Here is a 44226-nt window from a genome sequence, read left to right as displayed (position 1 = left end):
GACTCACCAGGCGCGGGCCGCGTCACGGCGGGACGGCTCGTCACGTCCTCGCTCGCGGCGTCCACCCGACCGCGGCGGTCGAGGATCTGGATCAGTTGCTCGTCCGGCTCGCCCACGGCCAGGCTCGGTGCGCCGCCGGCGGAGAGTCAGCCCACTCCACCCCAAGCCATCTACCAGCGACTTTGCTGCCAACGACAGGGTCAACGAGAGCTCACGACCACTGCGTTCCTGGGGTTGCCATGTCACGCGGTACGTCACGAGCCATGCGCTGCTGACCGGCTCGCCTGTCGGGGAGGCGGTGTTGCTCTTGCTGTGGTGATGGCGACTTCGACGTGATGCAGGTCGGTCCGTCGATGGTGCTGAGCGTTCCTCTGGGAAGCCGTGGTGCTTGACGTTACGGCCTTTCGAACGCCAGCCAACGGGGATCTTGGTGGAGGATGGATGCATGATCGGTGACCGGTGGGGTGTGAGCGACAGCGACATCGTGCGTTCCTACCCGTGCGACGACTTCGTCAACTCGCCTGCGCTGCAGGCATGGCGGGGCGTGCGCGTCAAGGCGCCTGCCGAAGCGGTGTGGCCGTGGGTCGCCCAAGTGAGGCTTGCGCCGTATTCGTACGATTGGATCGACAATCTTGGCCGCCGCTCTCCTCGCGAGCTGGTATGCCTGCCCGAGCCTCGTGTCGGAGACAGATTCACGACCGCTGGCGGGCGTGAGCTGGGCCGGATCGTCTCGGTCGCCCCAGGGAAACAGCTGACGGGCACCATCATGGGTGCCTTCATGTCCTACGTCCTCGAGCCCCAGGATCGTGACACCACGCGCCTGCTGCTCAAGGTCGTCATCCAAACCAGCCGCTGGGCGGCCCTCGGGCTATCCGTGGGCGATCTGATCATGGCTCGACGGCAGTTGCTGAACTTCAAGAAACTGGCCGAGCGCCACCATCAGGGCATTTCCGAGTGACGCTCGTGGGGCTACATGTAGCGGGGACTGTTTCAAGGTGAACTTGGCCCACACGGTAATCCGGGCGTCACGGTACTCAAACCAGGTACTCTCGTTGATCGGTTTGGCTTCGATGGCGGGCGTTTCGTACCCCAGAACGGAACTTCCATTGGCAAGCGCGCTTGCACCTGGTACGAATGAAAAGCCATACAGTGTATTCGAGGTCACCAACCGCATTGTGGTCCAGCACGGACCGGCTGAGCCATGGTTCGGCGAACCGGGAATGGGGACGCAGTACTACCTGCCAGCATCAGTCCAAGATCTGCTGAGATCCGGTTACCTGAGAAGGGTTCGCTGATGATCACCGAGGAATTGCTGTTTGAATTACGGCAACGCGGGGGTTCCGAAATCGGCATATAGTGTTGGCAGGGATGCGAACGAGACGTACTGCCTCGTGCAGGAGGCAGACGGATGGCACATTTACTATAGTGATCGGGGAAAAGGAAATGGAGAATCGGTACACCTGAATGAGCCGGCAGCTTGTGAGGAGTTCTCGCGAAGAGTGCTCAATGACGGCACGATTCGCCGGTGGATCGACGAGCACCGCACCTGAACCGTTGATTCGCATGTGTAGCCCTCTGTGTCAGCATTGGCTTCAAAGCTATGTCGACGAAGTTCTGAGAACTGGAACGGTCATGGACGGCGGCATGATCGACAACGTCGGGAAGCCTCATACGCAGAGTTCTGTTCATGATCGTCGCCGTGGCGGCGTTGGGTGGGATATTTTGCCGCGTCGGCAGCGGCGCAAACGCTGCGCCCGCCCACCGGGCTGGCCGCCGTGTGGGTGACCGCGCCTAGTGGCTCGTCTCAGTAGGTTGACCCGATAATTGATCTTGGTGGGGTCAGGCTGTCGCGCCGCTACGGGCAGCACGGCCTGATCTGGTTGTAAGGCTAGGGAAGTCGCGCGCCGGGAAATGTCGGAAGTGGACCGGCTGCCCGCGGTGCGGCGGGTACCGGACTAAAGGCTGGACGCAGCGGCAAGCGCGGACGAGCGGATCACACACCATTATGTTCGTAGGCGGGACTTGCCTTCTCCATTCTTGCGTGCGTGCGAAGTATCCATCAAAATTGGATCGTGGGGAGCTACAGTCAGTTTTTCGCATACCATTGTCCTTCGGGTCATGAAGGGCAACTGCCCGTATGGCTGGTAGTGGATGGCGGGGAGCGGCCCGACCTCCTGCGCCGGGTGGCAGAAGGGGCGCTCACCCCGCCCCGCTGTCCGAAATGCGGCCGCGAGGCGGGCGTACGAGCATCGCTGAGCCTGCTCCTGCGCCGGCCCGACAAACGGCCCGAGATTCTCTTCGCCTCGACGACGCCGGCCGATACTCAGCAGGTGCAGAGCCAGGCGCAGGTCTCCGCAATGATCCTCAACCGGGATCGCGGGCAGCCAGTGGGTGGCGACGCGCTCATCGTGCCGTACGAGCTCCTCGCGGTAATGGCTATGCGGGACGTGTCCGCCGACGCCGACGCCCTCGAAGAAGGTCGATTCGCCGGTCTGTCACGCGAGCTGCAACGATATGCAGACTGGCTGCAGGGCTACGTTCACGAACGATTCAAGCAGGCGTCGCAACAGCCTCTGTTGATGCTGCTGCAGGCCGGCGGCTTGCCGGAGATCCGTGACATCCTCTCGGCCCGCTCGATTCTCCTCGACCAACGAATTGACGACCTGCTGAGCCACATAGCAGAGGCCGCAGAACAGGAGGGCGAGCCGCAGATGGCCGCGGTCGCCAGAGCCCGGCGCGATCTGTTGGAACAGGTGCGGTCGCACGGGCTGGACGCCCTCGCGTCGTCTCAGGAACCGCCGCGCGTTCGCGGCCGTGTGGCGGATGAGCCGGCGGACGAGGCCACCTTGACGCCGGCTGTCGGGGCCGCGCTGGTCGCGCTCGCCGGGCACCCAGTCGGCGGTGCCCGGGTGATCGGGCAGGACTTCCGTCGGCTGCTGGAGCACGCGCTGGCCGAAATCGCTCCTGCCGAGGCCGAGTACATGCTGGAGTACGAGCACGGGGAGCTGATCGGCCTCCGCGACCTGCTGACGTTGAAGCTCGCCGAGGAACTGCTCAAGGCGCCGCGGGACCGGAACGACAACATAGAGGCGCAGCGCCTGCTGCGGCGACTGGAGCGCCTGCGCACGGCGGCTCCGCATACTTGGGCCTCCGCTCGGCACAACGGCGCCATCGTCGCCGCGCGGCTGGCCGATCCGGGTGATGTGGCCGCCCTGAACGCCGCCAGGGCGGCGTTTGAGCAGGTGCTCCTCGTCCGCACGCCCGACGCCGATCCGGACGCATGGGCGGAGACCCTGCTCGCGCTGGCCAACCTCCTCCAGCAGGACTACCCGGGCAGCGACCCCCGCTACCTCGACGAGTCGATCCAGATCCTCGACACCGCCCTCGATCATCCGCCCTCGGATCTCGCGCCGCGACCGCGCCTGCGCCTCTTGTTCGCCCGCGCTTCGGGCGCGCTCCGCCGGGCCGAACGAGGCGGCGACGACGCGGCCTGCCGCGACGCCGCTGACCGTCTCGCCACGATCCTCAGGCAGGCGAGGGAGGGCGGCGAGACCGAGCTCGTGCGCGTGGCGTTGAGCAACCTGGGCATGGCGTTGAGCCTCATAGCTGAGCGGACCGGGCGGCCGAGTGACTGGGACCGTGCCGTCGGCGTGCTCCGCGAGGCGCTGGAGGCGAACCTCGACGATCATGGGCCGCAGTGGGTGAGCGCGGCGGTGAACCTGTCGATCGCCCTCCGGCACTCCGGGGACGTCGAGGCAGCGATCCCGCTGATGCGCCAGACATTGCATCGGACGGAGCAAGGGGAGTTCTGGACCGCGTGGGCGGCGACGCAGAACAACCTGGGAACCGCGCTGCTCGACCGCGTTGAAGGCGACCGTGACGAGAACGTCGAGCAAGCGATCACCGCGTTCGACAGCGCTCGACGGGTGTGGACCCGAGAGGCCTACCCCGTGGAGTGGGCGCTGACGACAGCGAGGCTGGCGATCGCCTACGAGGCGACGTCGGCCGAGGAGCAGAAGGTGCGGTCGCTACTGCGCGATGCCGCTGAGCTGATCCCCCGAACGGAGCGGCCGGTGGAGTGGGCCCGCATCACCAACCTGCTCGCTGGGCACGAGCCGCCGGCAGCCTCCACAGCGAGCTACCGGGACGCCGCCGAAGTGCTGACGCGTGCGGCGTTTCCGCATGAGTGGGCGTCGATCCAGCACAACCTCGGCAACTTGTATTCGCGTACAGCGGTTGGTGACGATGCAGACGATCGCCTCGCGGCCGCCGCGGCCTGCTATCGCGGGGCGCTGGACGCGCGGCCCGTCCACGACAGTCCTCTGCGGTGGGCGGAGACAGCGACAGCCCTCGGCGACGTCCTGAGCAGGGCCGGACAGCGATCCGAAGCCGTGGGGGTGCTCCGTGAAGCGCTGGCGGCCGTGCGGGCCGGCGCCCCCGCGGAGCGTCTCATTCTCGTCGCTTCCCGGCTGGGCACGGTCCTCGCTGAGGACGGCCGGTGGCGCGAGGCCGCGACCGCCTTCCAGGAGGCGCTCGCGGGAGCTGATCGCAGCTATGCCACGAGCCTCCTCCGGCGAAGCCGGGAACGAACGCTCGGCGCCAACGGCTGGATCTCCCAGGCCCTCGCGCACTGCTTCGTGATGGACGGTCGGCCGGCAGAGGCGGTCGAGGCGCTGGAGAAGGGTCGGACCCGGATGCTGTCCGACGCGCTCGCGCGCGATCCCGATCGGGTCGCGCCCGCCGCCGCGTCGCACCCCGACGAGTACCAGGCGTATATCGCCGCAGTTCGGCGGCTGGCGAGCGCAGAGGCCGCGTCCACGAGACTCACGGTCGCCGACTCCACCGAAACCGGCGGCGTCTACCAACGCCGCGCCGAACAGGCGGTCCGCGACGAGCTGCGCGCGGCGAGCGCCGCGTTCGAGAGCGCGCGTGCCCGGCTACCGGAGCCACCCGCGCCACCACTCGGGCAGTACGACGGCCGCTTACTGGTCTACCTGTACAGCACCAACACCGACAGCACCGCGCTCCTCGTGCGCGGTGAGCAGGTAGCGAGCCTCCCGATCGCCGAGGTCGGCGACGAGGTGCTTCGACGGTTCGTCTATGGCGACGAGCAGCGGCCGGGGCTGATCCGAGCCCAGGGCCAGGGCGGCCGCCAACTGCGTGCGGAGCTCGGCGCATGTCTTGCCGTGATCGGGCAGCAGGTCATGCGGCCCATCGCCGATGCCGTGCGCGCCGCGGGGGACCGTTCCGTCACGCTCGTCCCGGTGGGCCTGTTCTCGGCGATCCCGCTACACGCCGCGCCCATCGACGGCGACGGCCGGTGTCTGCTCGACGACGTTGCCGTCAGCTATGCACCGTCGGCCGCGATCCTGCGCGAGGCGCAGTGGTCTTTACGCGACCGCCGCGGCTCGGGGCAGTCGGGTGTCGCCGTCGTGGACGCCACGTCGAACCTCACCTACATCGAATACGAAGCGACCGAGATGCTGCGCTGGATCGGCGGCCGGCGCATCGAGGGCGGCGAGGGTGAGGTGATCGACCAGCTGGTCGGCGCGACACATATCCACTTCGCTTGCCACGGTCGCTCGATCGCCGACCAGCCGTTGGAGTCGCATGTCGTGCTTGGCGGCGGTCGCAGGCTGTCGTTGCTCGAACTGCTCACTGCGGATCGCCCGGACATCTTGCGGGAGGCGCGGCTCGTCGTCGCGTCGGCTTGCCAGACCGCGGTGGTCGACACGATGCGGGCGCCCGACGAGTTCGTCGGCCTTGCCGCGGGTTTCCTGGTCGCGGGCGTCCCCTGCTTCGTCGGCACGATGTGGCCCAGTGAGGATCTCCCGGGCGCGCTCTTGACCAGTCGTTTCTACGAACTGCTGGTTCGGGACAGCCTGGCGCCGGACGAGGCGCTGCGCCATGCCCAGCTGTGGCTGCGCGACCTCGACGGCGCCGGCTTGCTCGCTCACCTGCGGAACCATCCAGATCTTGACGAGGCCGGACCGCACCTCGCCCCGCTCGCAAGGGCCGCGGCGGGTCAGCGTTTCTACGCCGATCCGGTCACCTGGGCGCCCTATGTTGTGATCGGCGCCATCGAGCCGAACGGCCGGACAGGGGATCCAGCATGACCGAGAACGTCGGTGATCGTGAGCTCGAGCGCGCCATGACGGTGCCCCCGGGGCTCTTCAGACCGGATGGGGAGAACTGGCTCGTCGTCGTCGAGGAGGACGGATGGCCTGCCGAGGTGATCAGCCCGGACGGCGTGGTGGCCGAGGACGTCGTCGTCACCGACGCGGCCGTGCCCGTCGGGACGGCCATCACCTCGGTCGCGCTTCAGCACGTCACGAGAGCCACGGCCGTCGTGGTCACCAGTGGCGCGGCCGTGGTCGGCGTGTGGTCGGGCGATGACCTGGTCGACGCCGCATTGCGCGGTGGCACGCGCTCGGGGGGTGACGCGCTGCCCGGTGACATCCAACTGCCCGGCCGGATCCGCAAGAAGAACATCACGAGGCGCTGCCGCTACACCGACCACTGCGGTTCGTGCACCAGAATCCTGGTCGTCCCCGAGAAGCCGTCGCCGATGCCGCAATGCCCGGCACAGGCGGGGCTCGCGGCGCACAAGTTCGTGTGGTGATCGATGTTCGGCTCCGTCTTCGACAAGGCCACCGGCTTCCTCGACAAGCGTTTCGTGCTCAACCTTCTGCTCCCCGTGCTTGCCTTCTGGGGCGGGTTGGTCCTCGTCGCCGCGCAGGGCTCGGCCTGGGCGGGCTGGGTCGAATGGTGGGCAGGGCATTCCGGGTTAGAGCAGGTGTTGCTCGTCGGCGCGGCGATTGCCGGTCTTTTCCTATTCGCGTTCATCTTCTCGGGCCAGGTCGTCACGCTGACCCGGCTCTGGGAGGGGTACTGGCCCGGCGGACGCGGCACTCGGCTGGCGTCTTGGCGGATTGCCCGGCACCGCAGGCGCTGGGACGGACTCGACCTCGACCAGGACGTTGACTACATGCGCCGGTTCTACGGCTTCCCGGTCAACAAGGACGACGTACGGCCGACGCGGCTCGGGAATGCGCTTCGGGCAGCCGAGGACTATCCCGGTGACGACGAGCGGTACGGCATGGACGCCGTCTTCTTCTGGCCTCGGCTCTACCTCGTGCTCCCATCCGACACCCGCACCATCGTCGATGACTACCGGTCGGGCCTCGACCGCATGGTCCTGCTGGCCAGCCTTGCATTGGCGTTCCCTCCTGTGGCGCTGGTCGTACGCGCGGCTGCGGACGCTTCGTGGCTCGTATGGGTGATCGCATCGGCGGCGGCGCTCGTGATCGCGGCGATCGCCTATCACGCCGCGGTCAGCGCGGCCATCGCCTTCGGCGATGTCGTCCGCGCCTGCTTCGACCTTCACCGCCGGACACTGATGACGCAGTTCGGCCTCGTGCTCCCACCGTCACTCGAGGCCGAACGGACCCGGTGGGCCGCGCTGATGCAGCAGCTATACCAGCGCGGCAACGACGACCCCTCCCAACTGGTGTGGCGCCTGGAAGATGACACGGCGAGTCGCCCGGAGCCACCAAATTCCGACGACGCGGACGGACCGGGGTGAGGGAGGCGCCCACCATGCCACCGAGGAGAGCGCCAAGCTCGCGGTCGCAACCGGGGGCCGCGCCAGCCCCACGCGGCTGGCGAGGATCGCAATTTGTTGGCAATCCATTGCGGCGGCACGGTTGTAAGCCGCCGCCTCATCTACTATTCGAGGGTTGGTGCTGAAGGTGACTCGTCGGCAGTATGCGTTCCCTCGTTGCCCTCAGATCACAAGGGGCCCGCGTGGCTCTGCGTCACGTACCTTCCGAGATCCTCCACGTCGTCGAGCGCGCGGGTGCGGAGGCGGTAAAGGCGGACGCTGTCAAGCCAGTGATCGATTGTGCTGTTGAGTTTGGCTAGCAGGTGCAACCTACGGACAAGACCCCGCATCGTCTGTCGTTCCTGGACCACTTTCTGCCGGTGTGGACCATCGTCGCGACGGCCGCCGGTCTTGCCCTCGGCACCGTGATGCCCGACCTGCAGAACGCCCTGGACGTGGTCAAGATCGGCTAGTGGCCGCACTCGTCAGTTCGTCGGGGTCTGAGCCAGGCGGTGTGGTCGTCGAGGTACAGGGTGGCGACGCGCGGCAATCGACGTGATGTTCAACGAGGACCTGACTGCTATGTCGCCCGTTGTTCCAGCAGCCACTGACGTACGGTTCGTGCGTCGGTCGCGAGAGCCTTCGTCACGGCGGTGTCCACATCGGTCGCGTTGGTGTGCAGCCACCGCCACATGGTCGTGAGGTCCGTGCCGACGAACTTCTCGAACAGCCACACCGGCATCGGGAAGCGGCGCGGATCGCGGCTGAAGGTCTCGCGCCACAGCACCCTGCACTCGTCGATCGACCGCACATCGGATGCCAGGGACAGGTCCGCGCCCACGAACCGGTCGGGTTCGGCCAGCACCCGCGCCACGACCGCGCCGAAGTCGTCGAGGCAGAGCCATGGCACGGGCCGGTCACCGCCCATCAACTTCGGCATCACATGCCACACGGCCACCGAGGGGTAGAACCTCCTGTCACTCATCAGCTCCATGAACGCCATGGGCCGCAGGACGGTCAACGGCAGTTGGAGGGACTCGAGGTGAGCCTGCACGGCCATTTTCGAGTCCCACGAGCCGACTCCCGTTCCCGGCCGGCCGACCCCGGCCGAGCCGTACACGACATGCCGTGCCCCGACTTCCGCGGCAGCTGTGCCCACGTTCACGCCCTGCGTGACCTCGCCGGTCAGCCCGCTGATCATCGGGTTCTGCACGCTGAACACGCCGTAGGCGCCGGCGAGCGCGATCCGCAGATCGGCCGGGTCGGCCATGTCTGCCCGTACCACGTCGGCACCTGCCCCGGCGAGCGTCTGTGCGGCGGGGGAATCGGGTGTCCTGGTCACCGCGCGCACCCGCCAGCCTCCCGCGAGCAGGTGCCGTGCGACCGCACCGCCTTGCCGTCCCGTGGCGCCCAACACGACGACCAGACGATCGTCCATCGCGACCCTCCTCAACGGATGGTTCGGATCACCGAACTATGCACCTCGGGATGTCGGCTCGCCACCGCAAGTGCCGAGCAGGTGACCCGCGACGGCCCGACGCGACTCGATGATCCTGCCCCGTTCAGGTGTCGGTTGGGCGGCGCCGGCACTGTCCCGGAATGCTCGCTGGCGGTTGGGGCCGGTGCCAGCTCCTGGCCGGATCCATATGGATCGCTGTGGCCGCGTCTGGAACGACGTAGCACTAGACGAACGTGAATGGTTTCAGGTGGAAGGTCGCTTGTTCTCCCCACGAAGGTTCGAAGGTTGTCTCTGGTGGACGACCGCGACGTGGCCACATCCTTGACTGGCTGGATGGGCCGCTGCCTTGTGGCAACAGGGACGGAACACGAACAGCGGCGGCATTCCAGGTTCCTCCGGCGGCTGTCGTCCGGTGGCGGTGCTTGCGTGTGGCTGTCGATGTGTTCGACCAGCGCGAGGCCACGTCCCTGATTTGATGTTGAATCACTGGCTCGCGCGTCGCAGCACTGCCCATGCCTGGTCCGCGTCGCGGTGCTGCAGGGCCATGGTCGCGCCCCTGGCCTGCTCGATGACCGCGCTGGGGGCCAGCGCGTCCAGCCATCCGGCCGGCTTCGGTCGCGCTGCGAGTAGCGACGTCGGCGATGGTGATCGCGCTGGTCACCAGCCGTTCGTGGCGGGCCAGGACGGCAGTGTGCGCTGATCGGCCGGGTGGTCCAGGTATACGGACAGCACCATGACGCCCAGCTCGTCCCATATGGCGGGTACCGCTGCCACGCCGAGCGGGCGGGAGATCGCGGCGTGATGCTCTGCAGGTAGCTGTGCGCGGACGGCGTCCGGTGCCCAGGTGCGGCCAGCGTGGGTCCTGCCACAGGTCGGCGGTGACGATCGGTTTCTCACCGGCCGCGGCCGGTGAGGAACACCCGGGGCGGCACCGGTCGACCTGGGCGCCCTGCGGAGCCTGGTGAAGTTGGCGGGGATGGAACCCGTAGCGTTCGCCGATCTCGTGGGCGCGGTCCGACGGCGGCTGGTGGACGCCGTTCCGAATGTGTTCACCTCGCTCCAGGTCTGCGCTTCAACTGGGTCTGCGTTGAACGACACACTGCGTAGCTCCCCACGGGTGGAGGATGCACTCATGACCGATGTGGCGGTACGGGTGCTCGGTTCTCTGGAGATCAGGGTCGGCACCCAGACGATGTCGCCGGGTGGTCCCAGACAGCGCGCCCTGTTCGCCTTGCTGGCGCTCAGCTGCAACCAGGTCGTACCGGTCGACACCATCGTGGAAGCCTTGTGGGACAACGATCCTCCCGACAGCGCGATAGGGCAGATCCAGACCAGCGTGTGGCGGCTGCGGAAGCTGATCACCGGCATGGCACCCGGCGCGCGGCGGAACGACCTCGAGCTGGTCACCCGCCCGGTTGGATACATGCTCACCCTCGATCCGGCCGGCCTCGACTTGACCGCGTTCCAGGAAGCGGCCAGGCAGGGGCAGGAGGATCTGCGGGCCGAGCGGTACGAGGAGGCGGCGAGTCGTCTGCGGCGTGGCTTGGACCTGTGGCGTGGCAGGGCCTTCGACGACGTCCCCGGTGCCTTTGCCCAAGCCGAGGCGACGCGGCTCGAGGAGCAGCGGCTGTGCGCGCTCGAGGACCGCATCGAGGCCGACCTCGCGCTCGGGCGGCACCGGGACCTGACTCCGGAACTGACGAAGCTGGTCCGCGAGCATCCGCTGCGCGAACGGATTCGTGGGCAGCTCATGCTGGCGCTACACCGTTCGGGCCGGCAGGCCGAGGCGTTGGCCACCTACCAGGAGGCCTACCGGCTGCTGTCCAGCGAGTTCGCCCTGCAACCCGGCGAGCAGCTGCAGAACGTGCACCGGGAGGTGCTCGCCGCACGACCGGCCGGCGAGGCGGTCGAGGAGTCCGCGCCGCAGGGCCCCTTCGGCGGTCCCGAACGGCTTCCCGCGGACATCGCGGACTTCACCGGCCGTTCGGCGATGCTCACACAGGTCCGCGCCGTGCTGTCCGGCACGGCGCCCGTCGCACCGATCGTGGACCTATCCGGCGCGCCCGGCGTCGGCAAGACCGCGCTGGCGATCCGGGCCGCGAACCTCCTGCACGACGTCTTTCCCGACGGCCGGTTCTATCTCGATCTGCAGGGACTGGCGCACCGGCCGTTGTCGCCGGACGAGGCGCTGAACCGGGTGGTCCGCTGGTTCGCCGGCCCCGGGGTCGCGTTGTGTGACGACCTCGAGGAGCGCGCCGCGTTGCTCCGCTCGCTCCTCGCCGACCGGCGCGTGCTGTTGGTGCTGGACAACGCCCAGTCCGAGGAGCAGGTTCGGCCGCTGTTGCCCGGCGCACCGGGCAGCGCGGTCCTCATCACCGGCCGGCGCCCGCTGCTCGCCCTGGACAACGTGACGCACTACGAGCTCCCGGGTTTCTCGCTCCAGGAGGCGGTTGACCTCCTGGCCGGCATCGTCGGCACGGACAGAGTTGCCGTGGACCGGGTCGCCGCTCGCGAGATCTCCCAGCTGTGCGGACACCTTCCGCTCGCCATCAGGCTGGTCGGCGCCTGGCTGTCGCTGCGCCCGCACTGGCCGCTTCGCCATATGGCCGACCGGCTCGGCGACGAGCGCCGTCGCCTGGACGCGCTCTCGATCGGCGATCGCGGAGTGCGCAGCAGCATCGCGCTCAGCTACCAAGCGCTGGACGGCCGGCACCGTGCGCTGTTCCGGCGGCTGGGCGCGCTGACCGGCTCCGACGTGCCGGCATGGGTCGCCGCGGCGCTGCTCGACACGGCCGAGCCGGAGGCCGAAGGGGTGATCGAAGAACTCGTGGAGATGCGCCTCGTCGATGCCCGCGCCACGGGCGGTCCAGTCGCCCGGTACGGCATGCACACCCTCGTCCGGCTCTTCGCCCGGGAACGTTACGAAGAGGAGGATGCCGACGAGGCGGCTGTGGAGCGGCTGGTCGGCGGCTGGCTGTACCTGGCCGAGCGCGCCGAGGCCCGGCTGCCCGGCGGGTTGCCGCGGATCGGTCGCGGGGACGGCCGGCGGTGGCCGGTGGACTCGAGCGCGACCGAGGCGACCACGACGGACGCGGTGGGCTGGTTCGAGGCCGAGAAGCTGGCTTTGCTGTCCGCGGTGGAGACAGCGTGCGCGTACGGCCTCGCCGAGCATGCCTGGGACCTCGTCGGGTGCGTCGGCCGCTTCCTCGAGTTCGACTCCAGCTTCGACGTGTGGCAATCGGTGCTACGGCGCGCACTGGCGGCGGTCACGGCGGCGAGGAACCGGCGGGGCGAGGCGTACCTGCTTCGCGGCCTCGGCGAGGTGCTGCTGGACGCGGACCGGTACAGCGAGGCGCTGAAATGCCTGCACCGGGCCCGCGAGCTATTCGCCGATCTGGGCGAGGCCCGGCCGGAGGCTCATGTCGAGCGAGCTATTGGGACGCTGGAGCGGATGCGCGGCGACACTGACGCGGCGGCCCGGCGGTTCGAGCGGGCGCTCGTGGTGTTCGAGCGGACCGGCGACCGGGTCGGCATGGGGGACACCTTGTACAGCCTCGGCGCCCTGCACAAGGAACAGGGAGATCCACACCGAGCGCTGACTTGCTACCGACAGGCGCTGGCGCACGTGCAGGCGCTTGGTGACCAGTTCAACGAGTCACTTCTGTTGTGCGGCATCGGCTCGGTGCTGCTCGCTCAGGGCCGGGCGGACGAGGCGCGCAGCGTGCTGCTCGACGGCCTGGCGGTGGCGCGGGCGGCGCACGCGGACGCGAGCGAGGCGTACGCGCACTCGTTCCTGGGTGAGACCGACGTCCTGACCGGCGATCTCGACTCCGCGGCGGACAACCTGGGCTCCGCCTTGTCGATCTTCGAGCGGATCGGGGACCGGTACGGCGAGGCGATGACCCGGCGCAACTTCGGCGAGCTGCATGTCGCCCGCCGCGACCTCGGCGGGGCGCGGGCCGCGGTCGACAGCGCTCTGGCGCTGTGGGATCAGCTCGACGTGCCGATGATGCGCGGGCGCGCGCTGGTCACTTGCGGGCGGTTGTACCTCGCCGAGGGTGACCCGGACGCGGCAAATGCGGCGTGGCGGGAAGCGGCTGAGCTGATGGGCGAGCGCCTGACGATCTACTCTGACGACCCCCGCCGGTTGCTGCGAGAGAGCGGGTCGGACTGAGCGCAGAGCGGGCGAAGAGTGGGCGGAGAGTGGGCGGAGAGAAATCGGCATTAGCGTGGGGTCTGGTGGAAATCGCAGTCGACGCGATCCTGGTCGTGATCCCGGCTCATCCGGCCACTTCGCGGAATTGAATCGAAGGGAGCTGGGCGTGCCCGTTGGGCATTCCACTTACCTGTCGTGAAATCGGGGCGCGGTCGTAGGGCCGGATGATCGCTGATAGCCATCGTTGGGGACTAGCACATGGATTACGACACGGCCATCGGCCGTAGGGACCATGCCGCACCTGAAAACCTGATCGCCATCGTGCCCGTCGACTCGTTGCTAGCGGCCGACTCACCGCGCTTGACCGGGGAGGACGAGGAACGCATACGGCTGCTCGCCGAGACACAGGCCGAACTGCCGCCGATTTTGGTGCACCGTCCGACAATGCGGGTGATCGACGGCATGCACCGGTGGCGAGCGGCCCGGCTGCGCGGCGACCGGGAGATCACCGTGGAGTTCTTCGACGGCAACGAGATGGAGGCGTTCATCCGCGCGGTCAGCGCGAACATCACTCACGGGTTGCCGCTGTCACGAGCCGACCGGGAGGCGGCCGTCGCCCGCATCGTCCGGTTCCACCTGCACTGGTCGGACCGGGCCCTGGCCGAGCTCACGGGTCTGAGCGCGCCGACGGTCGCGGCGATCCGGCTGCGGCTGACGCCGACGTCGGAGCAGGTCACGTTCCGGCTCGGGCGGGACGGCCGGCTGCGTCCGCTGAGCACCGCCGATGGACGTCGCAAGGCCGGCCAGGTCATCGCCGAACGCCCGGACGCCTCCCTGCGCGAGATCGCCAAGGCGGCCGGCGTCTCCGTCGGCACCGCACGCGACGTGCGGGAGCGGATCCGGCGGGGCGCCGACCCGGTGCCGGACTCCATGCCGGCCAGGGGAGTGAGACCCGAGTCGGCGCCCATCCGGCGGCCGACGCCGGAGCCGCCGCCCCCTGACACGGGCCTGGTCCTGCAGCGCCTGCGCCAGGATCCGTCGCTGCGTTTCACCGGCACCGGGCGAGCGCTGCTGCAGTGGCTCGGCGTGCACGCGGTCGACGCCGACCAAGCCGACTTCGTCCGGTCGATCCCCACTCACTGCCGGGGGAACCTGGCCGCGCTGGCCAGGAACTGCGTGGAGATCTGGACACGGCTGGCTGTGGAGCTCGAGCAGCAGGGCGAGCACGACACCGCATGATTCGGATCGACCGGGACCCGCCGCGAAGGCACCGGGTCCCGGTCGCGTGGTTAGGACAGATAGTTCTCCGGGCCGCCCTCGCGGACGGTGTCGAGGGTGAAGCAATGGAAGCCGCCGCCGAAGATGCGGCGATGGCGATGGCGGACCGGGACGACCGTGAAGCCGTGCCGCTCCAGGCAGTTCATCAGCTCGGGACACGCGTCATTGACCAGTACGGTGTCCGGCGAGACGGACAGCACGTTGAGATCGATGAAGGGACTGGTGAGCACCAAGTCGTCGGTGTCGTACGTGGGAAAGTTGTTCGACTTCGGGGGTGGCGGCACGATCAGGTCCCACTTTCGCAGCGCCTCGGGGAGATAATCGGCGACGGCGGGCGAGCGAACCAGCAGCGTTCCCGGGCGCAGCGCGAGGACCATGCTGTCGATATGGCTGTCGCTCAGTCGGTGCACTCGGTGGATGCGGAACCGGCCGGCCAGATGGTTCTCCAGCCAGTCGCAACCCAGCTTGTGGTTCTCGGTGGACACGTTGACGATGAGGTCCTCGCCGAGCCGCAGGCACTGCGCGCCATCGATCATCATCTCGAACCCGACGTCGTACGGCGACGGCGTCGGGTACTTCACCGGCTCGGTCGGGCCGCCCTGCGACGAGTTCGCGTAAGAGGGGTCGAACGAGGCGTCGGTCATCAACGGCCGGGGCATCACTGTCCAGCGGGCGCCGCGGCGGAAGTAGTCCGCGAAGATCGGCGTGAGGAACTGGGTCTCGAAGTACCGGGACCGGATCATCGGTGGTGTCTCGATGATCTCGTCGCCGAGAACGAGTGTGTTGTCCCGCACGTTCAGCGGCGGGACGACCGCTGCTGACCACGCCAGCGTGCTGATCTCCGCGGTGGACGTGTCCAGCTCGAGGGGCCGGTGCACGGCGACGCCCAACGACTCCAGCGCCTTCGCCATGCCGTCCAGATCTTCGACCAGCTCCTCGATGTAGCGCTGCTTGATAGGTGCCTGCTCCACGCTCCGCGTCGACGAGTCCGGTGTGGACACACGCGGGTAGTAGAACCGGGTGATGTGGTCGTGAAAGAACAGGTCCCAAGACAGCTCGCGCTCGTGGGAGATGTAGTTGGTCGCGGAGCCCAGGATCACCTCACGCAGTGGGGACCACTCGTCGTAGCTGTTCAGGCGCAGCGTCATCACATGTCCTTTGTCGTCAGGTCCGGCGTCGGTTCCCGCCGAGGATCGAGTCGGCGATCTCGCCGGCGCGCACCGCCGTTGTGGACAGCAGGCCAGACGAGAGACCGTGGGACGGCTCGGCCGCGGGTCCGTGCACGAAGATCCCTGCGGTCAGCGCTTCGGAGGTGACCACCCGGTGGTCGCGGTCGAGCAGCAGCCGGTCGGCCGCGTCGCGTTTGCATTCCGCGGCGATACCGCCCAGCAGTGACAGGGGGTTGGACGGGCGGTAGCCGGTGGCGAACACGACCGCGTCCGCGAGCAGCGGCCGGACCTCGCCGGTGGGCAGGAACTCGACGTCCAGGTGTACGCCGTCGGCGACCTCGGTGACCTCGCGCACCCGCGAGGTGTTCATGACCCGCAGCCGCGGCTTCCCGGTGACGAGCTCCTGGTAGTACCTGCGGTACAGCTCCTCGGTCAGCTCCAGGTCGACCACCGAGTAGTTGCTGTTGGCGTGGTAGTTCAGCAGCATCTGCTTGACGCCGTCCCGCGCGGTATGGAACAGCCCGACCGTCTCCGGCGCGAAGATGGCGTTGGCAAACGGATTGTCGTCGGCGACGCTGTAGCCGAACCGGGACAGCACGATGCAGATCTCCGCCCGTGGGCAGACCCGGTGCAGGTACTCGGCGACCTCGGCGGCGCTCTGCCCGGCGCCGACGACCACGAGCCGGCGCGGGTCGCTGTCCGCCAGATCGGTGCCGTGGTTGAGCAGGCTGCAGGAATGCCGCACCCGGTCGGACAGCGTGACACCTTCCGGCAGGCGCGACACCAGACCGGTGCCGACCACGATGTTGCGTGCCCGGCGCACGACCGTCTCCCCGGTCGACTTCACTCTGGCCACCACGTCGACACAGGCGATCCGGCCGCCCTCGGATACCGGCCGCACGTCGACGACCTGCGTGTCGTAGCTGACCTGCCCGGTGAAGTCGCGCGCCGCCCACTCGAGGTAGTCGTGGAACTCCACCCGGGACGGAAACGTCGTCTTGCTGTTGATGAACTCGGTCAACCTGCCGTGCGCGTGCAGGTAGGACACGAAGCTGTACCGGCTGGTGGGGTTGCGCATCGACACGAGGTCCTTCAGGAACGACACCTGCATCGTGGCGCCGTCGATCAGCATGCCACGGTGCCAGCCGAACCTTTGCTGCCGCTCGAAGAACGCCCAGTCCAGGTCCGCGGGCGTGTTCACCGCCTCGGCCAGCGCGACGGCCAGCGCGAGGTTGGACGGGCCGAACCCGATGCCAGCCACCGTCACGGCATCCATCGCCAATCCTCCTCTCCTCAAGTGATGAGCTCGAGCAGCTCGGTGGTCAGGACGCTCTCGATGGGCACGATGCCCGCGACCATCGCGAAGTACCGCGCGGTGAGCTCGGGGACCTCCGCGATCGCCTGCAGCATGCGCAGGCGTGATGCCGGCACTCGCAGCTGGGCCAGCTCCAGCGTGGCGCGGTAGCCGTCGGCCAGCACCGTGTCCCGCGCGTCGGCGAAATTGGCCAGCGCGCGATCCAGCCGCACCGGGTCGGCCAGGTCGTCGCCGATCGAGTCGGTCAGCAACTCGGCCTGTACCAAGGCATTCGTAATGCCGTGCGCGGTGATGGTGTCGCGGTGGTGCCCGGCGTCACCGGCCAGCACCCAACCCGGCCCGTACGCGCGCCGGAAGAAGTTGCGTTGGTTTCCCGTGCCCCGCAGGCGTTCGGCCGGCTCGTGGCCTGCGATCTGCTCGTACAGTTCGGGCGCGGTGTCGCGGACCGCGGCGAGGTGTGCACCGAGCGCGTCCACGCGGACCTGGTCGAACCGCTGCTGCGGGAAGTAGGAGGCCACGACCGTGGCACCGCCGCTGGTGGGGATGGCCGCGATCCACGATCCCGGTCGCTCGAAGAAACCGAACCCAACGTCTACAGCGGACCATATGGTGTAGTAGACGCAGGACAGCCGCGGGTCGGTCAGGGTGGGGTCGGCACCGGCCAGGTCGGCGACGCGCGAGTTCATCCCGTCCGCACCCACGACAAGCCGAGCGTCCGCGGTGCTGCCGGTGCCGGTGGGAGAGTCGAACACCACGCCGGTGACCCTCCCGTCGCGCTCGCGCAGCTCCCGGACGACGCAGCCGTCTGCGAACTCGGCGCCGGCGGCGACCGCGGCGTCGGCCAGGATTTGGTCGAGAACGTTCCGGCGTGGTGCGTACCCGCAGTCGATCTCGCCCAGAGTGGCTGCCGATGCGGCGAGCCGGACGTCGCACACCTGGTAGGTGATGGTGTCCAGCCGTGGACATCCGGAGGCGACCACGGCGTCGAGCACGCCCCACGTCGCCAGCCGGGCCACCCCCGGCTGATGGATGTACAACGTCGACATCGTGTCCGCCGGGAACGTCGCCTTGTCCAGCAACAGAACCCGGTACCCGCGGCGGGCCAGCAACAGCGCGGTGGACGCGCCGGCACAGCGGGCCCCGACCACGATGGCGTCGTACATGGGGGTGCCCTCACGCCTTTGTGCCGACGTGGAGGCCGTGCTCGTAGGGCAGATCGGCAAAGGAGGTGACGGCGGCGAAACCCGCCCGCCGCATCCAGCTCTCGTAGTCGCTGGCCGGATAGGCCATGCCCTCGCCGCTGGCGAGCACGTTCAGGTACAGCGACAGCCGGGCGGAGTAGATCCCACGGCGCTCGTCGTCCGAAGCGTTGAAGCCGTAGACGAACACCCGGCCGCCCGCCGGCAACGCGTCGAACGCCTTGGCCAGCAATGTCTGGATCTGCTCGGCCGAGAAGACCTCGAGCACGTGGCTGAACAGGATCGCGTCGACATCGCCGGGAAACCTGTCGGCGAACAGGTCGCCCGGGTGCACCCGGACCCGGCCGACGACCTCCGGCGGGATGTTGTGCTCCGCGAGCCCGCTCACGCTCGGCATGTCGAAGATCGTGACCGTCGCGCCCGGATACCGGGCGGCGAAACGGGTCGCCGTGGTGCCGTCGCCGCCGCCGACGTCGAGCAGGTGCCGGACGGTGGCGACTTCCGGGTTGTCCAGCAGGCCGGACATGCTCCGCAAGGTGAACGCGGCCATCGAGGCGTGCAGGATCGCCTCGGACTCCGGGTCGTGTGCGAGGCGCTGGTAGAGCGTCGGTTCGGTACCCGGGAACGCCGACAGCGCGGTGTTGGTGCCGGCGCGCAGCGCGGACGTCAGGTGCGAGAACGCCGGGTAGTAGATGTGCTTCCAGCCCAGGAGGATGGCGCGCCAACTGTCGGGACCGTCCGACGCGAGTAGTTCCTCGGCGGCCGGCGAGTTTCGGTATCCGTCGTCGGTCTTGTCGACCAGCTCGGTCGAGCACAACGCGTGCAACAGAACCCGCAGCTTGTGGGGCGGCAAACCGGTGAAGTTCTGAAGCGCCGCCGCGCCCGCGTCGGGATGCCGGAACAGGTACCCGAAGATGTCCAGCTCGAGGCCGGTGACGACGGCGTTGAACAGCGCGGGGCCGTTCACGATCAGCCCGAATCGTTCGTAGCTCTGATCCGTGCCGGGCACGGCGGTCACTGGCATGATCGTCCTTTCAGGTCGCGATGTTCCGGAGGAATTCCGCCAGCCGGCCAACGCCCTCTTCGATCTGCTCGGGGTCGAGATAGCTGCAGGACAGCCGCAGCTCGTTCGCACCGGCGGCGTCGAGATGGAACGGGGACATCGGGGTCCACAACACCCGGTACTTCGACGCGGACAGCTCGAGCAGCGCCGTGTCGGCCGGGATCGGCAGCCGCATCCGGACGAAGAAGCCGCCCTCCGGGTGGTTCCAGCTCACCTCGCCGTCCCGCGGCACCTGCTTCTCCAAAGCGGAGAGCAGGTTGGCGAGGTTGCGCCGGTACAGCGCCGCCTTCTCCCGGCCGAGCCGGGCCATCGAGCCGCCGTGTTCCAGCAGCATCCCGCCGACGATCGCCTGGCAGATCGGCGAGGTGTTCACCGTGAGCATGGTCTTCAGGTCGGCGAGGTCGTCGGCCAGCCGACGGTACCGCCCATCCTTGGTGCGCACGAACTGGTCGGCCACCGCGAAGCCCACCCGCGCTCCGGGCAGGCAGAGCTTGGCGAAAGTGCCGATGTGGATCACCCGGGCCGCGGTGTCCAGCGCCTTCAGCATCGGGATCTCCGCCTCCGGCAACGCCGTGAACCAGTAGGCGCTGTCCTCCAGCAAGAACAGGTCCTCCTGCTCGGCGAGATCCAGCAGTCGCAGGCGCGTCGGCAGGTCCAGCCGGGTGCCGGACGGATTCGCGTAGTCGGGGGCGACGTAGACGGCGCGGATCCGGCGGCCGCCGGCCCGCGCGGCGCGGCACGCGGCAGCCAGCTGCTCGAGGTCGAGCCCGTGTCCGCTCTCCCCGACCCCGACGACGTCGATGTCGAGCAGGCGCGCCGCGCCGAGAATCCCGACGAAGCACGGGGTGACCACCGCGAGCGCCTCGTCGGCGGAACGGCACAGCGCGCGCAGTGTGAGGACCATGGCCTCCTGCGCACCCACCGTGATGACGACGGCCTCCGGCGGTACGTCGATTCCCTGGTCGCGCAAGGCCTCCGAGACGAGGTCGGTGATCAGGCCACGACTCGGGCCGTACTCGTAGAGCAGCCGGCGTGCCTGCCCCGGGGGCAGCCCGCGCTCGGCACACAGGTGATCGACGTAGCGGTCCACGTGCCGGTGCACATCGAGGTCGCGCAGGAAGCGCAGATGCGGAGCGCCTGGCGCGAACGAGATCGCGTCCGGAAACCGGCTCATGATCTCGTTCAGGAACGCGATCGAGGTGAGCACGGGATCGCCGAGCGAGCCGTGCAGCTCAGCCCTGTCGAGCGGTGCGACGCGATTCGCGCCACCCGGCCGGGTCACGACTTCCTCCGCGAGACCTTCGCGATGACGTCCGCCCCGTACAGCCGTAGCGCCTGCGTCAGAGCGAACTCCGCCAGGTACGAGCGGAACCGGTCCGGTGGCTCCTCGGCCAGCGCGATCATCCGCCGGTTGGCGACCACGGCCGGACTGTCCAGTTCGCGCACCGCGGCCGCCGCGGTGGCGTCGAGCTCGTCGGCCGGCACGACCTGGTCACAGATCAGTGCGGCCTCCGGATCGGTGGCATGGATCGTGTGTCCGCCCAGGATGACGCGCCGGGCCAGCCGCGAGCCGACCAGCCGGCCGAGGCGGAGGTTGGCTACGCCCGGCACGATGCCCTCCTGGGCCGCCGGCAGGCTGAAGTACGCGTCGTCGGCGGCGATGATTCGGTCGAGCACAAGCAACAGCTGCATGCCCCCGCCGATGGCGAACGAGTCGACCACGCCAAGCCACGGCTTCTGCAGTCTGGTGTGCGGAAAGGCGGCGGGATCGAGCAGCCCGCCCGCCAGCTTGCTGAGGTAGCCGAGTTCCCGGCCGAGCAGGAAGTCGACCAGGGGGATCCGGCCGTCGCGCAGGGCGTCGAGGTTGATTCCGGCGCTGAACACCCGTCGACCGCGGTACTTCGGATGGGTCATGACGCCGCCGCGCAACACGCCGACCCGCGTCTGCGGGTCCAGCAGGACGAGATCGACGGCCGTCTCCATGTCCGCGATCAGCGCTTCGTCCTCGGCGTTCAGGCAATGTCCGTTCTGGACGGTCAAGTGGCCGGTGCCGTCGTGCCGCTCGAGCAGCACGGTGGCCAGCTCGACCCGGCCGGTGCGGTCGTACCGCTCGCGCAGCGCCACGGCTCGTGGTGTGGCCAGCAGCATCGCGTCCGCGAGGTGCGCGCCGGCCAACGGCACGCGGAGCAGGCCGCGGAAGAACACGCCCAGGTCGATCTCCAGGCCGTCCTTGTCCGCCTGGACGTGAGCGCGTTCGGCGTCGAGCTGTGCCGCCGTCGGAACCAGCCCGGGAAACCTCTCCGCCGCGGCGCGCACCAGGTCGGCGAGCCGGAGGTGGACGCGGCGGCCATTCGTAAGGACGGCGTAGACCTCTTCGGCGTGCCGGGTGAGAAACCGGTCCCGCAGCCGCCGCACGGAGTCCAGCACGCACTCGGCGATCCGCTGCTGCCCAGGGTCGCGGTCAGGACGGGCGGGCAGCGTGGACAACAGGTTCTCGCCGGCCGTGACATGTCCGGCGAGCCGATTCGCGTCCTCGCCGGCGGTGCCGCCCAGTTCGGGGGCGCTCTGCGACCAGGTGTCCACATCGAGCGTCGGCGTGCTGTTCATCGATCGTTTCCGTCCGCGGTCGTCAGCTGCCGGCGCAGGTCACGGTCGCATGCGGCGAGGTGAGCGCCGAGTGCCTCCTCGTAGCTCGCAGCCGGGGCCTCGAGCAGGAGTTGGCGGCGCAGTGCGTAGTCCGCGCCGGCCTCCTGGCCGAGTAGCAGCGCGGCGGCGCGCACCGCCTCCTCGAGCTCGCCGGCGATCTCGTCGACCAAGCCGAGCGCCTCCGCCCGCTCGGCGGTGATCTCGTGCCCCCACAGGACGAGCCGGCGCGCCCGGGCGACACCGATCTCGTTGACCAGTCGATGCAGCGCCATGCCGGGCCAGAAGTGGCCGTCGTTGACCGGCAGCATCATGCGCAGGTCCGCGGAGCCGATCCGGTAGTCAGCGGCCAGCCACAGGTCCAGCGCCGGGCCGCCGCACGTGCCGTGCGCCACCGCGATCGTCACCGAACTGAGGCGTTCCAGGCGGCGTAACGCTCGCTCCCACCGGTTGACCTCCTGGATGCTGACCCGGCCGGGCCAGACGCGGGCACCCGGCGGCATGTTCTCCAGGCACAGCACGAGAACCGTCGCCCCATCCTCGGCCCGCCGGCACACCCCGTCGATCGAGACGGTGAGCTCGGCGAGTGGGCGGCCGGCGTCGATGTCGAGTCGAAGCTCGTGCTCGACATCGCGTTCGCCCGGCTCGCGATCGACTCGCATGGTGCTGCCGTCCCCTGGGTTCATTTCTCGTCCATCCTGGTCACCAGCGGAGCAAGGCGGTCTCGATCGTCGAGCCCGGCCCCATCGTCATCAGTACCCCGTGATCACCCGGCCGGACGACGTCCTCCCGCTGCAAGCGTTGCAGGGAGAACAGGAACGACCCGCTGGACAGATTGCCGTAGTCGCGCAGCACTCCAGTGGTGTGGCGGACGTCGTGCCGGCTGAGCCCGAGGTTGACGCGCACCGAGTCGATCACCTTCTTGCCGCCGGAATGCACGACCCAGTGCGCGATGTCCGTGCGTCGCAACCTGGTTCCGGCCAACAGGCGGTCGACCGATGGTCCGGCGTGTGCGCCGACCACGTACGGGATCTCGGGATCGAGGAAGAAGCTGAACTTCATGGCGTCGTCGTCCCAGCTGTACCGCATCGCGTCGATGGCATCGGTGAAGATGCGGCTGGCGAATCCCAGGAGTGCCGGGCAGTCCGTGTCGTCGCGGTCCGCGGCGCGTACGGTGATCGCGGCTGCGCCGTCGCCGAACAGACTGTTGACCACCGAAGTGCGCATGGTGCCGTCGAACACGTACGCGGCAGAGCAGACCTCCACACACACCATGATCGCGAGCTGGCCGGGATGTGCCCGGGCCCACCCGGATACCGCGGACAACGCGTTGAGACCGGCGTTGCAGCCCATGCCGACGACGTCGAGGCGCGCGCAGTCGGTGGCGAGCTCGAGGTCCTTGATCAGCAGCGCGCTGAAGCCGGGAGTGATGAACCCGGTCGACGACACGCAACACAGGTACCGCACATCGTCGATGCTCGCGCCGGCTTCCTTGAGGCACCCGGTAATAGCCTCCCGGGCCATGGCCAGCCCACCGTCGACATGTTTGCGCAGCAGCTCGCCCTGGGTCTCCACGCGTGGCGTACCGTCGGGCTCCACCGGCGGCAGGCGCAGGTGCCGGCGCTCGATTGCACTGTTGAGGAAGACCGACCTGATCCGCTTCTCCCGGATCCCGAACCGGTCCAGCAACTCCTGCTGCGTGTACGAGTTCGGCGACACGCTCGTTCCGACCGCTGTGATGCGCGCCGGTGTCATGGGCTCGTCCTGCAGGATGTCGGAGGTAGTCCGGCCGCGGCGGTACGGTCGCCACCATGCCGGAAACGACGGAGAACACGCCCCGGGTCCGCTACGACAAGCGTGGCCGGGTGGCACACATCGTGCTCGACCGGCCCCGCGTGCTCAACGCCATGGACCGGCGCATGCACGCGGAGCTCGCTGAGGTGTGGGACGACTTCGAGTCCGATGAGGACATCTGGGTCGGTGTGCTCAGCGGCGCCGGTGACCGGGCCTTCTCCGTCGGCCAGGACCTGGTCGAGCTGGCTGACCTGATCCGCGGGGGCACCGCCGGCGACTCGACGTTCGGCAGCCGGAACAAGCCGGGCTGGCCACGCCTGACCGAGCGGTTCGCGCTGGCCAAGCCGATCATCGCGAAGGTCCGCGGGTATGCCTTCGGCGGCGGGTTCGAGCTCGCCCTTGCGTGCGACGTGATCGTGGCCGCCGACGATGCGGCGTTCGCGCTGCCTGAGGCCAGGCTCGGGCTGGTTCCCGGCGCGGGCGGGGTATTCCGGATGGTGCGCCAGCTGCCGTTCCGTACGGCGGCGGGATATCTGCTCACCGGGCGGCAGCTCACCGCGGCACGCGCCTACGAGTTGGGACTCGTCAACGAGGTCACCACCCCCGATGAGCTCGACGACTGCGTGGACCGGTGGGTGGAAGACATCCTGCGCTGTGCCCCGCTGTCGGTCCGGGCGATCAAGGAAGCGGCCCACACGTCGGCGGCCCTCTCGCTGGAGCACGCGTTCGCCACCCGCTACGTCTGGGAGGAGGCGCGCATGCACAGCGACGACGCGAAAGAAGGCCCGCTGGCATTCGTCGACAAGCGGCCGCCGCGCTGGACGGGCCGCTGAGCGAACGCGGAACGTTCGGATCTCGCTCACCTCCCTGGCTCGGATGTCATTACGGCAAGCCGACTCTCGCGTGTGCAACCGCGATGTCCCTTGCAGTTGAACATCGGGGTCCGGCGAATCGGCACGCCTCGCCGGACGGTCGTCGGCGGGATACGGTGCGAGGCCGACGGTGCCCGTTCGGTGGAAGGGAACCCGGACCGTGACGAACCCGTTCGACGACCCGGACGCCCAGTACCGCATGCTGGTCAACGATGAGGGGCAGCATTCCCTGTGGCCCGACGGCATCTCGGTGCCGGCAGGGTGGTCGGTCGCGTTCGGCCCGGCGAGTCGGGCGGACTGCCTCGACTACGTGACGGCGAACTGGACCGATCTGCGACCACGAAGCCTGGCCGCGCGCATGGACGGGCGACAGTAGTGGAACTCGACACCGCCGCCCGTTTCATCCAGCGCGCCGAGGCGGATCCAGCGGCGATCGCGCTGCGGTTCGGCACGCGGACCATGACCTTCGGCGAACTCGATGCGGCGTCCAGCCAGCTCGCACACCGGTTGCGGGAGTGTGGCGTGGCGGCCGAGGTCGTCGTCGGCGTGTCGATGGCCCGCGGCTTCCACACGCCCATCGCCCTGCTCGCAGTCGCCAAGGCCGGCGGGGTGTACCTGCCGGTCGACGCGAGCCTGCCGGCGATCCGGCTCAAGCACGTCGTGGATACGGCGAAACCCCGGCTGTTGCTCACCGAGTCGCCCATGGCCGATGACCTGCCCGACCTTGGCGTGCCGCTGCTGCGCTACGACCACGAACACGACCGGATCGCTGTGCTGCCCGCGGAGTGCCCGGAGCGGACGGTGGCGCCGGAGAACCTCGCGTACGTCGTGTTCACCTCGGGTTCCACCGGCGTACCCAAGGGCATCGAGCTGACCGGCCGCACGCTGAACCATCTGGTGGACTGGAGCATCGCCGCCAACCCGGACACCCGTGCCTGCGCCCAGCTCGCGCCGCTCGGGTTCGACGTCTCCGTGCAGGAGATGGTGGTCAGCCTGCTCGCCGGACGCACGCTGGTGCTGTTCGCTGCCGACCTGCGCCGCGAACCGGAGAAGCTGCTGCACACGCTGGCTCGGGACGGGGTCGACACCATGCACGTGCCGCCCGCCGTGCTGGTCGGGCTGGCGCAGGCATGGGAGCAGGACCGCGTCGAGCTGCCGCTTCGGGCTGTCTACACCGCTGGCGAGACGCTTCGGGTGACGCCGGAGGTGCGCCGCTTCATCGCCGCCGCCGGCAACGTCTTGCTGCAGAACGAGTGGGGCATGTCAGAGGCGCAGGTGGTCACCACCTGGCCGCTGACCGGCAAGCCGGACGGCTGGCCCGCGCAACCGCCCATCGGCCGGACCGTGCCCGGTGCCGAGTTGTATCTTGTGGACGCTCGATTGCGGCCGGTTCCGCCTGGTGACGTCGGTGAGCTGTACGTCGGCGGTGCGGCGATAGCACGCGGCTATCGGGCGCGCCCGGATCTCACCGCGGAACGCTTCGTGGCCAACCCGTTCGGTGAGCCCGGCTCGCGGATGTACCGGACCGGTGACCTCGGCCGCGTCCGGGACGACGGCGTCTTCGAGTTCGTCGGCCGCGCCGACCGGCAGGTCAGCCTCCGCGGCCACCGGGTCGAGCCGGGCGAGATCGACGCCGTCCTCGAACGACACGCCACGGTCGCTCGCGCGCTGACCGTGGTGCGGGACGGTCCGGGGGGCGGCCGGCTCGTGTCCTACGTTCAGGCCGCGCCGGACGTGGCGGAGCCGGCCGGGCTGCGCGCGCACGCGGCGGAGCATCTGCCCGAGCACATGGTCCCGGCGGCCGTGGTCGTGCTGGACGAGTTTCCGCTCAACACCAACGGCAAGGTCGACTACGCGGCGCTGCCGGAACCGGCGGTGGCGGGGCTCGGCCGCGGTCCCCGTTCGCCGAGCGAGGAGATCCTCTGCGCGCTGTTCGCCGAAGTGCTCGGCCTGCCCCGGGTCGGCATCGACGACAACTTCCGGGAGCTCGGTGGGCACTCGTTGCTGGGCGCCAAGCTTGTCGCGCGTATTCGCGGCGCGCTCGGGGTCGACCTGTCGATCCGTATACTGTTCGACGCGCCCACGGTCGCGCGTCTCTCCGCCCTGCTCCCGCGGACCGTCGAAGGCCCGCCGCCGATCCGGCCACCGAGCGAGCCACCAGCTGTGCTGCCCGTGTCGTTCGCGCAGCGCCGGTTCCTCTACGTCGAGCAACTCGACGGCTCGCGCGCGGCCTACACCGTCCGGATCGCGCTGACCCTGACCGGTGCGCTCGACCAGGACGCCCTGCGGAACGCGCTGCGCGACGTGATCGCACGGCACGAGCCGTTGCGTACGGTGTTCCCGGAGTCGGCGTGGGATCCGTGCCAGTCTGTGCTTCCGGCGCCCGAGGCCGCCGCTGTGCTGTCCATTCGGGATATCGCGGAAGCTGAGCTGGAGGCCGCGGTGGACGCGGCCGCGGCACACCGGTTCGACCTGCGTACCGATCGCCCCATCCGCGCCACGCTGTTCCGGGTGGACCCGCAGCGGCACGTCCTGCTGATCGTGGTGCACCACATCGCGGTGGACGGCTGGTCGGTGCCCATCCTCATGGGCGACCTTTCGCGGGCGTACGGGGCGCGTCTGGCCGGTCGCAGCACAGACTGGGCGCGACTCCCATTGCGCTATGCGGACTTCGCGATCTGGCAGCGCGATCTCTTCCACGACGGGCGAAGCCCGTGGAACCAGCGCGACCGGCAGGAGGCGTACTGGAAGTCCACCTTGGACGGGCTGCCGGAGGCGATCGCGCTGCCACTGGACCGGCCGCGCCCAGCGGTTCGCAGCGGCGTGCTCGGATCCGTGCCGGTCGAGATCGACGCCGACACCCACCGCCGGGTGGTGGAGCTGGCCCGGCGGACCGACACCACCACGTTCATGGTGGTGCAACTCGCGGTCGTGACCCTGCTGTCTCGGCTCGGCGGAGGCGCGGACATCCCGCTGGGCGTGCCGGTGGCCGGCCGTCCGGACGAGACACTCGCGGACCTGATCGGCTGCTTCGTGAACACCGTGGTGCTCCGCACCGATCTGGCCGGCAAGTCGACCGCGCTGGAGCTGCTGGCGACGCTCCGCGAGACCGACCTCGCCGCCTACGCCCACCAGGACCTGCCGTTCGAGCGCGTGGTCGACCTGGTCAACCCCGCTCGACGCGCCAACCGCCACCCGCTGTACCAGGCGATGCTGGCGTTCAACAACAACGTCGACATCGAGCCCCAATTCTCGGGCCTGCACGTGGACACCGAGGTGCGCTCCGGCAATCCCCAGGCGGACCTCGCGTTCGACCTGCGCGAGACCCGCGAAGGCATCCGCGGCGTGCTCGAGTTCGCCGTCGACGTCGTCGAGCCGGCGAGCGCGGCGACGATCGCGGCCCGGTTCACCCTCCTGGTCCGCCAGATCGTGGACGCGCCCGACCAGCCGCTCAGCGCGGCCGACCTGCTGCTGCCCGGAGAGCGGGACCGGCTGGCGCGAGACACCACGGGTGTCTCCGTGCCGTTGCCGAATGTCTCGCTGCCCGAACTGTTCCGCGATCAGGTCGCGCGCACACCCGAGCGGCCGGCGGTGATCTTCAAGGGCGTGAAGCTGACCTATGCCGAGCTCGACGAGCGGATCGAGCGCGGCGCCCGGGCGTTGCGGGCCGCGGGCGTGCTGCCGGGGTCGGTCGTGGCCGTGTCGATGCCGCGGTCGGCCGAACTGGTGGTGGCGCTCCACGCGGTACACCGCTCCGGTGCGGCTTACCTGCCGATCGACCCGGGCCAGCCGCCCGAGCGGACAGATTTCATGCTCGACGCTGTCCGGCCGAGCCTGGTGCTGACCGAGGGCGTCCTGGCCGACCTGCTCGCGAACCCACTCGGCGAAGATCCTGGACCGCTGCCCCCGCCGGACGCGGAGCGACCCGCGTACGTCATGTTCACCTCGGGCTCGACCGGGCGACCCAAGGGCGTCGTGGTGTCCCACCGGGCGGTCGCCAACAACCTGCGATGGGCACTTGCCAAGGGGTGGCTCAGCGCCGAGGACCGTCTGCTACACAAGGCATCCGTCGCTTTCGATATGTCGGTTCCGGAGGTCTTCGGTCCACTCATCGCGGGTGCCGCCGTCGTGGTGGTCCCGGACGGTGGGCATCGCGATCCGGGCTACCTCGCGGAGCTGGTGGCACGAGAGCGGATCACCGCCGTTCACATGGTGCCGGCATTGCTCCAGGCGTTTCTCGCGGAGCCGGCCGTCGCGGCCTGCACGTCGTTGCGCACGGTGTTCTGCGGCGGCGAGCGGCTTCCCCCCGCGGTTCGCGATCAATTCCATCGCATGTTGCGTGCGGACTTGGTCAACACCTACGGCCCGACCGAAACCGCGGTCTACGTCACCGAATGCCTCGTGCCGGCCGGATCGGAGCAGACGGTGCCGATCGGCCGGCCGCTGTGGAACAGCAGGGTGCACGTTCTCGACTCCGCCCTGAGGTCGACTCCGCCCGGCGTGGCCGGCGAGATATACCTCGCGGGCGCCCAACTCGCGGACGGTTACGCCAACCGGCCCGACCTGACCGCGGAGCGGTTCGTCGCCGACCCGTACGGCGGTCCTGGTGAACGTCTGTACCGTACCGGTGACCTGGGCCGCTGGCGTCCGGACGGCCTGCTGGAGTTCCTCGACCGCAACGACAGGCAGGTCAAGATCCGCGGCATGCGGGTGGAGCTCGGGGAGATCGAGGCGTTGCTTGCCGGGCAGGACGGCATCGCCCAGGCCGTCGTCGAGATCCGCTCGGACTCACCGGGCGGCGCCGGCCTGGTCGGGTATGTCGTGCCCGAGAAAGACGTGACGGTCGATGCCGGCGAGGTGCGCGCGCGGGCGGCGCGGTTCCTGCCCGAGTACATGGTGCCGGTCGCGGTCGTCGTGCTCGACGAGGTTCCGCGCACGATCAGCGGCAAGGTGGACCGGACCGCCCTGCCGGGGCCGGAGTTCGGCGCGACGGCGACCCGCCGCGCGCCGGGCACCCGGACCGAGGAGTTGCTGTGCGCGGTCTTCGCCGATGTGCTCGGCCTACCGGCTGTCGGCGTCGACGAGAGCTTCTTCGCGCTGGGCGGGCATTCGCTGCTCGGGGTGCGGTTGGCCTGGCGGTTGCGCCAGGAGATCGACGCCAATCTCTCGCTGCGTGACCTCGTCGAGTCACCTACCCCGGCTGGCCTCGCCGGCCGGCTCGACGTCGGCATGTCCGCCAGCGGGCTCGGCACCCTGCTGGCGCTGCGTCCGAACGGGACGCGGCCGCCGCTGTTCTGCCTGCCGCCGGTCACCGGGGTGAGCTGGTGCTACGCCGGGCTGGCCCGGCACGTCCCGGCGGAACTGCCGATCTACGGACTGCAGTCACCCCGGCTGAGCAGGTCAAGCTCGCTGCCCGGCAGCGTCGGGGAGTTCGCCGCCGAGTGCCTCGAGCAGATTCGTGCGGTGCGGACGGCCGGGCCGTACCACCTGCTCGGCTGGTCCTTCGGCGGTCTGGTCGCCTACGAACTGGCTGTGCTGCTGCGTGCCCAAGGGGAGGAGGTCGGCCTGCTCGCCTTGCTGGACAGCCACCTGCCCACGGACAATGAGCTACCGGCCGACGCCGCCGGTCTGTCCATCATGGACAAGAGGGCTGCGCTCGGCGAGCACGGTGTGGGCGTGGTGGAGCTGGAGGACGAGATCGTCGAGACGATTCATGCGGCAATGGTCGACAACCTGCGACTGGAGCAGACCTTCACGGCAAAGCCGTTCGCGGGCGACGTCACGTTCTTCACCGCGACCCGGAACCGCGCCGCGCACTGGCGCGGCGCCGAGCAGTGGGAGACGCACGTCGGCGGCCGGGTGGTCGACCATCCGCTGCCATGTGGGCACCTGCAGATGACCCGGCCGCGCATGCTCGCCGCGATCGGTAAGGCGATCGCACCGGAACTGTCGTGAGGACTTTCCCCCGCCCCGCCCCGGAGGTCCCCGGCGAGCTGACCCCGATGGGATACCTGTGGTGGCTGGCGAACGACCACAAGGGACCAATGTTGCTCGGCGGGTTGTACGGCGTGCTGTGCATGCTCGCCCAGGCACTGGTTCCGGCCGCGACCGGACAGGCGATCGACGCCGGGGTCGCCGCCAGGAACCCGGACGCGCTGCTCGCGTGGGGCGGCGTCGTGCTCGGTCTCGGCGTCGTACAGGCGGCGACGGGCATTCTGCGTGACCGCTGCGCACTGACAACCTCGCTGGGCGCCCGGTATCGGACCGTCCAGCTGGCCACGCGGCAGGCGGCCCAGCTTGGCGCGGCCTTGACCCGCAAGGTCTCCGAGGGCGAGGTGGTGAGCGTCGGGCTGGCCGACGTCACCCAGATCGGACGTGCCCTGGAGAGCACGGCGCACGCCGTCGGCGGTGTGATGGCCATCGTGGCCACGGCGACTGTCATGGTGGCCGCCTCGTGGCCGCTCGGCCTGGTCGTGCTGCTCGGCGTGCCGGCCATGGTCCTGCTGCTGGGGATGCTGGTGCGGCCGATCCACCGCCGGCAGGCCATGTTGCGGCAACGGCAGGCCGAGGTGACCGACCAGGCGGTGGACATCGTCAACGGGCTGCGGGTGGTGCGCGGCATCGGCGGCGAGGAGCAGCTGGGTCGCCGCTACCGGGCCGAGTCCCAGCGGGCCAGGCACGCCGGCGTCGCTGTCGCGGTAACCGAGAGCCAGCTGAACGCCCTGCAGCTCTTCCTGCCCGGCATCCTGGTCGCCGTCGTGGTGTGGCTGGGTGCGCACTGGGTGCTCGACGGTCGGCTCACCCCCGGACAGCTCGTCGCCTTCTATGCGTACGCGGTATTCCTGGCCCAGCCGCTGCGCCGGCTGACCAATGCGGTGGCGGCCATCACGAAGGGCCGGGTCGCGGCGGCTCGGCTGGTCCGGCTGCTGTCCCTGGACCCTGGGCTCGACCCGGCCGAACCCGGCGCGTCCTGGAGCTGGACCGACCCGCTGGCCGACCCCGCGTCGGGTGTCGTGCTGCGACCGGGCCGGTTCACCGCCGTCGTCGCGACGTCCACGGAGGACCCGGCGACGATCGCGGACCGGCTCGGCCGGCACGTCGACTCGGCCGCCACGCTCGGCGCCACGCCGCTGTCCAGCATCCCGGTCGACGAAATCCGCCGGAACGTGCTGCTGGTGCGCAACGACGACCTGCTGTTCTCCGGGACGCTGCGGACCGAGCTGGATCCGGCCGATCGACCGGAACGGCTGTCCGCGATGCTCGACGTCGTATCCGCGCGAGACGTCGTCGATGCCGTCGACGGCGGACTCGATCACGAGATGGCGGACTCCGGACGACAGTTCTCCGGCGGTCAGCAGCAGCGGCTGCGGTTGGTACGCGGTCTGATGGCGGACCCGGAGGTGCTGATGCTGCTCGAGCCGACCAGCGCTGTGGACGCGCACACGGAGGCACGCGTCGCGGCCCGGCTGAAGTCGGCCCGGTCGGGCCGGACGACCGCTGTGTTCACCACCAGCCCGGTCTTGCTGGCACAGGCCGATGACGTGCTCCTGGTCGAGTCCGGGCAGGTGGTCGCCGAGGGATCGCATCACGACCTGCTCTCCGACGCCCGCTACCGGGAGCTCGTGGTGCGCGCTGGGGGAGACGCGGCATGACGACCCTCCCGATCGCCACGCCGCGGCGGATGCGCGCGTCCGCCTGGCGGCTCCTCCTCCGCTATCCGGGGCAGCTCGTCGCGGTTCTCTCGGTGCACGGACTCAGCGCGGCTTTCGGCCTGGTCGGGCCCTGGCTGCTGGGCAACCTCGTCGAAGATGTGGCCGGTGGTGCGGCGGACGTGACCCGCGTCGCCGTGCTGGTGCTCGTGTTCATCGCCACGCAAGCCCTCTGCTCCGGGATCGCGGTGTACCTCTCCGCCCGATTGGGCGAAAAGGTGCTGGCCGAGCTGCGCGAGGATTTCGTCGCGGGTGTGTTGGCCATCCCGCTGGCGACCGTGGAGCACGGATCCGGCGACATCCTCACCCGTACCACCCGGGACATCGACACGCTGGCGCGCTGCGTACGACAGGCAGTGCCGGACGTGCTGATCTGCGCGGTCACGGTCGTGATCACGATCGGCGGCATCGTCCTGCTCGGTCCGCTGCTCGCCCTGCCCTGCCTGGTCGCCGTGCCCTTCCTGTGGGCGTCCACGCGCTGGTACCTGGCGCGGGCCCACGACGGGTACCTGCGGGAGGCAGCGGCTTATTCCCTGATCACCGAAGGGCTCACGGAAAGCGTGCGGGGCGCGCGCACCGTCGACGCGCTACGGCTCGGCTCTCGACGGATGGACAGGGCCAACCGGGACATCGCCGGGGCCTACGCCGCCGAGCGGTACACGCTGCGGCTGCGCACGGTCTACCTGCCGGTCGCCGACATGTCCTACGTCCTGCCGGTCGTCGCCACCCTGGTGATCGGCGGCCTGCTGCACATCCGTGGCATGGTGAGCCTGGCGGCGGTCACCGCGGCCACCCTCTACACGCAACAGCTGCTGGTGCCGGTCGACCGCATGCTGTTCTGGCTCAACGAGATCCAGACCGGCGGCGCGGCCTTGGCGCGGGTAATCGGGATCGAGTGTCACCGGCCCGAAGCACACACGGAAGGCGACCACGATGTGCCGCAGGCGAACGACGTCCGGGTGCGTGGCCTGACCTACGCATACCGAGCGGGCCGGGATGTGCTGCGCGCCCTCGAACTGGACGTCGCGCCGGGTGAGCGGCTCGCTGTGGTGGGGCCGTCCGGCGCCGGGAAGTCGACGCTGGGCCGGCTGCTCGCCGGCATCTACCGGCCGCGCACCGGAACCATCACCGCGGGTGGAGCATCACTTTCGGACCTGCCGTTCGAGCGGCTGCGCCAGCAGGTCGCCCTGGTGACCCAGGAGCACCACGTGTTCCGGGCGACGCTGCGCGAGAACGTCGCGATGGTGCGCCCGGACGTCACGGACGACGAGCTGGAACGCGCGCTGCGGGCGGTCGGCGCCTGGGAATGGGCGCGGCCGCTCGGCCTGGACACACCGCTCGGTGCCGGCCGCGTCGAGCTGTCACCGGCCCACGCCCAGCAGCTCGCGCTCGCCCGGATCGTGGTCGCGGCCCCGCACACGCTGGTCCTCGACGAGGCGACCGCTTTCCTGACGCCGCAGGCCGCGCGGGCGCTCGAGCAGTCGCTCCAGTCGGTCCTGAGTGGACGAACGGTCATCGCGATCGCGCACCGGTTGCACACCGCCCACGACGCCGACCGGATCGCGATGATGCTGGACGGCCGGATCGTGGAAACCGGCTCGCACAACCAGCTGATCGAGCGCGGGGAACGGTACGCCGCGCTGTGGGAGTCATGGTGTCGGGGTTCCGAGGAACCAGCCGGGAACATCAACTAGGAGCCGCTATGCGCGTCGCCCTCACCCACAACCTGCGCGTCAGCGCGGACTCCACCGAGGCGCGGTATGCGCCGCCCGAGACCGTCGACGGCTTGGTGGCGAGCCTGACCAGGCTGGGCAACGAGGTGGTGCCGGTCGAGGTGTCCGGCCCGGTGGCCGACACGATCACCCGGCTTCGGGACTGCGCTCCGGACGTGGTCTACAACATCAGCGAGGGCTGGCCGGACGGGCCAGGCCAGGAGTTCTTTCCCGCGCTGTTCAGCCACCTTGGCTACCCGCACACCGGTTCCGACGCGGCGGTACTCACCCTGGCGATCGACAAGCACCTGACCAAGCTTGTCCTGCGCGCGCAGGGGGTACGCACCCCGCGCTGGCAGTTCCTACGCGAGCCGGAGGGCTACGATCCGGACATCGCCGGCTTTCCCGCCATCGTCAAGCCGAACTCCGAGGGCACCTCGCGGGGCATCACGCAGGAGTCGGTGGTGGATTCGGCGAGCGCGGCGCGCACGCGGATCAAGCTGCTGCTCTGCGAGTACCCGGCGGGCGTGCTGGTGGAGCAGTACGTCGCCGGCCGGGACGTGAGCGTTGACTACCTGGAGGCGGTGGACAACGCGTTCGGCGGCGTCATGACCCCGCAGGAGATCGAGATCCAGGAAGAGCGGTCGCACAACATCCTCGACTACGGCTTCAAGAACTTCCGGTATCGAATGGCGGCCGAGCCGGAGCCGCGGGTGCGGTTCCACATGCCACCGAGGTTGCCGGACGACGTCATCGAACAGATTCGCGGCGCGGCCCTGGCCAGTGTCACCGCCGTCGGTATGGTGGACATCGCTACCGTCGACTTCCGCGTGGACGACGCCGACGTGCCGTACGTGCTGGAGGTCAACGCCTTGCCACGGCTGGACCCGGATCTGGTAGTCCGCCGCGGCGAAAGTTTCGCCGGCGTCCGGCCGGAGGACGCCGTGGTGGCCGCCGTTCTCGTCTCGGCGACCCGACGATACGGCCTGCCGTGGGACGTTGCCTGAACGCTCACTGGTGGACGTTGAGCCGGACAGGCGCATCCGTCCTGTCGCCTACAACACGCCGCTCGACATGGGACTCTCGGTCCCCAGCAGGCTCTCGGAAATTCGTGACGAGCCGAAGGCGGTCGCGCTGCGCTCGGAGTATGCGCGGATGGTACGGGTGGCGTCGAGCAACTCGTCCCAGCCGGCGTGGCTGAAGATGCGGCACCAGTCCATGGAGATCTCGTCGAAGTCGATCACATCGGTGTGACCATACTTGTCCGGCATCTTCTCCAGCAGCGCCTCATCGAGGATCTCGAAGCCCTTTTCCCGCGCCGCAGCGCGTGCCTGGTCGGGGTTCATCAGCCAGCGGCCGGTCCTCGCGCCGAGGTCCGGATAGAGGGGCTGGGCCTGCAGCCCCGCCATCATGTCGTTGTCGATCAGCCATCGGGCGAAGTCGACGGTGTGGTCGAGGCTCTCCTGGTTCTCGCCGGGGCCACCGAGTACCAGCGAGCCGTAGATGAGGATGCCCGCGTCGCGCAGCAGGGTCGCCGCCCGCCGGTTGTTCTCCAGGCTGTCGCGGGGTCCTTTGAGGAGCTTCAGCATCCGGGTGTCGCCCGACTCCAAACCCATGTTGACCCGGTACACGCCGAGCCGGCGGTAGAGGTCCATCAGGCGCGGGGTGACCTCGGCGGCCTGGGTGTAGACGAAGAACCTAGGGTCGCCGATGTCCGCCGGCTTCGCCTCGGCCAGCCGCGCCACCCAGCGCGGCGAGCTGCTCATGCTGTCGAAGGCCTCGTAGAAGATCGTCGCACCCACCTGCCGCTGCCCGGCCCGCACGTCCGCCCAGAAGAGCTCGGGGGAGGAGAACCGCAGGGTGAGATCCAGGATCCCGCAGAAGTGACACGGGGACTTGACCCGTGCGCAGCCACGTGCCCGGTTCATCGTGGTGACCCCGCTGACGTCCTCGTCACCGTGCAGGCGGCCGTACACGTCCAGGTAGTTGCGCAGGTACCTCGCCCAGTTCGATTCCGGCATCAGCGATCGGTCGGGGACCGGGATCGCGTCGAGGACCGTGCTGGACAGCGCGCCGCCCGGAGCAGTGGGCATCTCCGGCAGGTCGTTGTGGGCGATTCCGGTCGGCGTCCGATAGAACAGCTGAGGCACCGACTCGATGGGCCGGTCGCCCGACAGCGCCGCCACGAAAGCGGACAGGGCGAACTCGCCGACGTCTGCCGCGCTCACGTAGTCCACACTCTCCCGGTGTGCGAGGATCTGCCGCGCCATGGTCGCGGCGTGGTCGTTGCCGAGGATGGTCGTCGCGCCCGCGTGCTTGCCGAGCTCGGTCAGGCGCAGGGTGTTGGCGTACGACGTGCCGAGTGCGCTCACGCCGAGCACGTCCGGCTCGAAGTCCGCGATCAGCCGCTCGATCTCGGCCATCGGCGTGACCTGTCCGTCCAGCGCGATGACGTTCAGCTCAGGGTGGTCGCGTTGGAGCACGGTGGCCAGGGAGACCACGCCGAGTGCGGGAAACGTGCCGTCGTTGGCGATCGAGGACACGTCGGCGTCGGTTCCCGCGTTGACCAGGAGCACCTTCTGTACCGGCCGCACGCCTTCTCCTCGGGGATCTCTTGACCGTCCGGTGTAGACACTCGGGTCGTGCCGGCTGCTGTGAGCATACGAACCGTCGCGTGTTCAATCGAGCGGCCCGGTTTCGTGCAACTGAAAAGCGTCCGGCAGTTGCACGCGGCCGTCAGCGGGTGGACGCGGCCGCCGCGGACACGCCGAGATGATCGCGCAGCGTCGTGCCCTCGTACTCGCTTCGGAACACGCCGCGCTCCTGCAGAATCGGCACGACCGTCGCGGTGAACTGCTCGAGCGCGTGCGGAAGGATGTGCGGCACCATGATGAACCCGTCGCAGGCGCCGGCCGACACCATCGACATCATCTGGTCGGCGATCGTGCTCGGCGACCCGATGAACGTCTGCCAGCCCATGATGTGGATCACGAGCTCACGGATGGTGTAGTTTTTCGCCTCGGCCAGCTCCCGCCATTCCCGCGCGGTCGCGATGCGGTCCGGGTAGTGCCGCACGCCGGCCAGCTCACTGGCCCGGGTTCCCTCGAGCAGCGGATCGACCTCGGGTAACGGGCCATCCGGGTCGTACGCGCTCAGGTCCCGGTTCCACAGCGACTCGAGGAATGTGATCGCGGTCCGACCGTCGACCTGCTGGTGGCGTACGGCCATGGCGACCTCGCGTGCCTCGGCGTCGGTGTCGCCGATCGCGAACGTGCTGGCGGGCAGGATGAGCAGGGAGTCGTTCGTGCGTCCGTAGCGGGCCAGGCGGCCCTTGACGTCCGCGTAGAACGCGATCTTCTCCTCGACCGGGCTGTACATGCCGAAGATCGCGTCCGCCCTTGCGGCCGCGAACTCGCGACCCTCATCCGACGTACCCGCCTGGAAGACCACCGGCCTGCCCTGCGGACCGGGTGGCACGCCGAAGTGGCCGGCGATGTCGAACTGGGCGTCGCGATGCTCGAAGGCGCCCACGTCCGGGTCGGCGACGAACCGCCCGGACTCCTTGTCCACCAACAGGTCGCCGTCCCGCCAGGAAGCCATGATCCTCATGACGGCGTCCAGGAACAGCTCGGCCCGCTCGTACCGTTGCTCCTTGCGAAGAAAACTGCCGCGCCGGAAGTTCTCCCCGACGAACCGGTCCCATGACGTCACCACGTTCCAGCCGGCGCGCCCGGCGCACAGGTGGTCGAGGGTGGCGAACTGCCGGGCCACCTCGTACGGCTCGTTGAAGGTGGAGTTTATCGTGGCGGTGAGGCCGATCCGGTCGGTCACCGCGGCGAGCGCGGCGAGGACCGTGAAGTTGTCCGGCCGGGTGGCCAGGTCCCGTTCGTAGATGCGCCCGTTCTGCTCGCGCAGCCGCAGGCCCTCAGCGAAGAAGACGAAGTCGAACTTCGCCTGCTCGGCGTTGCCGGCGAACTGGACATAGGTATCGAAGTCGAGGTAGCTGCCGGAGCGCGGATCGTTCCACACCGTGTTGCTGTTGGTGCCGGGAAACATCGCACCGAGGTGGATCTGTCTCATGTGGTCCCACCCCTCGTATAGCGGCTGCCGGGTCGGGGCAGGCCGAGCCGGCCACGTAGGGTTTCCGCCGGTCGCGCGTTGGGGAACATCCCGCGGCGGCGGAGTTCCGCGACCAGCGGGCCGCAGATCTGGTCCAGGTCATGGGGAAGCGCGGCCGGTCTGAGCCGAAAGCCGGCCAACCCGACGGTTCGCCACTCGTGCATCAGGTCGGCGAGCTCCGCAGGAGTCCCGGCAACGGTCTTCGCGTCGGTGGGGCACGGGCCGCCGAGGTCGTCGAGCCGCGATCTGCGCTCGCGAGCCCGGCCCGGCTCGACGTCGAGGAACACCGTGAGATCGGCGAAGACGTGAATCTCCTCGTTCTCCCGGCTGGCATCGCCCTGCGCCGCACGAACCCGGTCCACGACCTGCCGTGCCCGCGTGCGGTCGGCCGGGGTGGCGAACACCACGTCCGCGGTTCTGGCGGCCAACCGGACGCCGTCATCGTCGGGCGCGCACACGCACACCAGGGGTTGTCCCTGGGGCGGGCGGGCGACGACCGACGGTCCCTTGACATCGAACCACCGGCCGTGGAAGTCGATGTGGTGCAACCGATCGGCGTCGACGAACCGCCCGGTCGCACCGTCCTGAATCACCGCGTCGTCCTCCCAGCTGTCCCAGAGCTCGCGGACGACCTCGACATAGTCGGCGGCTTCGGTCAGCGACTCCTCGACGCTCGCGGCCCCGCGTCTACCGAACAGCGCCGTCTCGTGCAGGGCGGCCGTTCTTGGACTCCATCCGGCGCGGCCACGACTGATCAGGTCGAGGGTGGCGATCGCCCGAGAGGTGTGGAACGGCTCGGTATGGGTGACCGTGACGGTCGGTACGAGTCCGATATGACTGGTTGCCGGCGCCACCCGTGCCGCGACCTGCACCGCGTCCATCCGTCCTCGCACCCGGTGCGGATCCGTGGTCTGGATGGTCATCGAGTCCTCGATGGTGACAAAGTCCACGCCGCCGCGCTCGGCCGCAACCACGAGGGCGGTCCAATACCCCGGCGTGGTCAGCCGGTCCGGACGCGCGTCCGCCTCGCGCCACGCGGCCGGATGCCAGCCGGCCCCGTCGAGTGCGACCGCGAACAGCAACGGTGTCCTGGTCATGAGTGTTCCTTCGGGTAGGGGCAGTCGTACTCGTCCATGGCGTGCATGAGCGCGGACAGGTCGCGGGCACACCCGGACGCCGCGACCGCGAGCCGCCGGGCCACCCTGCGCCGTGCGTCGCGGGTCTTCTCCTGGCTCAGCTTGAACATCGCGTCCACGGTCTCGACCTCGAAGTGAAATGCGCCGACACCTCGCACGATGCTGCGGAAATAGCCGTGCGACGGCTCTGGATCCCAGTTGTCGCCAAAGGTTTGCTCGAACACGTCCGCGGTACGGGCCACGACCGTGAAGGTGTCGTCCCCTTCGGGCAGCGGCGACACGGTGCCGGTCAGGTGGACCGCCACGAAGTTCCAGGTGGGTGCCGCGGGCGTGGTGTGGTAGCTCATCGGTGTGATGTAGGAGTGCGGTCCGGTGAATACGAGTTTTGCCGCGCCGCCGCGGGCGAGCTCGGCCCAGTGCGCGTTGGCCCGGTTCATGTGCCCCCACAGCGTCTCGCCGGTCAACCCGGTGACGGGTCCTGGCGGCAGGACCACGGGAACATGCGTGGCGTACGGCAGGGAGTGGCCATTGCTGATCAGCAACGCGAGTGGATGACGCTGAACCAGTTCGTAGGCCCATGCCTCATCTGCCTGGTAGATCGTCGGCACGTGCATGGCGGCTCCTGTGCGGTGGAAGTCGATGCCGCGTCACCAGGTGACGGGAAGTCGGTGGGCCCCGTAGAAGCCCAGGTCGTCGGCAAGGGGGATCTCGGCGGCGGGAACGGCGAGGCGCAAGGTGGGGAGCTGGTCGCACAGCGCGAGATAGCCGGCCCGCAGCTCGAGTCTGGCGAGGTTCTGCCCAAGGCACTGGTGGATGCCGAAACCGAACGCGAGGTGGCCTCGGACGCGGCGACCGACGTCGAGCACGTCCGGCGCGTCGAAGCGTTCGGGGTCGCGGTTGGTCAACGGGAGCAATACCGTGACGCTCTCCCCGGCACGGACCCGCAGCCCGCCCAGTTCGACGTCCTCCAGCGGCGTCCTCGGTACCCCGAACTGGAAGATGGTCAGGTAACGGAGCAGCTCCTCGACCGCGTCGTCGACGAGCTCGGGGTGGTCGCACAGGGCGGCCCACTGCGAACGCTCTCGCAGGAGGGCGAAAGTGCCCAGGCTGAGCATGCTCGCGCTCGTCTCGTGTCCAGCCGTGAGCAGCAGCACCCCGAGGCCGGCGATCTCCTCGTCTGCCAGGGTGCCCTCGGTCGCGAGTTCGCTCAGCAGGTCCTCGTCGGGGTCGCGCCGCTTGCGTCGGGCCAGCTCGAGCAGGTAGGCGTCGAGTTGTCGCATGGCCTCGTCGGCCTCCTCGAGGTCGACCTCCAGGCTGAACAGCGTCCTGCTGTTGCGCTGGAACTCCGCGCGGCTCTCGTACGGCACGCCGAGCAGCTCGCAGATCACCGATGACGGGACAGGAAGGGCGAACTCCTGGACCAGATCCGCTGGTGGCCCGCACCGCCGCAGGTGCGCGATCCGTTCGGCCACAACGGCTTCCACGCGCGGCCGCAGGCGGGCCAGCCTGCGAATCGTGAAGTGTGGGCCGACCAGCTTGCGGATCCGGGTGTGGTCCGGCTGGTCCATGTCGACGAGCCAGCCTGGCATCGGCGGGCGGCCGGCGAAATGCCCCGCGCCCGGCCGGCCAACCGGTACGCGTTTGAGATCCGACCGCGCGCTGAACTGTGGGCTGGACAAGACTTCCCTGGCGAGCCCATAGCCGATGACGAGCCACCCCTCGTGGCCGTCAGGGTATCGCAACCGACACAGCGGTGTTCGGCCGCGCAAGCTCAGCAATGCGGCCGGTGGGTCGAAAGGCCGCTCCCTGGCGAACGGCAATGCCGCGAGTCGAACCGTCTCCATGTCACCGTCCCGGATAGCCCCGAACCCCGTCCCGTGCAACGGGTACGAGACTCACGGGCGGCGCGGTGCCGCGCAAGGCCGGCCGGCGTACGAGTGCGAACATCTCGCACTTGCACAGGAACCATTGCCTCGCCCGTCGTCATTCGACCGTGCGCGCGGTGAGTTCGTATGCTCCGCAACGAGCTGTGATCCGCACCGTCCAGACCAGGCACACGGAGGTCGCCACGTGGCTCGGCTTCTCATCGGCCATGACGTCAACGAGGATCTGCGGTTGCGGCGGTCCTCCGGGACCTACGCGCAGCGACTGCTGTGGTTCGCGCAAGACGGCGACGTACTGGTGCTCCCGGTGGCGCCGGACGAGGCGTTCGCGGAGCACGTCACCGAACTGACCGGGACCGACATGTCGACCCTGCGGGTCGTCGTGCCGCCACCGGGCAAGGGATCGATCGGACAACTGAGCCGGGACCGCCTGCGCGACCCAGGATTTCTCGAGGCGTTACGAGCGGCGACGGCCGACAAGGAGATCGATCTCGTCTCCGCGCTGTGGCCCGACTCGCGTATCGTGGAACTGGCCGGCGTGCTGGGACTGGAAAGCGCGGTGCCGGGCTCGGGCTTCCTGAGCCAGAGCGGAGACGCGCTGGCCAACAGCAAGGCGTTCTTCCGCACGCTCGCGGCCGGGGTCGGTGTGCCTATCGCGGACGGCGCCGTGTGCCTGACCCGCGATGTCGCTCGCGACACGATGTGCCGGCTGCTCGGCGCCGGCCACCCCGTGATCCTCAAGCACGAGTTCTTTTCCGGTGGCTGGGGCAACGACATCGTCAGCCTCACCGTTGACTTCCAACCGATCGGGGCGACCCGCATGACGGTCCTGGCGGGCTTGTCGGGAGTGGAGACGTTCCTCGCCGAGCGGTGGGGTTACCTGACGGACGACGGACGGCACTCCCTCGTCGTCGAGCGATACCACCCCGACAGCACGGCCGCCTTCGCGGAGTTCTCGATCAGCGACGACGGTGTGGCGCTGGGGGGAACGGGGATGTTGTACTCCCTGCCCTACGTGGCATCCGTCCTGCCGGCGTCAGGCATCTCCCGTGCGGAACTCGACGCCGTAATCGCAGGCGCTCGTCTCCTGTGCGAGGCGATGCGAGCCATCGGGTACCGCGGCATCCTCGGGCCGGACGCGATCGTGACTCCCGACGGCGAGATACTGTTCACCGAGCACAACGGCCGGGCGACCGGATCGACCCACATGTACGGCGTCATCGGCAAGAAGGTCATCGGGCCCGGCTTCGGGAAGGACCGCGTCATCGTCGACCGGCAACCAACGGTCCCGTGGTCGGTGGCCTCCTTCCGCGAGGCCGCCGACCGGCTACGTGGCTCCGACATCGCCTTCGATCCGGCGACGAGGCGTGGTGTGATGCTGGTCCAGCCGTTCAACGTGATGACCGGCTCCATCCCGTACGTCGTCGTCGACGACTCCGTCGAAGTCGCAATCAAGACCGAGCGCCTGCTCGGCGAGCTGTTCGACTTCGCCCCCGAGATCCCATAAGGAGCGGAACGTGTTGACGCATCACGACTTACGCGTCGCCGACTCGGTCGTGCGCGTCGCCGTCGACCCCAGCGCGGGCACGGGCTCGACGGTGTGGCCGAGCATCGGTGAGTATCCGATTTACAACGCGTCCCTCTACCAGGTACTCAGCGAGGACCAGGCACGCAACCAACGGTTCTCCGACGCGTTGCGAACCCTGGTGCCCAACAAGGTCTCGCTGGACATCGGCACGGGCCAACACCTCAACTGGGCGCGGGAATGCCTGGGTCACGGCGCCGACCACGTGCTGGCCATGGAGGTGATGGCGGAGACCTTCCGTGTCGCGTCGGCGAACCTGCGTCGGTGGGGGCTGACGGACAAGATCACGCTGCTGGAGGGAGCTTCCACGTCGCTGCGGATCGAGCCCCGCGCTCAGGTGTGCGTCGCGGAGGTGATCGGGTCGATCGCGGGCGCGGAAGGGGCGGCAGCGACGTTCGCCGACGCGCGGCGGCGGCACCTCACCGAGGACGGGGTGGTCGTCCCGGACCACTGCATGACGCGCGCGGCCGCCGTGTGTCTCCGCGCCGTCCTCGACCAGCACGACGTCGCCTTCTCCCCGGACGCGATCGAGCACCTGGCGAGGATCTTCGACTGGAATCAGGCCCCGTTCGACGTCCGGTTGCGTATCCGCAACCCCGCTACGGAGGGCGTGGTCTCCACCGATGAGCCGGTCGAGATCCTCGACCTCAACGGTGACCTGCGCGTCGAGCAGGAGCGGCCGGTCGAACTGGTCATGGAGCGTCCGGGACGGGTCGACGGCATCCTGCTCTGGCTGCAGCTGCGCTGCCGTTCCGGCGAGCCCCCGCTCGACACCCTGCGCGAGCAGACCAGTTGGGCATCTGTCTACTTTCCGTTGTTCGACACGGAGATACCCGTTCGCCGTGGAGACCGGCTCGACCTGCTCTTCCGGACGGCCCTGAGTGACGACGGCATACATCCCGACTACGAGGTCTCCGCCGTGCTGCACACCGCGGGCGGCGTCCATCGCGCCCGGCACGTCTCGCCTCACCACGGCCGCACCTTCCGCAGCCGTCCCCTTTACCGGCGCCTCTTCCCCTGACCGCCGAACCCGACGACCGGATGCCGGCGGGTCGCTACCGGCGTGGAGCCGGACGCGATCGTCGAGGTGATCAACGCCGCGCAAGGCGAGCACGCGGCGGCTCAGGCAGAGATCGACAACACACCCGCGCCGGACCTCGAGGCACGGCACCCCCACGGCCTTTCCGCGTACGGGGTTGATCTGTGGGTGCCGGAGTTGGGCGGGAGGTTCGACCCGCGCAACCCCTCGCACAAGATGCTGATGAGTGTGCTCGGCGGAATGAGTGAGTCGGAGCGTCAGCACGTGCAGGCGCGTGTCCGGGCGGCGATGGACTCTCAGGTGATCAACGAAGGACGGCATCAGGGTGGCCGGGCGCAATTCGCGGTCTGCGGACCTGCCGGACTCACCAGGCGCGGGCCGCGTCACGGCGGGACGGCTCGTCACGTCCTCGCTCGCGGCGTCCACCCGACCGCGGCGGTCGAGGATCTGGATCAGTTGCTCGTCCGGCTCGCCCACGGCCAGGCTCGGTGC

At 69.2% G+C, this 44226-nt stretch carries 30 protein-coding genes and 1 pseudogene; 16 read left to right on the top strand and 15 right to left on the bottom strand.

Features of this window, described 5'->3' with window-relative positions; genetic code table 11:
• Positions 1–445 precede the first annotated feature (445 nt).
• The 5 genes from VH969_RS03490 (at position 446) to VH969_RS03475 (ending at position 7585) form a co-directional block, all read left to right on the top strand.
• On the top strand, positions 446–958 hold the full coding sequence (locus VH969_RS03490) for a polyketide cyclase (protein WP_331970219.1): 513 nt from the start codon (positions 446–448) through the stop codon (positions 956–958).
• 112 nt (positions 959–1070) lie between these two features.
• Positions 1071–1295 (top strand): glycohydrolase toxin TNT-related protein, encoded by a 225-nt coding sequence (locus VH969_RS34455; RefSeq protein WP_527249144.1) that lies wholly within the window; start codon positions 1071–1073, stop codon positions 1293–1295.
• 777 nt (positions 1296–2072) lie between these two features.
• Positions 2073–6116, top strand: a complete 4044-nt coding sequence (locus VH969_RS03485; protein ID WP_331970216.1) for a CHAT domain-containing protein — start codon at positions 2073–2075, stop codon at positions 6114–6116.
• Positions 6113–6622 carry a hypothetical protein gene (locus VH969_RS03480; protein WP_331970213.1) on the top strand — a complete coding sequence of 170 codons (510 nt, stop codon included), beginning with the start codon at positions 6113–6115 and terminating at the stop codon, positions 6620–6622. Before VH969_RS03485 ends, VH969_RS03480 begins: the two co-directional genes overlap by 4 nt.
• A gap of 3 nt (positions 6623–6625) precedes the next feature.
• Entirely contained in the window at positions 6626–7585 is a 960-nt protein-coding gene (locus tag VH969_RS03475) for a hypothetical protein (RefSeq protein ID WP_331970210.1), read from the top strand.
• A gap of 598 nt (positions 7586–8183) precedes the next feature.
• Here VH969_RS03475 and VH969_RS03470 read toward each other — a convergent pair.
• Both VH969_RS03470 and VH969_RS34450 read right to left on the bottom strand, forming a co-directional pair.
• Positions 8184–9041 (bottom strand): NmrA/HSCARG family protein, encoded by an 858-nt coding sequence (locus tag VH969_RS03470; RefSeq protein ID WP_331970207.1) that lies wholly within the window; start codon positions 9039–9041, stop codon positions 8184–8186.
• A gap of 504 nt (positions 9042–9545) precedes the next feature.
• Positions 9546–9650 carry an ANTAR domain-containing protein gene (locus tag VH969_RS34450; RefSeq protein WP_414638421.1) on the bottom strand — a complete coding sequence of 35 codons (105 nt, stop codon included), beginning with the start codon at positions 9648–9650 and terminating at the stop codon, positions 9546–9548.
• Between the two features lie 544 nt (positions 9651–10194).
• Between VH969_RS34450 and VH969_RS03465 the strand changes: the two genes are divergently transcribed.
• The gene (locus tag VH969_RS03465) at positions 10195–13236 is read left to right on the top strand and encodes an AfsR/SARP family transcriptional regulator (protein ID WP_331970204.1); all 3042 of its coding nucleotides are present in this window, start codon (positions 10195–10197) and stop codon (positions 13234–13236) included.
• A 240-nt stretch (positions 13237–13476) separates the two neighbouring features.
• A complete protein-coding gene (locus tag VH969_RS03460) occupies positions 13477–14457 on the top strand; it encodes a ParB/RepB/Spo0J family partition protein (RefSeq protein WP_331970201.1) in 981 nt (326 codons plus the stop codon).
• Positions 14458–14507: 50 nt separating this feature from the next.
• On the opposite strand, the gene VH969_RS03455 is transcribed toward VH969_RS03460, so the two are convergent.
• From VH969_RS03455 to dpgA, 8 genes are read right to left on the bottom strand one after another with little or no spacing between them, the layout of a single operon-like run.
• Entirely contained in the window at positions 14508–15644 is a 1137-nt protein-coding gene (locus VH969_RS03455) for a glycine amidinotransferase (RefSeq protein ID WP_331970198.1), read from the bottom strand.
• A 16-nt stretch (positions 15645–15660) separates the two neighbouring features.
• Entirely contained in the window at positions 15661–16941 is a 1281-nt protein-coding gene (locus tag VH969_RS03450; protein ID WP_331970195.1) for a lysine N(6)-hydroxylase/L-ornithine N(5)-oxygenase family protein, read from the bottom strand.
• Between the two features lie 17 nt (positions 16942–16958).
• The gene (locus tag VH969_RS03445) at positions 16959–18143 is read right to left on the bottom strand and encodes an NAD(P)/FAD-dependent oxidoreductase (RefSeq protein WP_331970192.1); all 1185 of its coding nucleotides are present in this window, start codon (positions 18141–18143) and stop codon (positions 16959–16961) included.
• Between the two features lie 10 nt (positions 18144–18153).
• Positions 18154–19203 carry a methyltransferase gene (locus VH969_RS03440; RefSeq protein ID WP_331970189.1) on the bottom strand — a complete coding sequence of 350 codons (1050 nt, stop codon included), beginning with the start codon at positions 19201–19203 and terminating at the stop codon, positions 18154–18156.
• 10 nt (positions 19204–19213) lie between these two features.
• Positions 19214–20524, bottom strand: a complete 1311-nt coding sequence (locus VH969_RS03435; protein ID WP_331970186.1) for an aminotransferase-like domain-containing protein — start codon at positions 20522–20524, stop codon at positions 19214–19216.
• Complete coding sequence (gene dpgC / locus VH969_RS03430) at positions 20521–21849, bottom strand: (3,5-dihydroxyphenyl)acetyl-CoA 1,2-dioxygenase DpgC (RefSeq protein ID WP_331970183.1); 1329 nt, start codon at positions 21847–21849, stop codon at positions 20521–20523. The genes VH969_RS03435 and dpgC overlap by 4 nt, the downstream gene beginning before the upstream one ends.
• Positions 21846–22547: an enoyl-CoA-hydratase DpgB gene (dpgB, locus tag VH969_RS03425; RefSeq protein WP_331970179.1), complete on the bottom strand. Its 702-nt coding sequence runs from the start codon at positions 22545–22547 to the stop codon at positions 21846–21848. Before dpgB ends, dpgC begins: the two co-directional genes overlap by 4 nt.
• A 40-nt stretch (positions 22548–22587) precedes the next feature.
• Entirely contained in the window at positions 22588–23640 is a 1053-nt protein-coding gene (gene dpgA / locus VH969_RS03420; RefSeq protein ID WP_331970176.1) for a 3,5-dihydroxyphenylacetyl-CoA synthase DpgA, read from the bottom strand.
• 56 nt (positions 23641–23696) lie between these two features.
• Between dpgA and dpgD the strand changes: the two genes are divergently transcribed.
• From dpgD to VH969_RS03390, 6 genes are all read left to right on the top strand, one after another.
• Positions 23697–24512: an enoyl-CoA-hydratase DpgD gene (dpgD, locus tag VH969_RS03415; RefSeq protein WP_331970173.1), complete on the top strand. Its 816-nt coding sequence runs from the start codon at positions 23697–23699 to the stop codon at positions 24510–24512.
• 199 nt (positions 24513–24711) lie between these two features.
• A complete protein-coding gene (locus tag VH969_RS03410) occupies positions 24712–24927 on the top strand; it encodes an MbtH family protein (RefSeq protein WP_331970170.1) in 216 nt (71 codons plus the stop codon).
• The gene (locus VH969_RS03405; protein ID WP_331970167.1) at positions 24927–30506 is read left to right on the top strand and encodes a non-ribosomal peptide synthetase; all 5580 of its coding nucleotides are present in this window, start codon (positions 24927–24929) and stop codon (positions 30504–30506) included. Before VH969_RS03410 ends, VH969_RS03405 begins: the two co-directional genes overlap by 1 nt.
• Positions 30503–32203 carry an ABC transporter transmembrane domain-containing protein gene (locus tag VH969_RS03400; RefSeq protein WP_331970165.1) on the top strand — a complete coding sequence of 567 codons (1701 nt, stop codon included), beginning with the start codon at positions 30503–30505 and terminating at the stop codon, positions 32201–32203. The genes VH969_RS03405 and VH969_RS03400 overlap by 4 nt, the downstream gene beginning before the upstream one ends.
• Complete coding sequence (locus VH969_RS03395) at positions 32200–33954, top strand: ABC transporter ATP-binding protein (RefSeq protein ID WP_331970162.1); 1755 nt, start codon at positions 32200–32202, stop codon at positions 33952–33954. Before VH969_RS03400 ends, VH969_RS03395 begins: the two co-directional genes overlap by 4 nt.
• Positions 33955–33962: 8 nt before the next feature.
• A complete protein-coding gene (locus tag VH969_RS03390) occupies positions 33963–34979 on the top strand; it encodes a D-alanine--D-alanine ligase family protein (protein ID WP_331970159.1) in 1017 nt (338 codons plus the stop codon).
• 48 nt (positions 34980–35027) lie between these two features.
• Here the strand turns inward: VH969_RS03390 and VH969_RS03385 are convergent, their stop codons facing one another.
• The 5 genes from VH969_RS03385 to VH969_RS03365 all read right to left on the bottom strand — a co-directional run bounded on the left by VH969_RS03385 (position 35028) and on the right by VH969_RS03365 (position 41047).
• Positions 35028–36566: a B12-binding domain-containing radical SAM protein gene (locus VH969_RS03385; RefSeq protein WP_331970156.1), complete on the bottom strand. Its 1539-nt coding sequence runs from the start codon at positions 36564–36566 to the stop codon at positions 35028–35030.
• Positions 36567–36708: 142 nt separating this feature from the next.
• On the bottom strand, positions 36709–38052 hold the full coding sequence (locus VH969_RS03380; protein WP_331970153.1) for an NtaA/DmoA family FMN-dependent monooxygenase: 1344 nt from the start codon (positions 38050–38052) through the stop codon (positions 36709–36711).
• On the bottom strand, positions 38049–39188 hold the full coding sequence (locus VH969_RS03375) for an LLM class flavin-dependent oxidoreductase (RefSeq protein ID WP_331970150.1): 1140 nt from the start codon (positions 39186–39188) through the stop codon (positions 38049–38051). Before VH969_RS03375 ends, VH969_RS03380 begins: the two co-directional genes overlap by 4 nt.
• Positions 39185–39841 carry an FMN-binding negative transcriptional regulator gene (locus VH969_RS03370; RefSeq protein WP_331970146.1) on the bottom strand — a complete coding sequence of 219 codons (657 nt, stop codon included), beginning with the start codon at positions 39839–39841 and terminating at the stop codon, positions 39185–39187. The genes VH969_RS03375 and VH969_RS03370 overlap by 4 nt, the downstream gene beginning before the upstream one ends.
• A gap of 33 nt (positions 39842–39874) precedes the next feature.
• Positions 39875–41047: a cytochrome P450 gene (locus VH969_RS03365; RefSeq protein ID WP_331970143.1), complete on the bottom strand. Its 1173-nt coding sequence runs from the start codon at positions 41045–41047 to the stop codon at positions 39875–39877.
• 250 nt (positions 41048–41297) lie between these two features.
• Between VH969_RS03365 and VH969_RS03360 the strand changes: the two genes are divergently transcribed.
• From VH969_RS03360 to VH969_RS03350, 3 genes and pseudogenes are all read left to right on the top strand, one after another.
• Positions 41298–42617 carry a preATP grasp domain-containing protein gene (locus VH969_RS03360; protein ID WP_331970140.1) on the top strand — a complete coding sequence of 440 codons (1320 nt, stop codon included), beginning with the start codon at positions 41298–41300 and terminating at the stop codon, positions 42615–42617.
• Between the two features lie 10 nt (positions 42618–42627).
• Positions 42628–43716, top strand: coding sequence for an SAM-dependent methyltransferase (locus VH969_RS03355; RefSeq protein ID WP_331970137.1), 1089 nt, complete (start codon positions 42628–42630; stop codon positions 43714–43716).
• A gap of 42 nt (positions 43717–43758) precedes the next feature.
• Positions 43759–44226: pseudogene (locus VH969_RS03350) on the top strand (hypothetical protein); the annotation flags it as partial.

The organism is Actinophytocola sp. (assembly GCF_036555685.1).
Taxonomy (GTDB): domain Bacteria; phylum Actinomycetota; class Actinomycetes; order Mycobacteriales; family Pseudonocardiaceae; genus Actinophytocola.
Note: the sequence above shows the minus strand (reverse complement) of the source record. Positions and strands in the feature narration are given on the sequence as shown.

What these genes read in the sequence shown, in the direction of transcription:
- VH969_RS03490 (WP_331970219.1), top strand. Translation starts at nt 446, where the DNA reads ATGATCGGTGACCGGTGGGGTGTGAGCGACAGCGACATCGTGCGTTCC.
- VH969_RS34455 (WP_527249144.1), top strand. Translation starts at nt 1,071, where the DNA reads ATGGCGGGCGTTTCGTACCCCAGAACGGAACTTCCATTGGCAAGCGCG.
- VH969_RS03480 (WP_331970213.1), top strand. Translation starts at nt 6,113, where the DNA reads ATGACCGAGAACGTCGGTGATCGTGAGCTCGAGCGCGCCATGACGGTG.
- VH969_RS03475 (WP_331970210.1), top strand. Translation starts at nt 6,626, where the DNA reads ATGTTCGGCTCCGTCTTCGACAAGGCCACCGGCTTCCTCGACAAGCGT.
- VH969_RS03470 (WP_331970207.1), bottom strand. Translation starts at nt 9,041, where the DNA reads ATGGACGATCGTCTGGTCGTCGTGTTGGGCGCCACGGGACGGCAAGGC.
- VH969_RS03465 (WP_331970204.1), top strand. Translation starts at nt 10,195, where the DNA reads ATGACCGATGTGGCGGTACGGGTGCTCGGTTCTCTGGAGATCAGGGTC.
- VH969_RS03460 (WP_331970201.1), top strand. Translation starts at nt 13,477, where the DNA reads ATGGATTACGACACGGCCATCGGCCGTAGGGACCATGCCGCACCTGAA.
- VH969_RS03455 (WP_331970198.1), bottom strand. Translation starts at nt 15,644, where the DNA reads ATGACGCTGCGCCTGAACAGCTACGACGAGTGGTCCCCACTGCGTGAG.
- VH969_RS03450 (WP_331970195.1), bottom strand. Translation starts at nt 16,941, where the DNA reads ATGGATGCCGTGACGGTGGCTGGCATCGGGTTCGGCCCGTCCAACCTC.
- VH969_RS03445 (WP_331970192.1), bottom strand. Translation starts at nt 18,143, where the DNA reads ATGTACGACGCCATCGTGGTCGGGGCCCGCTGTGCCGGCGCGTCCACC.
- VH969_RS03440 (WP_331970189.1), bottom strand. Translation starts at nt 19,203, where the DNA reads ATGCCAGTGACCGCCGTGCCCGGCACGGATCAGAGCTACGAACGATTC.
- dpgC (WP_331970183.1), bottom strand. Translation starts at nt 21,849, where the DNA reads ATGAACAGCACGCCGACGCTCGATGTGGACACCTGGTCGCAGAGCGCC.
- dpgB (WP_331970179.1), bottom strand. Translation starts at nt 22,547, where the DNA reads ATGCGAGTCGATCGCGAGCCGGGCGAACGCGATGTCGAGCACGAGCTT.
- dpgA (WP_331970176.1), bottom strand. Translation starts at nt 23,640, where the DNA reads ATGACACCGGCGCGCATCACAGCGGTCGGAACGAGCGTGTCGCCGAAC.
- dpgD (WP_331970173.1), top strand. Translation starts at nt 23,697, where the DNA reads ATGCCGGAAACGACGGAGAACACGCCCCGGGTCCGCTACGACAAGCGT.
- VH969_RS03395 (WP_331970162.1), top strand. Translation starts at nt 32,200, where the DNA reads ATGACGACCCTCCCGATCGCCACGCCGCGGCGGATGCGCGCGTCCGCC.
- VH969_RS03390 (WP_331970159.1), top strand. Translation starts at nt 33,963, where the DNA reads ATGCGCGTCGCCCTCACCCACAACCTGCGCGTCAGCGCGGACTCCACC.
- VH969_RS03380 (WP_331970153.1), bottom strand. Translation starts at nt 38,052, where the DNA reads ATGAGACAGATCCACCTCGGTGCGATGTTTCCCGGCACCAACAGCAAC.
- VH969_RS03375 (WP_331970150.1), bottom strand. Translation starts at nt 39,188, where the DNA reads ATGACCAGGACACCGTTGCTGTTCGCGGTCGCACTCGACGGGGCCGGC.
- VH969_RS03370 (WP_331970146.1), bottom strand. Translation starts at nt 39,841, where the DNA reads ATGCACGTGCCGACGATCTACCAGGCAGATGAGGCATGGGCCTACGAA.